Origin of the sequence: Cryobacterium sp. 10C3, assembly GCF_034314285.1 — a bacterium.
Lineage (GTDB): Bacteria > Actinomycetota > Actinomycetes > Actinomycetales > Microbacteriaceae > Cryobacterium > Cryobacterium glucosi.
Map to the genome: position 1 here is coordinate 3,322,228 of NZ_JAVIWF010000002.1, position 57,671 is coordinate 3,379,898.

A 57,671-nucleotide genomic window follows, 5' to 3' on the forward strand; every position below is an offset into this window, starting at 1 on the left:
AACGCCGCATACATCTCGTCGGGGACCTGGTCGCTCGTCGGCGTCGAGCTGAATTCCCCGGTGCTCACCGAGGAAAGCCGGGCCGCGAACTTCACCAACGAGGGCGGCGTCGACGGGCGGGTGCGCTACCTGCGCAACGTGATGGGACTCTGGCTGCTGAGCGAGTCGATGCGCAGCTGGGACCTCGAGGGCGTCGCGTTCGAGCTGCCGTTCCTGCTCGCCCAGGCTGCGCAGGTGACCGGGCCGGTCACGGTCTTCGACGTCGACGACCCGGCCTTCCTCGCGCCGGGGGACATGCCCGCGCGGATCCGCGAGCACTGTGCCGCACACGGACTCGTGATGCCGGCGACCCCCGTCGACCTCGTGCGCAGCATCATCGAGAGCCTCGCAACGAAGTACGCCAGCACCCTCCGCGCGGCGAGCGAACTCTCGGGCACGAGCATCCGCACGGTGCACATCGTCGGCGGCGGCTCGCAGAACGAGCTGCTCTGCCAGCTGACGGCGAACCTCACCGGCCTGCCCGTGCTCGCGGGACCCGTCGAGGCGACCGCGATCGGGAACGTGCTGATCCAGGCGCGGGCGCAGGGCCTCGCCCACGGCAGCCTCGAGGCCCTCCGGACGCTCGTCGCCCAGGCATACTCGCCCCGCCACTACGAACCCCACGCCTGACCTCACCCCGCCATTCGCCGCCCCGCCCCGCAGGCCCCGCTCACCCCTGCCGCGAGAGTACGAATTGGGCCCATAAACGAGTGGTTTAAGGGCCCAATTCGTACTCTCGCGGAGAGCGCGACGGGTGGGGGTGGGGTCAGGTCGCGGCTACGACGCCGGTGACGAGGAGGCCGGCGATCACGAGGCCGAGCGCGACCCGGTACCCGATGAACACCGCGATGCTGTGCTTCGCGACGAGCCGCAGCAGCCACGCGATCGTGGCATAGGCGACGAGGAAACTGACGACGGTCGCGACGATCGTGGGCAACCAGCCGACGGAGGCCGAGATGTCGCTCGCCGAGGAGAGGCCCTCATAGGCGCCCGCAGCGGTCAGTGCCGGGATGGCGAGGAAGAAGGACAGCCGGGTCGCGGCGACCCGGTCGAGGTTGCGGAACAGGCCGGCGCTGATGGTCGCCCCGGAGCGGGACACCCCGGGGATCAGTGCGACACACTGCATGACGCCGATCACGAGCGCGTCCTTGAGGGTCGTCGATTCCTCCGGGCGGTTGCGCTTGCCGACACGCTCGGCGATGAACATCACGACACTCCAGCCGATCAGCCCGGCAACGACGACCCACAGGTTGCGCAATGGCCCCCGATCAGGCCCTTTCCGAGAAAGCCGACGATGCCGATCGGCACCGAACCGGCGATGACGTACCAGGCGAAGCGGTAGTCGTGCGCGAGTCGCGCCTCCCGGTGGAAGAGGCCCTGCCACCATGCAACGGCCAGGCGGATGATGTCGGCCCGGAAATACAGGATCACCGCGACGATCGCCCCGAACTGGATGATCGCGGTGAACGCGGTCACCCCCGGGTCGTCGAGCTTCAGCCCCAGGAGCTTCTCGGTGAGGGTGAGGTGTCCCGTGCTCGAGACCGGGAGGAATTCGGTGATTCCCTCGACGATGCCGAGGATCAGCGCTTGGATCAGGTTCATGCTGGTGCCCTTGCGTGGAGTGCGAACAGGAAATCGGCGCCGGGCGGCGGTGGACGGGCCGAAGACCTCGTGCAGCAGAAGGTTAGGCCGCCGAACCTGCCCGCCGCCTGACCGACACGCCCGCCACCCGGGTTGACCTGCACCGTTTACACGGGCGGCACGCGGGCACTGCGTACGATTGCCCCATGCCCACCGTCGGAGTCTGCGAAGACGACCCCCTCATCCGCCGGGTGCTCGCCGAGGCCCTCGGCGGCGCCGGCTACAGCCTGCTGCTCGCGCACACCGGCGCGGAGGCGGTCGTTCTGTTCGGCCCTGGACAGCCCGTACGACGTGATCGTGCTCGACATCGGCCTGCCCGACTCCGACGGTCGCGACGTCTGCCAGGCCCTCCGGGCCGCCGGGCAGCTCGCACCCGTGCTCTTCCTCACTGCGCGAACCGGCGTGCAGGACATCGTCACCGGCTTCCATGCCGGAGGGGACGACTACCTCGGAAAGCCGTTCGCACTCGCCGAGGTGCTCGTGCGGGTCGGCGCCCTGGCTCGCCGGGGCAGGCCGGAGCCGTACCGGCAGCCGTCGGGCCTTCGCCTCGACCCCCAGCGGTTCACCGTGGCCAGGGCCGACCTCGAGATCGCCGTCACACCGACAGAGTTCCGGATGCTCGCGGCCCTGCTCGCCCGCCCTGGCGAGGTCGTCCGCCGGCGCGACCTGGTCGCGGCCGCGTGGCCGCACGGCGCCATCGTCGCCGAGAACACCGTCGATTCCTATGTACGCAGGCTGCGCCGCAAGCTCGAATTGCTCGACGGCGACCGCGACCGTGAAGGCGGCGACCGCGGTGACCACGGCGGCGGTGCCGCTGCGCTCGCCGGGCCAGGGGCGGATGCCGCCCGCGAGTCTCCGGCGTCGCGACGGATCGAGACCGTGCGCGGCGTCGGGTACGCCCTCCGATGACCGGGACCAGGGACTCGTCCGGGCGCCGCCTGGGACGATTGCGGCTGCCGGTCCTGCCGCGCGTGAGCTCGCTGCGCCGCCGTCTCGTCTTCGCCACGGCGCTGCTCACGACCGTCGGCATGGCGGCACTGCTCTCCCTGACCGTCGCCGTGCTGACGCACGTCGTGAGCGAGGACATCGACGGCCTCCTCGCTGAGCGCGCGGCATCCGCGCTCGCGACCGTCGTGCGCCAGGGTGACGGCATCGCGGTCACCCGGAACGCGGCCGGCGGCCTCGGGGACGTCACCTGGATCTACGACGCGTCCGGCCGGCTGGTCAGCGGGACCGCGACCGGGACGGACTCGACGCCGACCGGCGCGGAACCGGACCCGGCGCCGGTCGCGGGACCGTCCGAACTCACGGCCGGGCTCGCGGCGCTGAGCTCGGTCACCGAGCCGACGGAGCGCGAGAGCGGCGGCTGGAGACTGCGCGCGGTGCCCATCGTCCTACCGGGCGAGACGGAACGGATCGGCGTCGCCGTGGTCGGCCTGTCCCTCGCGCCGTACCAGCGTACCGAGACACGTACCCTGCTCGTGGGCATCGGCCTCGCCGTTCTCGTCGTGCTCGGAGTCAGCGGGATGGCGGCCTGGACCGTGCGGCGCGCGTTGCGCCCCGTCGAGGTGATGGCCTGGCGGGCGTCCGCATGGAGCGCGGATGACCTCACCGGGCGGTTCGACCTCGGCGAGCCCCACGACGAACTCACCCGCCTCGGCCAGGTGCTCGACGGCCTGCTCGCGCGGGTGTCGCGCACGATCATCGCGGAGCAGCGCCTGACCGCGGAACTCGCCCATGAACTCCGCAGCCCGCTGACGGTGATCCGGGCTGAGGCGGAGCTCGCGGGACTCGATCCGACGCTCTCGCCGGCGCAAGCGGAGCGGTTCGGCCGAATCGGCGCATCCGTCGATCAGCTCACCGAGGTGATCGGCACCCTGCTCTCGGTGTCCCGGGGCCAGGTGAACCGGGATGAGCGGGCGCCGGTCGACGCCGTGCTGCGCGCTGCTGTCGAGGCAGCGGCCGGGGCTTCGGCCGGGGCGCCGGCCGACGCGGTGCCGGAGATCGTCGTCGCCCCCGCCCCCGCGCCCGGTCTCGCGCTCGGGGTTCCGCAGGCCGTCGCGTTGCGTGCCCTCGCGCCGCTGCTCGAGAACGCCGTGCGGTACGGCCGGACGCGGGTCACTGTCGCGGCGGTCGCGCAGGGCGGTTCGATCCGGATCAGCGTGACCGACGACGGGCCGGGAATCGGAGACCTCGTCCCGGAGCTGCTGTTCACGCCCGGATACCGGGCGGCGGAGAGCCCCGGTGCCGGCCTCGGCCTGGCGCTCGCGCGCAGGGTTGCGGTCGCCGCGGGCGGCACGGTGGAAGCCGTCCCCGGCGGTCGTCACGGCAGGTTCGTGCTGGTCCTCCCCGCTGTCCCCGCGGAAGAGGCGGGCCTCGCGCCGGCAGACTGACGCGCGTTCCGGGCATCCGGGAGTGCTGTCCCGGCCTTCTTTTGCGCCGGCATCGTCGCCACGGCAGCGTCCCGCCCCGGTTCCTTCCGCCTGGTACGGGCCACGCACCCCACGGACTTCCCACGGATTTCCCTCGTTTTTCCCTCGGATTTGCCCCGGATCAGCGCAGCCTCACCCGATCCGGCCACTTCCGGTGCAGGAGACCGCCGAGTTGCACGGATGTTCAGCCATGACAAATACCTGATTGAGCGCTATTTCGCTGGCTTGGTTCCGCGGCGGGCGTAGTCACCTCCCGAGACGGATGCCGACGACTTGCCGCATCGGGCACCGGTTGCGATCCCTCGTCGTACGTCATACGTTTTCAACAGATCAACGAACTGCCGCCTTCGACGCAGACGCTGGTCAGCACCAGAAACGAACCGGTCAACGGCCGCCCGAGGCCTCACCAGAGTTCGATGCCCTCCGTGGTCCGGATCACTGATCGTCCCGAAAGCTCGGTGGTCCGAACCCGCGGTTTCCTCCCGTGCCCGCCGGCCTCCGTACCCGCCGGCCCCCACGCCGTCGACTGTCGCCGCCGGCGCCGCCGTCGCCCGGCGGGACAGCGACTCCCGGCACACGGAGCGACGCTCGCCGTGCCGTCCGCCGAGCGACACCCGCGCACTGGGGTGGGTCCCCGCCGAGGGTCGTGAGGTACTCTGCTGGTTCAGCACGCGCAGGCCGCAGGCGCGGGCCGTCTGGCCGTCCGGCCTGGCGCGCGGGCCGCAGGAGCCACCGGCAGCAATCAAGGGAGATTGATGACCTCGACCGAACCGACCGCCGTCAACGAACGTCCCGCCGACGAGCTCTCCGCGGCAGACCGCGCGGCCCTCGACACGCTCGTCTCCGGCCTCGCCGCGGGCGTTGCCCGCTGGGCGGACATGCCCCTAGCCGCGCGCTCCGCATTGCTCGCTGCCGTCGCCGCCACGGTCGCGGCCCAGGCCGAGCGCTGGGTTCGGGTCGCGGCCCTCGCCAAGGGGCTCGACCAGGACTCCCCGCTCGTCGGCGAGGAGTGGCTGTCCGGTCCCTACGTCGTGCTGACAAACCTCGCGACCCTGCAGGACTCGATCAGCGCCCTCGATCGCGGTGAGAGCCCACTCCGGGCCACCCGCTTCGGGCGCGCCCCCGGTGGCCGGATCACCGTCCCCGTGCTCCCGGGCACTCCCTTCGAGGCGCTCCTGCTGCACGGGTTCTCCGCTGAGGCCTGGCTCAGGCCGGGCGTGACCGAGGAGGAGGCGCGCTCGCGTGCCGGGCTCGGCCAGCGGCATCCGTCCCGCACCGGGGGAGTCGGTCTCGTGCTGGGAGCCGGCAACATCACGTCGATCCCGCCGCTCGACGTGCTCTACGAGCTGATCGCGCACAACCGGGTCTCGGTGCTCAAACTCAATCCCGTGCTCGACGCCCTCTCTCCGGTCTACACGGATGCCTTCGCCCCCCTCATCGAGGCGGGACTGCTCTCGATCGTCTCGGGCGGCGCGGCGGTCGGAGGGTACCTCGCCCACCACGAGGGCGTAAGCCACGTGCACATCACCGGAAGTGCGGCGACCCACGATGTCGTCGTCTTCGGCCCGGGCGCAGAGGGCCGCGCCCGGCGCGCCGCCGGCACCCCGCTGCTGCAGAAGCCCATCACGAGCGAGCTCGGCGGGGTCGCGCCGATCATCGTCCTCCCCGGGAAATGGAGTCGACGGGACGTGATCTTCCAGGCCGAGCACGTGGCCACCCAGCGCCTGCACAACGGCGGCTACAACTGCATCGCCGGTCAGGTGGTCGTGCTCAGCCGCGAATGGCCGCAGAAGGCGGACTTCCTCGCGGCGCTGCGGGCGGCCCTGGCCGCAGCGCCCGCACGGCCGCCCTGGTACCCGGGCAGCGACGCCCGGGTACACGCCGCGCTCGCCGCCTACCCCGAGGCCACCCGGCTCGGCCCGGACGGCGGTCGTCTGCTGATCGAGGCGGGCACAGCAGACCCCGCCGCGCTCACCGGCGTCGAGGCCTTCGCTCCCGTGCTCGGCATCATCGAACTCGACGGGACCGGACAGGCCTTCCTCGACGCCGCGGTCGCCGCGGCAAACGAGGACTTCCTCGGCACCCTCGGCGCGAACATCCTCGGCACCCCGGCCACGATCCGCCGGCTCGGCACGGGGTTCACCGCTGCGCTCGAGCGCCTGCGCTACGGCACGATTGCCGTCAACGCCTGGACAGGCGTGGGGTTCCTCACCGCGGCAGCGCCGTGGGGGCCTTCCCCGGCCACTCGCTCACCGACGTGCAGAGCGGCATCGGCGTCGTGCACAACGCGCTCCTGCTCGCCGACACCGAACGCACCATCGTCCGCGGTCCGTTCCGGCCCTTCCCCCGGTCGGTCTGGCACGGCGAATTCGCGCTCTTCCCGAAGCCGCCGTGGTTCGTCAGTGCGCGGAGCGCGCCGAAGACCACCCGGCTCCTGACCGAATTCGTCAGCCGGCCGTCCTGGTGGAAGACGCCCGCGATCTTCCTTTCGGCCTTCCGCGCGTGACTCTCGACCGGGTATATGCCTCGCTTCGATATGCCTGAGTCGCTCCATGCCAGTCCCGATATATACCTCCCCGGCACCCTGCCCCGCTCGCACACCGTATCGAAGGAGATACCGATGATCATCGCCAGCACGCACCCCGACGTCGAGATCCCCGACCTCAGCGTCTACGACTACCTGTTCGGCTCGATCACCGAGGAGGACAGGGACCGCACCGCCATGATCGACGCGGCCACCGGCCTGTCGACGAGCTACCGCGAGCTCGTTGCCGGCATCGACGCCGTTGCCGGCGCCCTCTTTGCCCGGGGAATCGGCCTCGGAGACGTCGTCGCCCTGCACGCCCCGAACTCGACAGCCTTCGCGATCATGTTCCACGGCATCCTCCGTGCCGGCGCGACCGCGACGACCATCAACTCCCTCTACGGCGCCGCCGAGATCGCCTCCCAGCTGCGCGACTCGCAGGCAAGGCTGCTCTTCACCGTCACGCCGTTCCTGCCCCAGGCGAGCGAGGCGGCCACGCTCGCCGGCCTGGCGGCGGATGCCGTGGCCCTGCTCGATCACGACGGCTCGCGACTGTCCCTCGCCGACCTCATCCTGGAGGGTCACCCCGCGCCGGTCGTGGTGTTCGACCCGGCAACCCACGTCGCCGTGCTGCCCTATTCCTCCGGAACCACCGGCAGGCCGAAGGGTGTCATCCTCACCCACCGCAACCTCGTGGCCAACGTCGCCCAGGCGATTCCGGTGCTCGAGGGCACCCCGGACGACCGCGTTCTCGCCGTGCTGCCGTTCTTCCACATCTACGGGATGACGGTGCTGCTCAACATCGCCCTCGCGGCCGGCGCGACGGTCATCACGATGGCCCGCTTCGAGCTCCCGGAATTCCTCCGGCTGATCCAGGACTACCGGGCCACCTACGTGTTCATCGCGCCGCCGATCGCCGTGGCCCTTGCGAAGCATCCGCTCGTGGACGACTACGACCTGTCGAGCCTGCGGACCCTGTTCTCCGGCGCCGCGCCGCTCGACGCCTCGCTCGCCCACGCCGTCGCCGACCGCCTCGGCTGCCAGGTGCGCCAGGGCTACGGCATGAGTGAGCTGAGCCCGATCTCGCACGCGATGCCCCGGGGCCGCGATGACATCCCGCACGGCGTCGTCGGCCTCGCCCTCCCGAACATCGAGTGCAAGCTCGTCGACCCGGAGACCGGGCTCGCCATCGTCATTCCCGATGTCGGGGTGAGCGAACCGGGCGAACTGCTCGTGCGCGGCCCGAACGTGATGGTCGGCTACCTCCGCAACGAGCAGGCGACCCGGGAGATCCTCGAAGATGACGGCTTCCTGCACACCGGCGACATCGCGACCGTGAGCGCTGAGGGATACGTGACGATCATCGACCGCCTCAAGGAGCTGATCAAGTACAAGGGCTACCAGGTCGCGCCCGCCGAACTCGAGGCCCTGCTGCTCAGCCACCCCGCGATCGCGGACGCCGCGGTCGTCGGAGCAGTGGATGCCGACGGCCAGGAGGTGCCGAAGGCCTTCGTCGTCGTGCTTCCCGGCCACGTGCTCACGCCGGAGGAGGTGATGACCTTCGTCGCCGAGCGGGTGGCGCCGCACAAGAAGGTGCGGCAGGTGGCGTTCATCGACGTCATTCCCAAGTCCACGTCCGGCAAGATCCTGCGGAAGGACCTGCGCGCGCTCGCCCCCACGCCGTGAGCGGATGCGGCGTGCTGGGAGTTCGCCCAGCGCGCCCGGATTGCCTGCCCGCGGCCGTGCGAGCCGTGCCGGACGGACGTAGGATCTGACTATGAATCGCGACACTCAGGGGTCGTTCTCATGACTCCCCGAAACTTCACGAAGTGGCTTCCGGCCATCGTCATCCCCGCCGTCATCGCCGTCGGCGCGCTCGCCGTCCCCCTCACCGCGGGGGCGGCCGTAGACCTGCCAGACAAGACGCCTGCGCAGGTGCTCGCGCTCGTCGGCACCAGCACCGTCGACGCGCTCTCCGGAACCATCGAACAGACCTCGGAGCTCGGGCTGCCCGAGTTGCCGACGACCGGGCCGACCGCGAGCGGGAACGCCGGCGCCGCCTCCGCGCTCGAACTCCTGACCGGCTCGCACACCGGGCGGGTCTACCTCAACGGGCCGGATAACATCCGCCTGCAGGTGCTCGACAACCTCGCCGAACGCGACCTCGTGCGCAACGGCAGTGACGTCTGGCTCTACAACTCGAAGGACAACTCTGCAGCGCACGTGACCCTGCCGGCGAAGGACGCCGCGGACACGGACGCGACCACCCACGGCGGCATGGCCACGCCGGAGGAGGTCGCCGCGAAGTTCCTCGCCGCGGTCGACCCGAGCACGACGGTATCGGTCGGCACGGACGGCAGCGTCGCGGGTCGGAGCGTCTACGACCTCGTGCTCACCCCGAAGACCACCGGAACCCTCGTCGGAACGGTGTCGATCTCGGTCGACTCCGAGACCGGGCTGCCGCTCGCCGTCGAGGTCACCGCCCGCGGGCAGGAGAAGCCGGCGTTCCGGCTCGCTTTCACCGAGCTCTCACTGGGGGCACCGGATGCCTCCCTCTTCACGTTCTCGCCGCCCGCCGGCGCGAGCGTGACCGAGCAGGCCCTCCCGGACACCACGAGCCTCGACAAGAAGGATGCCGCGGACCACGCGACCATGAAGGCCGAGGCGGAGAAGTTCCTCGCCGGCGTAACGATCTCCGGGACCGGCTGGGACGCCGTCGTCGAGCTCCCGGCCGGATCCGTTCCCGTCGAACTGTCCTCCTCGCCGCTCCTCGCCCAGCTGACGACCGCCGTGACCGGCGGGCGCGTGATCTCGACCGCCCTCGTGAGCGTGCTGCTCACCGATGACGGGCGGGTCTTCGCCGGCGCCGTTCCGAGTGAGCGTCTCCAGGCCGCCGCCGTGGGAGGGTGAGCCCCGCCATCGCATCCGTCGAACTGGCCATCGAAACCCACGGTCTCACCAAACAGTTCGGCCGCCAGGCCGCCGTCGCCGGCATCGACCTCGCCGTGCCCACGGGCTCCGTCTTCGGCTTCCTCGGACCCAACGGCTCTGGCAAGACGACGACCATCCGCATGCTCCTCGGCCTCGCGAGCGCGACGAGCGGGGAGATCAGCCTGCTCGGCCGGTCGATGCCCGGGTCGCTGCGCTCGGTGCTCCCGCGCGTCGGCGCCCTCGTCGAGGGGCCCGCGTTCTATCCGTTCCTCTCCGGCACCGCCAACCTGCGTCGGCTCGATACCGCGGATCCGGGCGCGTCAGCGGCCACCCGCGCCGCACGGGTGCAGCACGCCCTCGAGCGCGTCGGCCTGACCCATGCGGCAGGCAAGAAGGTGCACGCGTACTCGCTCGGCATGAAGCAGCGGCTCGGCATCGCCAACGCGCTCCTGATGCCGCGCGAGCTGCTCGTGCTCGACGAACCCACCAACGGGCTCGACCCCCAGGGCACCCGCGAGGTGCGCAGCCTCGTGCGCTCGCTCGCCGCGGAGGGCACGACCGTTTTCGTGTCGAGCCATCTGCTCGCCGAGGTCGAGCAGATGTGCAGCCACGTCGCCGTGATGCGCGCGGGCACCCTCGTGGCCCAGGGCACCCTCGACGAGCTCCGCGGCGCCGGCGAGGCCCACGCGCGCCTCGACACGCCGGACCCCGTGGCGGCCAGGCAGGTGCTCGAACGGCTGGGGCTCACTCCCGTGACGCTCGTATCGGCTGCGGGAGCTCCCGGTCACCTGAGCGCCGCCCTGACCGCTGCCGCACCGGCGCCGGAAGACATCGTCGCTGCCCTCGTCGCCGCCGGAGTGCGCGTGCGCGGCTTCACCGTCGCGGCCGCAAGCCTCGAAGAACGTTTTGTCGCACTCACCGGGGAGGGCTTCGATGTCGCCCAGTGATCCCAGGGAACCGGCAGTGACCGGGCCGGCCGTGACCGGGCCAGACTCGAGAGGGCCGGCCGCATCGGTGCCGGAGCCGACAGGGCACGCGGCGATCGCGACCGCCGTCGCCAGGCCGCGCGGGGCATCCGGTGCCGCGCTCCTCGGCTCCGAACTCACCGTGCTCTTCCGCCGCCGCCGCACCTGGGCGATGCTCGCTGCGCTCGCCGCGATCCCGGTGCTCATCGCCATCGCCGTGCGGCTGACCAGCAGCCCTGTCACGCCGGGACGCGGCCCGGCCTTCCTCGACCGGATCACCCAGAACGGTCTCTTCGTCGCGATCACCGCCCTGATCGTGTCGATCCCGCTCTTCCTGCCGCTGACCGTCGGGGTCGTCGCCGGCGACACCGTGGCGGGCGAGGCGAACCTCGGCACCCTGCGCTACCTGCTCGTGGCCCCGGCCGGGCGGGTACGCCTGCTGCTGGTCAAGTACGCGGGCGCCGCGGCCTTCTGCGTCGCCGCGACACTGACCGTCGCGGTCTCCGGCGCCCTGATCGGCGCGGCCCTGTTCCCGGTCGGCCCGGTCACCCTGCTCTCCGGTGACACCATCGGGGTCGGCGAGTCCGTGCTTCGTTCGCTCCTCATCGCGGCATACGTCACGGTGTCCCTGCTCGGCCTTTCGGCGATCGGGCTGTTCATCTCTACCCTGACCGAGGTGCCCGTCGGGGCCATGGCCGCGACGATCGTGCTCTCGGTGACCGCCCAGGTGCTCGACGCGCTCCCGCAACTGGACTGGCTGCATCCGTGGCTGTTCAGCCACTACTGGCTCGACTTCGCCGACCTGTTGCGGCAGCCGATCGACTGGACGTCGTTCGGGGCCAATGCGCTGCTTCAGGGCGGCTATATCCTCGTGTTCGGGGCACTCGCCTACGGCCGATTCGTGACCAAGGACATCCTCTCGTGACCCACTCGTATCCCCTGTACGTTCCCGTGCTCGCCCAGTGCTTCTGCTGCCGGTCGCTGCAGCCCTTCACCTTCGGTTCGGCGAGCGACCAGGTGGTCTGCGCGCTGTGCCTGCACCACCTCGGCGCCGAGAAGGCAGAGCGGCGCGACGCCGAGCACATCGAGCTCTGGCTCGGCCAGTTCGCCGAGCAGCAGGACAAGCACCGGCGGTTCGCCGAGAAGGCGCAGGCGAGTGACACCGAGAAGGACGCCGCCATCGCCCGGCTGACCGGCCAGGTCGACGACCTCCGCCGGATCGCGGCGCGTGATTTCGAGCATGCGCCGGGCACGGAACTCCGCGGCATCCTCGAGACCGACCTCGTCAAGCGCGCCGATCGGAGGGCCGAGCTCGCCCAGCACCAGATCGACTGGGCGATGGCCGTACTCTGGCGCCTCGGAACGCTGCACCACGCCGACGAGGCGACGCCGCGGCTCTGCTCCTGCGGCCGCCAGGTCACGGCCTGCGCCGAGCTGCGCGCGCTCGAGCCGCAGCACCAGGCCGTGCGCGATTGGCAGACGAAGAACCTGCGGATGCTGCACGCCGGCAAGCGCCACGGCCTCCCCGCCGACCACCCCGGCGTTGTGCACTCGTCCTGACCCGAACGGCTCTAGCCTGTAGGCATGCATATTCTGATCAACGTCCTGCACATCGTCGCCGCCGTCTTCATCGTCGGACCGATGGCCATCCTCCCGATGACCGCCATGCGCTCCATCCGGGCAGGGCAGGCGGGTCCCGTCGCGACCCTCGCGAAGTCGGTCAATATCTTCACGTTGCTTTCGATCGTGGTCGCGTTCTTCGGTTTCGGGGCGCTCGGCCTCAAGGAGGCCGACGACGCCTGGACCTTCGGATCGACCTGGGTGTGGCTGTCCCTCGTGCTCTACGTGATCGCGCTCGCGATCAACCTGTTCCTCGTCGTGCCGGCGCTCAAGGCCGCAGCAGAGTCGCTCGCGACGGATGCCGCAGGCGCCAAGGCCGCCGGCTACCCGCGGATCGCCGCAGGCTCCGGTGTCGCAAGCCTGCTGCTCGTGGCGGTCGTCGTGCTGATGGTCTGGAAGCCCTAGCACCGGCATCCGCTGGCTGAAAAACGGAAAAAGCACCCTCCCGCGCGGAGGGTGCTTTTTCCGTAACTGAGCGGAACGATCGGGCCAGGTCAGCCCAGGTCGCCGACGGAGACGAGGCCGTCGTGGCGACGGCCGTCGAAGATGATCGTCGGGATCTTCACGGTGTGGATGCTCTCCTCGACCGTCTTCTTGTTGGCCGCGATGACCTGCGTGACCTGGTCGGATGCCGCGACCTGGTCGACGTGGTCGGCCTGTGCCTGGCTGAGCCCGAACTCGAGCTCCCAGCCCTGGAGAAGCGCACTCGCGTCCGCGGACTCCATGCTGTTGATCGAGACCTGCCAGGAGACCCCGGCGTCGTTCTTCTCGGTGTAGATGCGCTTCAGGATCTCCCAGTCGACCGGGGTCGTGGCGCCCTCGAGCGGGTTCAGGCGCAGGGCCTCGAGCTGCTCGGTGACGAGGAGGGAGTTCTTGAACTTGTAGCCGGTCGCCGACTGGATCGGGTATGCGATGTAGCTGAGGTTCTGCTTCTCGCCGAATCCGGCCTTCTCGATGTTGTTGAAGAGCTGCAGGCAGTATGTGCAGCCGGGGTCGATGACCTCGAGCGCGGTCTTCTTGCTCGCGTCGTAGGGGTTCAGGTAGGTCGCGTCCGCGGGCAGGTAGGCCGTGGCGTCCCAGTTCTGCATCCGGCTCGGGATGGCGGAGAATGTCTCGCCGAGGCTCGCGAATTCGTTGCCGAAGGCGCCGACCACGTCCCACGCGGCGAGGGAATCGCCGAAGCCCGGGGTCTGGTCCGGAATGGAGCATGCCTCGGCGCCGAGGCTGCACGACGCTGAGTCCTGCTTGTTGCAGGTTCCGTAGACGTAGAGGTTGACGCCACTCTTGACGACCTCGTACCCGCTCCAGATGGTCGTCAGGATGATCAGGACGGCGACGACCTCGAGGCCGATGCTCGCGGGCTTGACCAGGCCCGGCCTGCGCGCGGCGATCGGGGCGAGCATGTGGTCCTTCATGTCCTGCTTGAAGGTGGTGTCACACGGGCGGAAGGTGATTCGGCGGAACGTACAGTTCCACGCCTTCGCGAGGTACTTGCGATAACGGGCCGAGATGGCCGCCATGAACAGGAGAACGATGAATGCTGCGATGCAGAACACTTAGGAAAGGCCTTTCAGGAGGCGGGCGAGGGCGTCGTGTGCGCGGTCGATGTCCGCCGAAGTGGAGTGGAGTCCGAGGGAGAAGCGCAGGAGCGGGGGAAGCCCGAGCCGTTCCTTGAGCTCGTGGTGGGCGCAGAAGTAGCCGCTGCGCACCATGATCTGCTGCTGGGAGAGGAACACCGCGAGTCGGTGCGAATCCTGCTTCGGGGCGTAGACGCTGATGACCGGGCTCGCGGCGTGATTGAGCACGACGAGGCCGGGGATCGCGCTGAGGCCGTCGAACAGGCGGCCGGAGAGGCTCGCGATGTGTTCGTGCGGTGCCAGGCCGCCTGGGCGGACGTGTCCGAGCCAGTCGAGCGCGCGGCCGAGCGCGATGATCTCGCCCCAGGCCTGCAAGCCGGGTTCGAGGAGTGCGCCGGGGTCGTCCGTGACGAGGTCGAAGGAGTCTGCGCGGACATCCGTCACCATGCCGCCGCCGACGAAACTGATCTCGAGGGAGCGCAGCAGCTCGATCCGGGTCACGACGACGCCGAGGCTCGCCCCGTACATCTTGTGCGCCGAGAAGCAGATGGCGTCGGCATCGGTCCCTCGGAGCAGCGTGTGCTCGTGGGCCATGGCCTGGGCGGCGTCGAGGATGACGATGCCGCCGCGGGCGTGGGTGTCGCGGACGAGGTCCGCGAGGTTCGTCAGGGTGCCGCCGTCGATGTTCGAGGCGGCGTTCACGACGACGACGGCGCGTTCGAGCTGCGCGGGGTCGTAGACGAGGGCGCCGTCTGGGGCCCTGTCGAGCACGAGCCTCGGCAGGCCGAGGCGTTTCGCGACGGTCATCGTCGGCAGGAAGACCGAGTTGTGTTCAGCGTGGCTCGTCACGACCCGGCCGAAACGGCCCTGGGGGAGCTGCGGCAGCAGCAGGTTGATGCCGTAGGTCGTGTTGAGGGTGAACGAGACCGCATGGCTGCGCGCCGAGAGGCCGAGCCTGGCGAGTACGGCGGTCCGCGTTGCCGCGACCTCCTCGTCGACCCGCTTGCCCCACGCGTACTTGACCCGGCCGCCGCAGGCGTTGTAGCTCGTGTAGTACTCGTTCACGGCGTCGATCACCGGCTGCGGGCGCAGGCTCTGGCAGGCGGCGTCGAGGTAGACCTCTCGGGACCCGAGGTAGCCGAAGTCGGCGAGGCGGCCCGCCGCAGCGGAACCGGTCGGAGCGGTCGGAGCGGCAGGGGCCGCGCCCCTGCCGAAGAGTCCGGCGCGTTTCACGACGCCGTCCCCGTCCGGTCCAGGATCGTCGGGCAGGAAGATGTGCACATGTTCAGTAGTCCATTCAGGTCACAGGGTCGAAATCCGCGGGTGCCGGTGAAAACGGCAGGGGAACGCATCCGTTCGGCGGGAGGGCCGGAGAAGCGCGGGAGCGGGATTCGACCTAAATGCGGCTGACGGAAAGCAGCGTGAGGCTCGGGCGGTGCAGGTGCAGCGCGATGGTGCGGAAGGTGCCGACCACGAAACCGCCGGCCGCGAACAGGAGTCCGAGGGCCGACGGGCCGCCCGCGATCAGCAGGAGGCTGCCGAGGATGAGGAGTACAGAACAGGACATCGCGGCCATGGCGCCGCCGCCGAGGGAGTTGCCCTCGAAGCACAGCACGCGCTGGCCGACGGATGCCGCGATCGTGCGGGCCATCCCGGTCGCCGCCGCCGTTGCGGTCACGGCGACGGAAGCGGAGAGCGCGACGGCCTGCGCGAGTGTGCCGGAGAGGACGGTCCCGGAGACGACGGTGCCGGAGAAGGCGCTGGATGCCGACCCGGAGGTGGTCGCGGAGGTGGACATCGCCATCGGGCTGACCGCTGCGGGCACGTTCACGTCCTGGCCGTCGGCGCCGGCGTGGGCGAAGAGCACGCAGGCGAGGACCGCGATGAGGGCGAGGGCCGCGAGGATCGCGGTACGGAGACCAGCGGTGCGGGGAGCACCGTGAGGGTGCAACGAGGCGGAGAAGCCTGCCAGCCTCATCTCGTCTCCCACTGCCGGCATCCGGTCGAAGCGGATGCGATGAATCGCTCCGTCCGAAGCGACACACGCATACCGTACCGGAATCCGGGGTGAATAACCTGACAAACGTGGCCCGCACGCACAAACGACCCCCGGCTGAGCGGGGGTCGTTTGCGTGGAGACGTAGCGCGGTCGGCGCAAGCCCGTTAGGGCCTGGCCTTCTGGGCCACCGCGGCGACCGGGTGCACGGACGACTGTCCGGGGGCGGGAGCTCCGAGGCTCGACGATCCGGGACGCGGGGTCAGGCCGAGGCGTCGCACGATCTCCGCGGCTTCCGCGGCGGGTGCACGCCCCGCATCGATCGTGATGGCGCGTTCGTCGTCGCCGGGCGCCTCGAGGGTCGCGACCTGGGAGTCGAGAAGCGACACCGGCATGTAGTGGTCCTGCCGGGTGGCGAGGCGTCGCAGGATCAGCTCCGTCGGCAGGGTCAGGTGCACGAAGATCACGTTGTGCTCGCGAAGCACGTCGCGGTACTTGCGCTTGAGCGCGGAGCACGTGATGATCCCGGGCACGCCGGCCATGGTGTGCTCGATGATCCAGGAGGAGATCGTCTCGAGCCAGGGCGCCCGGTCGTCGTCGTCGAGCGGATGCCCCGCCGACATCTTGTCGATGTTCTCCTGCGGGTGCAGGTCGTCGCCCTCCTCCAGGTCCCAGCCGAGCTGGCCGGCGAGGAGCCCGGCGACCGTGGACTTTCCGGAGCCGGAGACGCCCATGATGACAAGAACGGGCTGCTGGTTCTCGAAGAGCTGTTCGGTGTCGCTCATGCTAGATCACGATGTTCAGGAGGAGCACGCCGGCGAGGCCCGTCACGGAGATGAGGCACTCCATGATCGTCCAGGTCTTCAGGGTCTGCCCGACGGTGGTGCCGAGGTATTCCTTCACGAGCCAGAATCCGGCGTCGTTGACGTGCGAGAGGAACAGTGAACCGGCGCCGATGGCGAGAACCATCAGCGAGACATCCGTTGCGCCGAGGGTCGCCGCGACCGGGGCGAGGATGCCGGCTGCGGTCACGGTTGCAACCGTGGCAGAACCTGTAGCGACGCGGATGAGCGCGGCGACGAACCAGGCCAGGAGAAGAATCGAGACGCTGCTGCCTGCGACGGCGTTCGCGATGACGGTTCCGATCCCGGTGTCGATCAGGACCTGCTTGAAGCCGCCGCCCGCGCCGACGATGAGCAGGATGCCGGCGATCGGGGGCAGGGAGTTCGAGAGCGATGTGGAGACTGCTGCACGGGTCATGCCGCCGCCACGGGCGAAGAAGATCATCGCGTAGATCACGGCGAGGCCGAGGGCGATCATCGGGGTGCCGAGGAAGTCGAGCGCGGCGTTCAGCGGCGCGGTCGACCCGGGCGCGAGGGCATCGGCGATCGAGCGGGCGAGCATCAGCACGACGGGCAACAGGATGCCGCACAGGGTCACGAAGAAGCTCGGGCGCTTGGTGTGGGTCACTTCACCGGTGTCGGCTGTGGTGAGGAACAGCGCGGGTACGGGCACGTCGACCCAGCGGGCCGCGAACTTGCTGAAGACCGGGCCGGCGATGATGACGGTCGGGATGGCGATGAGCACGCCGATCGCGAGGGTCAGGCCGAGGTTGGCGCCCAGGGTCGTCACGGCGACGAGGGGCCCGGGGTGCGGTGGCACGAGGCCGTGCATGACCGAGAGGCCGGCGAGGGCCGGGATCGCGATACGGATCAGGGAGAGTCCGCTGCGGCGGGCGACGAGGATGATCACGGGGATCAGCAGCACGAGGCCGACCTCGAAGAACATCGGCAGGCCGATCAGGCCGCCGATGAGCGCCATCACCCAGGGCAGGGTGCGGGTCGTCGACCGGCTCACGAGGGAGTCGACGATCCGGTCGGCTCCGCCGGAGTCGGCGAGCAGCTTTCCGAACATGGCGCCGAAGCCGACGAGGATGCCGACGCTCGCCATCGTCCCGCCGAAGCCGGTGCTGAAGCTCGTCACGGCGGCGCTCGGGGCGAGTCCCGCGCCGACGCCGACGCCGACGGCGCCGATCGCGAGGGCGAGGAACGGGTGCACGCGCAACCAGGTGATGAGGGTGATGATGACGGCGATGCCGACGACGGCCGCGATGATCAGCTGGGCGTCACCGCTGGCCGGTTTGATCGGGTCGGCCGCGTGTACGACCAACTGGACCGCCGACTGTGTGGCCGTCTGAACCGCAAGGGCGAGATTCATCTCAGATTCCATTCCGAGGCCGCGTCCCTGCGACCCCATCGTCAAAAAATTAGCAATAGTCTGATAAATCAGATAATTGAGTGTTGCACAGGATGTGCGCGCGCGCCACCCCCGAATCGCGTCGACGCCCGCGTGGTGGGTACGATCTCGGTGGGGCCCCCGAGGCCTCCCGGCTACGCCAATGGAAAGAAGTGCAGATGCAGAGCGGCACCGTCACGGATTCCCTGCGTGTGGGCGGCCTGCACGCACGGGTGGTGAATGCCGTCGGCCAGTCGATCGTGGATGCGCGCTACGCACCCGGCGACATCCTGAACCTCGACGAACTCAGTGAGACCTTCGCGGTCTCCCGGTCGGTCCTGCGTGAGGCGATGCGGGTACTGCAGTCACTGGGAATGATCGAGCCGCGGCAGCGTGTCGGAACCCAGGTACTGGCCCGAACCTCCTGGGAACTGATGAACCCGCAGATCATCGTCTGGCGTGGCCGCGGTCCCGAATACTTCACCCAGATGCGCGAGATGCTTGAAATGCGCCTCGGAATCGAGCCCGTCGCCGCACGGCTGAGTGCGCATGCCATGACGGACGAGCAACTCGCGGGGGTCAAGGCGGCCGCGAACGCAATGGTCATCGCCGACCGCGACGGTGACGGTCGCGGCTTCCTCGAGGCCGACATCGACTTCCACACCCTGATCCTGCGCGGCTCCGGAAATGCCGTGATGGGGCACTTCGCGAGCACCGTTGCCGCACTGCTCCGTACCCGCGAAGAGGAGAAACGGTTCACGATCACCTCGTACACGCCGCCGTCGGCGCACCGCCACCACGAGCTCGCGCACGCGCTCGCCGTGCGCGACGGGGAGGCCGCCTACCGCTGGTCGTTCGCCACGATCGAGGCGACACTCGCCGAGTTCATGGCGGAGTCTCCCCGTCAGGCCTGACGCAGCGGCTCCCCATCAGATTCCTGATCACCGAGAGTTTCCACAGACCTGAGCCATGCTCAGAGAATGTCGGTGGTGGGTCGTAACGTGAGGGCATGACCAACCTCCCGGAGTCGCCCGCTTCGCCCGATCGGCCGCATGGCGGTGCGTCTCCCAGTACGCCCGTCACCGTGCTGGTGCCGGATGCTGTCGCGGCCTTGGGAAGGTCATCAGCTGACTACGACGCGCTCAGCGACGAGCAGGTTCTTGCCGGGCAAGCGTTGATCGCGGATTCCCGGCGGGCGCTGGAGACGTGTGCCGCGTGGATGGCGGCGACCCTCGCCCGCCGTTCCCGGGCTGAACTCGGCGGGAACGGGCTCGCGGCCCGGCACGGGTTCCGGACCCCGGAAGACCTGCTGCAGAGCGTGTCTGGGTCAAGCAAGGGCGATGCTGTCAAGCTCCTCGGGGTGGGCCGGCTGCTGGCCGAGGCCGACGCCGCCCAGAAGGCCGCCCGCGAAGCCGCCGAGGCGCAGAAGTTACTCGACGGGACTCCGCCCCTCAACGAGGCCGCTCCAGACCTGCCGCCGGTCGACCCGCCGGTTCCTGCTGCCGCGGTGCCGCCGTGGCACGCGCCGATCGGCCGGGCCCTGCGCGAGGGCTGGCTCAGCGTCGAGAAGGCGGACTCGCTCCGGAAGGGCCTGGGCGATCTGGACCGGGCGATCACCGCGGAGAAACTCGCGACGGCCCTGGCCCGGCTCCTCGCCGAAGCGCGCACGGTGAACGCTGACCAGCTGTTCAAGCGGGCCCGGCGGGTGCGGGACGTGCTCGATGAGGCCGGCATCGCCGCCCGCGAGAAGGCCGTCTACGACGACCGGTCCCTGCGGTTCTGGCGACTCCACACGGGGCAGGTGCGCATGGTCGGCCTGTTCGCCCCGGAAGACGGCGAGTACCTGATGAGTACCTACGACGCCATCACCAGTCCCCGCCGGGGCGGGGTGCGCTTCGTGGACAAGGAGCAGGCCGCGTGGGCGAAGCGGGTGCAGGACGACCCGCGCACCACCGAACAGCTCACCGCGGACGCGTTCCTGGCCCTGATGAAACTCGGCGTGAAAGCCGACCCGAAACGCATCGCCGGAGGACGAAGCCCCGCCGTCCGCATGATCACCATCCGCCCCACCGGCGCCACACCCACCGATGCCGTGCCAACCGAGGCCCCGTCACCCGCAGCCGACGCTGCGGCGAACCCCGAAACCGCGGCACCCGCGCTCCAACCCGGCGTCATCGAGGGGACTGCGGTGACGGTCGCGGCCGAGACCTTGGAACGGAACCGGTGCGACAGCGGACTCCTCGACGTCACCTTCGACGACCACGGCCACGGCGTCGACCTCGGCCGCGAACAACGCACCTTCAGCCCCTCCCAAAGGGTGGCCCTCGCCCTCCGCGACGGCGGCTGCCGGTGGCCCGGCTGCGACCGGCCACCCTCCTGGACCGAAACCCACCACATCCACCACTGGAAAGACGACACCGGCCAGACCAACCTCCGACCAAGGCATCCTGCTCTGCCGGGCCGACCACCTACGGCTCCACAACGAACACTGGCGCATCACCCGCGACGACACGGGCCAGTACTGGCTCACCCCACCACCCGGACTCGACCCCGACCAGAAACCCGTACTGCTCACCAGCAAGAACGCGATCCTCCGCGACGATGACTGACGAGGTCGGGCGGTATTCGGACCGGTTGCCGGTACCGGTCAGAGCCGGGCGAGCCGCTCGATGTCCTCGAGGAACTCGGCCGTGACCTGCGGCGAGACCGTGGTACGGGTGGCACGGATCGCCGCGAGGTAGTCCTCGGTCCGGGGACCGCTCGGCGCATCCGCTGGGACCTCGTCCGCGGTGAAGAGTGCCCGTTCGAGTGCCTCCTGCGAAGCGCGGCGGGCCGCGTACTCGATATCGGCGGGCGAGAAGCCCTCGCTCGCGGCGACGAGGGCGCGGAAGTCGACCGTGCCGGCGACGAGCGCCGGCACGTAGCCGGCCCAGATGGCCGCGCGCGCCGCGGCATCCGGAAGCCCGATCGGGATGACGTAGTCGAAGCGTCCGTGCCGGAGCAGTGCGGAGTCGAGGGCGCGGATGAAGTTGGTCGCGCAGACCAGGAGGCGCCCCGGCCGCTCACGGAAGGCCGGGATGATCTTGAGCAGCTCGTTGGTGACGCCCTGCAGCGGCGACGGCGGTTCGCCGCCGCGCTGGGCCGCGATCTCCTCGACCTCGTCGATGAAGACCACGGCGTGCTCGAGTTCGGAGATCTTGAGGAAGGTCTCCCGCAGGGCGCCGGCAAGTCCCTTCGGGTCGCCGGCCAGCCGGGAGGGGAAGACCTCGACGAACGGCCACTCGAGACGGGAGGCGATCGCCTTGGCGAAGGTGGTCTTGCCTGTTCCGGGAGGGCCGAAGAGCACGACGGCCTTGGGCGGAACGACCCCGTACTGTTCGGCGAGGTCCGGTTCGGCGAGCGGCATCACGAGCCGGCGCTCGAGGAGTTCCTTCTCGGCGCGCATGCCGCCGACGGCCGCCCAGAGATCGCGCGGCAGGATGCGCCCGCCGAGCTCACCGAGCGCCTTCAGCCCCTCGCGCTGCACCGGGATCTCGCGCTCGAAGTAGCTCAGCTGCTTCTTGACGACGAAGCCGCGGTTGAGGAAGGCGTCGACCCGGCTCTCGGTCTCCGGCATCAGCGCCGAGAGCTTGGTCAGGCCGTGCGGGGCCATCTTCGATTCGAGTGCCGCGAGCATGGCCGTGCCGATGCCCTGGCTTTGCCAGGACTGCGCGGTCGCGAGGAACACGATCCAGCCCTGGGCATGCGCAGCACGGCCGACCGCGGCCCCGATGACCTCGTCGCCGTGCATGGCGACGACGGCGTGGTCCTTCTGGCAGGAGGCGAGCACTTCGGACAGGCCGTAGACCGGTTCGGTCTTGGTCGCGGTGACCTCCTGCCAGAGCCGGAGGATCCCATCGAGGTCGTCAGCGTGGAAATCGCGGATCCGCCAGCCGGTCATGGTGCTCCTTCGCACGGGAATGTCTGTTCCCACAATCTAGGGCACTCGCCCCTTGAGGGCGCGTGAGTGTGCGGCGTAACATTTCGTAACGTGGACGCCACGGTCATCAGCCGGCACGGACCGACGCCGGGCTTCCGGAGCGGGATGACGGAAATGATGAGCATGACAGCGCAGATGATGGACTCTTCGATGGCGATGAAGAGCATGAGCGGCCTCGACATGGCGGCGATGCAGGACATGATCGAGTGTTGCAGCGCGTGCGAGCAGGCCTGTACGGTCTGCGCGGACGACATGATGGCCATGGGCATGACCGGTATGTCGAAGTGCATGAGCATGTGCCTCGACTGCGCCGACATGACCCACACGATGATGCGAATGATGCTGCGCCCTTCCGGCTACGACATGCAGGTCATGATGGCCCAGATGGATGCCTGCATGAAGATGTGCATGGCCTGCGCCGCCGAGTGCATGATGCACGCCGAAATGAGCGAAGAGTGCAAGATGTGCGCGGAGGCCTGCCGTCAGTGCGCGGCCGCGTGCGAGCGGATGATGTCGGCGATGAAGTCCATGATGCCGATGGCGTAAAGCAGAGGTCTCTTAGGACAGGCCGACGAGGTCGGAGAAGCATGACAGCTCGACCGGCGCCAGGAGCACGTTCACGCACTCGGCTCCGATCGCGAGCACATGATAGACGTCGTGCAGTGCGACTGGTTCACCGACGGAGGCCGAGGCGCCGAGGTCTGCGTGGTTCCACACCCACACCGTGGCGTGATCGTCGAGGGTCGTTAACGCGAGCCAGCCCGAGTGGGTGACGGCGGTCACGATCGCGTCGCGCCACTTGCTCGGCGTCGCCGCGGACACGCGCTGCTGGATCAGCGGAAGGGCATGACCTGGTGCACTGCCGGTGCAGGTGTGACCCTGTGAGCAGTCGGGACGCGGGATCTTCCGGAGGGTGGGGTGCTGCTGGGTCATTGTGGTCTCTGTCCCTTCGTGTCGCGGTGTCGATCTCGGTTGTCAGCCAGCCTAGGTCGGCGACCGGCGGATGTCCCGGCATCCGTCATCCAAGGAAACAATGCAGCCCCGCCGTTCAGGCCTCCCTCGATGACCGGATTCCGGTCGGCGGATGTACCATGAATGTGCGATCCCGTCCACCCCTCGTGATGGGTCGGGTTTCCATCCACGGATGCGAAACCGTGTCAATCTCGATCGCTCACACAATGAACCAGGCTCAGCGGCGCGCCGTTCATCAACCGTTTGAGACTGAGAGAACCCATGGCCGACGTGACGAAGAACTCCACCATCCACTACGTGTCCGCCGTGCGCTGGTCGGCGCTCAAGCGCGAGTTCGCTGCCCGCCGCGGTCCGGTCGCGACGACGCGTGACGACGACGAGGACTGAGAACACCGTGTCCGAAGCGCCATCGTCAGGCGAACCCAACGCGGCTTCGCCGGCCAACCAGGTCTCACTGCCGCGCTGGAATGAACTCAAGCGCGAGTACAACCTGCGGCACAAGTCGCTGATGCGGTACTCCGCTCCCGCTGCGGACACCGCGACGACCCCGGCGACGAGCCCGGACGGCACCGCCGGCTGACCGACCGCTGTGCCCTCGCCCGCTGAGCAGCCGGCTCCAGACCGCCTCGTGTGCGGGTCCAGTCGATAGTATGCAACCAGGGGGCGATGATGACACTGGAGCCACGGGAGACGTCGAGCACGACAGTTTCCTTCTCCTCGGCCATGTGCGCGCACACGGCGGAGTGGCTGCCGTTGCCGATGTCCTCGCCAGGGCCGGGGTCACGGAGTCGATCGACTGGCTTGAGGACACAGCAAACTGGGTGAGCTACGACACCAGGATCCGGCTCTTCGAGGCCGCGACGACCGTGCTTGACGACCCGCGCACGATGTACACGGTGGGCTCGACGGTCGTCACCGACGGGCTGCATCCGGTGCTCGTGCAGCTCCTGAGCGCCTTCGCATCACCCGCAGCGGTGTACCGCCAATTGCCGCGGTTCATTCCCAAGTTCACGACCACCTCGACAATGGACTCCGTTTCCGTGCGGGGGACGTCGGCAAGCCTTCGCTACCGGCTGCACGAGGGCTATCGTCCGTCACGTCTCGACTGCCAGTACGCCCAGGGCCTGTTCGCCGCTCTGCCGTCCATGTTCGGGCTCAATACCGCCATCGTGGTCCACCCGGAATGCCAGTGCGACGGATATGAGTGTTGCGTCTACGAAGTGACGTGGTCGACCCGGCGCCGCTGGTGGTCGTTGCGGTCATGGACCCATCCGACCAACAGGTCCCTTGTGCTCTTGCGCGAGAAGGTCAAGGAGGTTCAGCTCGCCGCAGCAGACCTCGTCGGAAGCGACGATGTCGACGACGTTCTCGCCCGCATCGTCGCCCGTGCGTCGTCTGCAGTGCTTGCGCCGGCGTACCTGCTCATCATGACGTCCGACCACGGTGAGCCCGTGCTTCGCTTCCAGGGACTCGATGCCCCCAAGGCGGCCAGGGTCGCCGCGCGGATCCTCCACGGCGACGCCCTCGGCGACCGGGCGGTGATCGTGGACGTGGCCTCCAGCCGGCGCACCTACGGACGCCTTGCCGCACTCTATTCCCTCGGTCACACCGCGATGGAGGGGGACAGGACCCTGCTCGAGGCATACGCCGGCCACGCCGCCTCGGCGCTCGACCTGTTCACGGCCCTCGACGACAGCAGGCGCGAAGAGAGCAGGGCGGCGGCCATGCTGGTGCTCGCCCATGAGCTCGCGACGAGCAATGGCAGCGAGGCCGTCGCCGATGCCGTCGCACTCGCGGTACCGGCGATCGCCGGCTGCGATGCCGCCGCGGTGCTGCTCTGGGACGCCGGCCCCGGCGTGATGCACGCGGTCGCAACCGCCGGGCTCGATATGCCCCAGAGGGAGCGGGTGCTCGCGTCGCCGATCCCCGCCGCGCAGACGCCCGAACTGGCCGAACTCCTCGCCCACCAGCGGCCGGTCCCGCTCTCGGCGACGACCGCGAGCCCGCAACTGGCCGGCCTCCTCGCGGAATGCGGAATGACCACGGCGATCATCGTGCCGCTGCTCGCCGGCGATGTGCTGATGGGCGTCGTCGCCGGCGGGTGGCGTTCGGCTCCTGCCTCGGGCATCTCGCCGAGCACGCTCGCGCGGATCGAGGGCGTCAGCCATCAGGGCGCCATCGCGTTGCAGAACGCCCGGCTCCTCGCCACGGTTCGTCACCAGTCCCTGCACGACCCGCTGACCGGCCTCGCCAACCGGATGCTGTTCGCGAGTGAGCTCGATGCTGCAGTGTCGACGTGCGCGGAGGGCTCGTGCACCGCCGTGATGTTCTGTGACCTGGACAACTTCAAACAGGTCAATGACGTGCTCGGTCACGGCGCCGGCGACGAACTCCTCCGCCAGATCGCGGTTCGGCTCCGCGGGTGCCTGGGTACCGAGGCGACCATCGGACGTCTCGGCGGCGATGAATTCGCGGTCCTCGCCCACGAACTTGCCGGTCACGAACAGGCGGTCCACCTCGCTCATCGCGTCGTCGACAGCCTCAACCGGCCCTTCCATGTCTCCGGCCACGACCTGCGCATCACCGCGAGCATCGGGGTCGCGGTGCACAACGGCCCGGGGGATGGCGGAGAACGGCTGCTCGCCGCCGCGGACACCGCCATGTACGACGCGAAACGGACCGGCCGGAACCAGGTCGCCCTCGCGGACGACAGTAACCGGACCGACCCGGTCTCCTCACTTCACAGCGAGCTCGTCGAGGCACTCGGACGGGCCGAGATGCGGCTGCACTACCAACCCGTCGTCGCGCTTTCCTCCCCTGACCGGGTCGTGGGGGCAGAAGCCCTGATCCGCTGGGACCATCCCCGCCTGGGCCTGCTGGCCCCCGCCGCTTTCCTGCCGCTCGCGGAGGAGACCGGCCTCGTCGCCGACCTGGACCTGTGGGTGCTCAGCGAGGCGCTCGCCGACCTCGCGGCCCTCGGCGACGCCGCTGACCTCGCCGCCATCGGGGAGGCACCGCTGCACGTCGCCGTGAACCTCGCCAGTGCCACCCTCGTCGATCCGCGGCTGATCCCGACCGTGCGCGCTGCCCTCAACCGTAACCGGCTCCGTCCTGAGCGGCTGGTCCTCGAGATCGTCGAGAGCAGGGCCCTCATCGATCTTCCTGGCGTCGTGGAACGCCTCACCGAACTCCGGCGGCTCGGCGTGTGCATTTCGCTCGACGATTTCGGGACCGGGTTCTCGACCCTGGCCTGGCTCAACACCCTGCCCGTCGACCAGATCAAGATCGACAGGACCTTCACCGCGAACCTGCCGGATGCAGCATCCGTCGCCCTGGTCGAGGGGATCATTGCGCTCGCGCAGAAGCTCGACATCGACGTAGTCGCCGAAGGAGTGGAGACCGAGGACCAGCTCGCTGCGCTTCGGGAAGCCGGCTGCGCTTTCGCCCAGGGTTACCTGCTCGGCCGGCCGAAGCCCGCGTTCGTGTCCGTAACGCAGGCGACGGTGAGCCGCGCCTGAGCCCACCGCCATCGGGTATCCCGCAGCAAGAAGCCGGCGGGGTCAGGGCTGTCGCATCATCTCGACGGGTACCGGCGCTAGTTGGGCACGCAGTGTGATCAGGTCACGAGCGTGGGCATCAAGCCGCAGATCCTCGTCGGTGTCGAGGGGCAACGGGGCGACCGCACGCGAGTGGCCATCCGAATCGAGTGTGACGAAGATGCTCATGCACTGCGTGGTGAGCTTGAGGTCCTCCGGCGTGCGCGGGCTGCCGGATCGCACCCGGATGCTGATGTGCATGCTGCTCGGCCCGGTGTGGATCAGCCGTGCATCCACTTCGACGATGTGGCCGATGCGGATCGGCCGGTAGAAGTGGATGCCGCCGGAGTAGACGGCGACAGCCGACTCCGAGCTCCAGCTCGCCGCACAGGCGAATGCGGCCTCGTCGATCCAGCGCATCACCGTGCCACCGTGGGCGTTCCCGCCCCAGTTCGCGGCGGACGGAGCGGCCAGGAAGCGGAAGACCGTACGCGGAGTGGTGCCGACCCCGGTGTATTCCTGGGATCGCATAGTGTTCTGGATGGTGCGGCGCAAGGCGAGCCGGGCCTTGGCGTTCTCCTCGAGTTCACGATCGGCTGCTGAGGTCGCGACCCATTCCGGCACCGGAATGGGCTTCCCGTCTTCGTCGATCGCCACGAAGACGAGGATGCAGTGTGTGGCCGGGGTGAACGTACGTTCGCGCACGTTCGCGGTGTCGACGGCGACGAGCACGTGCATGCTCGTGCGCCCGGTGTGGATCACACGTGCGCGGACCTCCACGAGGCTGCCAGGTGGGATCGGGCGGGTGAAGTGCACGTTGCCGACATAGGCCGTCACCGTGTCCGACGCGCTCCAACCGACCGCGCAGGCGTATGCGGCCTTGTCGATCCACTCGAGCACACTGCCTGCCGCGACAGTGATGCCGTCGGCGGCGGTGTCCTGCGGCACGGCCATGAACCGCAGGGTGATCCGGTCCCTGGAATCAGTGGCGGAGGCCGAGGCATCCTCGGTGTGTTCAGGGCTGCGAATCACGGGCACTCCAGGGGCTCGGCGTCGGGCTTTCAGCCAGAATCCCACAACCGCCGAGGAAGCGGAACCCGAGTGTTCGGATACTGACCGTCTGCCGGTGCGGCGAGCCGTGACCGGGTATCAGCCGCGTGTGACCAGGTGTGCCCTGAGCGCCTCGACGACGAGGTCGTGATCGAGCTGCTGGGCGAGACCGGAGACCCCGACGACGCCCATGAGCGCCCCGCGCACCCGCAGCGGAAAGGCGCCGCCGTGCGCGGCATGCGTTCGCGGGTCAAGCCGGGAGGAGGTGTCGAAGTCGCGGCCCGCCGCGCGGAAACGGGTGCCGACGGCGAGCGAGGAGCTCGCAAACCGTCGCACGACCCGGAACTTGTTCTCGAGCCAGCCGTCGTTGTCCGCGCATGCTCCCGGCAGGGACGCGTGGAAGACCCGCTGGTCCCCGAACATGATCGCGATCGCGATCGGATGGTCCCGTTCGAGTCCGAGTTCCACGAGCAGGGAACCCACCGCCCAGGCGTCCGCGAAACCGAAGGAATCGAACTGGATGCTGCGCTCCTGCTCGAGGAGGAAGTCCAGCAGGCGTTCCTCCGCGGACTGTGTTGGTGCATCGGTCATCTCGAACCTTCCCAGGAAGTGCGGCAGGCGCCGCCCCGGACAGTCTTTCACTTCGGGTCTCCGTACGGGATGGTTCCTGAGCGTGGCGCGGCACGGAGTCGTCCTCCGCGTTTGACCCTGCCGGTCAGCAGGCAGAGACTGAAGGGGTGAATCGAAAAGAGGAAGACCGCGCGGTCGAGCAGATCATTGTGCGACTGGAAAAGAAGTTTCCCAACGAACCGCCGACGAGTATTGAGAAGACCGTGCACGAGCAGCAGCTCGCTCTCGCCCGTAACCCGCTGCGGGACTACATCCCCGTGCTGATCGAGCACGCGGTCAAGGACCGGTTGCGCCGGGCCGCACTGCACCTGCCCGCCGCGGCCTGAACCACCCTCAGGCGAGCAGGGGCGCGAGTTCCCGTGCGCCCATCCTGAGCAGGGCGAGGAATTCCGCAGGGTCGCCGATCCGTGCAGCAGGGGCCGACAGGCAGAGCCCAGCGACGAGCGTTCCCTCCCGGTTCCGGATCGGGATCGCGAGACAGCCGTTCCCCGGCGCCCACGGGCTCGGGAAGTACGCGTAGCCGTCGGTCCGGACCGTTGCGAGCTGCCCGGCCAGGTCCGGGTCCTCGCCGAGTACCCCCGACTCGGCCCCCCGACGTTCTGCGAGCAGCAGCCGGCCCATCGCGCTCGTCTCGAGCGCCCGCGCGCTCCTGACGGACACGCTCGGCGGGTAGTCGGGGTCCGGATCGATCACCCGGACCCCGTCGCTGTCGTAACGCACGAGGTGGATGCCGCCACGGATGCGGGAGCGCAGCCGGTCGACGACCTCGCGCACAGCCTCCGGTGGCTGGGCGGGCGCGACCAGGCGGGCGAGTTCGACGACCTTGCGGCCGAGGGCGAACCCGCGCAGGTCCGGCATCCGCACGAGGTACTCGTCCTGGACCAGCAGGTTGAGCAGCCGGTACGCTGTCGCCTTCGGGAGCCCGAGGCTGTCCGAGATCTCCCGCGCCGTGACCCCCGACCCGCAGCGGGCCACCTCCTCGAGCACCGTCAGGGCGCTCTGGATGGCCTTCGGCTGGCGGGCACCGAGGTGCGCGGCGCCCGTCACGGGCCGGCCCGGCCCGATTCCCGCGCCGCGGCATCCGCCGGGCCCGGCCCGCCGAGGACGTCGCCGGTCACGGGCACGTCATAGACCCCGATGGTGTCCCGAAGCCAGGGGCGCCTCCGCAATCGCAGGCCGCACCAGGCGAGGCCGAGCGCCATCACGCCGAGGAAGACCCAGACCCCGAGCGCCCTGGCCGAGCCGCTCTCGACGGCGAGGTAGGTGACGAGCACGGCGCCCAGCAGCACGGCGGCGAGCACCGCGAACAACACCGGCCAGAAGGTGGCCTCGCCGATCCGCCGGAGGAACACGGGCGCGGCGACGCAGACGAGCAGGTACGCGGTCATGTAGCCGCCAGCGGCCCCGACGATGAGCACCTCCATGGTCTGCCAGATGCTGCCGGACAGCGCGATCGTCGTGAGCAGCACCGCCGTGATCACCGTCATCGCGACGAGTGCAGCGCCGAACGGCGTGCGATAGCGCGGGTGGGTGCGCCCGAACCTGCTCGGCAGCAGGCCCTCCCGGCCCATCGAGAAGAGCACCCGCACGAGCGCGGTCGTCGACGCGATCGCACAGGCCAGGAACGAGGTCGCGATGCTGACGTCGAGGAGCAGGCCGACCGCGTCGATCCCGTATGCGGCGGCGAGATCGTTGACCGGGGACGCGCTCGCCGCGATCGTGCCACCGAGGGCGGAGAACCCGACGAGCTGGCTGAACGAGGCGAGCAGGTAGAGCATCCCCGACCCGAGCACGGTGAACACGATCGCCCGCGGGATGCTCGCGTACGGGCGTTTCGCCTCGACACCGAGGGTTGAGGCGCTCTCAAAGCCGACGAAGGCCGTGAGGGCGAGGGCGGACCCGACCGCGAAGTTGGCGGGGTCGATTCCGCCCGGCGCGAGCTGCGACCAGTCGAGCACCGGCCAGAGTCGCACGAGCAGCGCGACAACGAGCACGACGATGATGAGCACCGAGACCGCCTCGACGAGCAGGGTGATCCTGGTCGAGAGACGGATGCCGCGGGCCAGCACGAGCAGGCACAGTGCCGCCATGACGACGATCAGCAGGCCCGCGACGAGGACGGACCCGGTGAGCGCCGGCCAGAACCTGCCGACCACGATCGTGAGGTAGTATCCGGCGCCGCCGAGCGCGAACATCGAAATGAATCCGTAGCCGACGAGCAGGCCGACGCCGGCGACGAACGCCGCCATCGTGCCGAGCCCGCGGGAGACGAAGGTGTAGATCGACCCGGCAGCGGCGATGCGCCGGGTGAACTGGTTGATCGTCGTCGCGACGAGGAACGCGAGCAGCATCGCGGTCGCGAGCGACCACACCGTCGCGCCGCCGGCGACGACGGCGACGAGGAGCGGGATCGTGGTCGCGGCGGCGGATGGGGCGACGGCGGACACGGACTGCGCGAGCACGTCGAGGAATCCCACGCTGCGCCGGTCGAGGCCATCGACGGGCGAGCGGGTTCCGATGCCGTCGACCGGCTGCGGATCGTTGATGGCCCTGGCCAGTGCGGTCATCGGTCCGGCCTCGTTCTTTCTCGTTCACAAGCTCACGGTCGGGGGCGGCGGTGCGGAGCCTCAGGCTAACCATCCGGCGTTGCGGCCGCGCTTCGGGAGTGTTTCGGTCGCGTGACCGCCGAGTGGGACAACGGGCGGCCCGTGTCTCATTCGGGCCGCCCGGACGTTTACCCCGGCGAGACCGGTCGGCAACAGGGGTCCGACAGGCTGGCCGCAGACCTTCCGCACCGCCTCCCCGACTTTCCCTGACGAACCCGCTCGAGCTGGAGATGACATGACCCTCACGAAAGATCCAACGGCATCCGTTGGCACACTGCCCGCCGAACGTTCCCTGACCGGTTCCCTCGGCGTCACGTCGATCGTGCTGATGGTCGTGGCCGCCGCAGCGCCGCTCACCGTCATCGGCGGCTCGGCTCCGCTCGGCATCCTGCTCGGCAACGGGGTCGGATTCCCCTCGATGTTCGCCATCGCGGCGATCGTCCTGCTCTTCTTCTCCGTCGGCCTCGCCGCGATGACCAAGCACGTGCCGAAGCCCGGCGCGTTCTTCACCTTCGTGAACTACGGGCTCGGCAAGCCGGCCGGCCTCGCGACGGCCTTCCTCGCGCTTCTCACATACACGACCATCCAGGTCTCGGTCTACGGGTACGTCGGCTACATCCTGAGCGTCACGCTCACGGGCCTCGGCGCACCTGACCTGCCCTGGTATCTCTACTCGCTCGCGGCCGTCGCCCTCGTGGGGTTCCTCGGCTACCGGCACATCGACCTGAGCTCGAAGGTGCTCGGGGTGCTCCTGCTCGGCGAGGTCGGCGTCGTGCTCGCGCTCGTCGTCGCGGTGGTCGTCAACGGCGGCCCTGAGGGCCTCTCGATGGCGCCCTTCGAACCGAACAACGTGCTCACCGGCTCCCCGGCGATCGGCCTGATGTTCGCGATCGCCGCCTTCATCGGCTTCGAGTCCACCGCGATCTTCCGTGACGAGGCGAAGGACCCCGGCCGCACCATCCCGCGGGCCACCTACGTCGCCGTGATCGGCATCGGCGTCTTCTACACGCTCGCGTCCTGGGCGCTCGTGATGGCGTGGGGACCGAGCGGCGTCGTCGCCCAGGCCGCGGAGAACCCGGGCGCGATGATCCTGATCACGACCCTCGCCTACCTCGGACCGATCGGGCAGGTCGTGATGAACGTGCTGCTCATCACGAGCATGTTCGCGTGCGTGCTGTCCTTCCACAACGTGATCACCCGCTACCAGCACTCGATGTCCAACGCCCGGGTCCTTCCCGACTTCCTCGGCCGGGTGCACACGAAGCACTCCGCACCCCACCTCTCCTCGATCGTGCAGACCGCGACAGCCGCGATCCTGACGATCCTGTTCGCGGTGCTCGGCCTCGACCCGGTGCTCCAGGTCTTCACCTGGTTCTCCGGCGTCGCGACCCTCGCGATCGCCGTCCTGATGGCCGTCACGAGCGTCGCGGTCGTCGTCTACTTCGCCCGCACCAGGAAGGACAGGCGACTCTGGAACACGGTGATCGCCCCGGTGCTCGGCCTCCTCGGACTGCTCGGCGCCGCGGTGCTCATCGCCACGAACTTCCCCTTCCTCGTCGGTGACGTCGACGCCGACGGTGCCCCCGTGTTCGGCGTCGTGAGCGCGGTCCTGCTCGGCCTCGTCGTGCTCTTCCCGCTCGGCGGACTCGTGCAGGCGCTCATCCTCAAGCGCACCAACCGGGTCGCATACGACCAGATCACGGATGCCATAGGCGGGTGACCCGCTGACCCCGCCCGCAGCATCCGCTCACCTCTCACCACCCTTCGACTGGAGAACCATGACCATCACCGATCTCGACACCCCGCACGGCCACCACGAACACGGCGGCCACGATCACGACCACGGCCAGCACGACGCCGGGACCGTGCCGAGCCACCCGGTCGGCAGCCTCACCGCCGCAGAGTTCGAGACCGTGCGCGACGTCGTCACGGCGGGCGCCGACTGGAACGCGACCACCCGCTTCGCCTATGTCGGGCTGTGGGAACCGCACAAGCGTGAGGTCCTCGCCTGGCAGGATGGCACCGGGCCGCTTCCCGACCGGCAGGCCCGGGTGATGCTTCTCGACATGGAGACCGGCCGGTCGACGGACAACATCGTCTCCATCCCCGGTCGCGCAGTGCTCACGACGAGCGTGCTCGACGGGTCGGCCGGCCAGCTGCCCGTGCTGCTCGCCGAGTTCGACGCGATCGCCGGGATCGTCGCCGAGGACCCGCGCTGGGTCGCCGCACTCGCCGCGCGGGGCACCACGATCGACGAGGTCGTTGTCGTGCCGCTCTCTGCCGGGCACTACGACTACCCGGAAGAGGTCGGCCGCCGGATCGTCCGGGTGCTCGCGTTCCGCCAGGACTACCCGGAGGACCACCCCTGGGCGCACCCGGTCGACGGGCTCTCCGCCTACGTCGACACCGCCTCCCGCACCATCACGCGCCTCATCGACGTCGGCACCCTCGACATCCCGGCGGAGAGCGGCAACTTCGACGACCCGGCCGTGCAGGGCGCCCCGCTCACGACCCTCAAGCCGATCGTGATCTCCCAGCCGGAAGGACCGAGCTTCACGGTCGACGGCGAGTGGGTGAGCTGGGCGAACTGGAAGTTCCAGGTCGGCTTCGATACCCGCGAGGGCCTCGTGCTGCGCCAGCTCTCCTTCACGGACGCGGGGGAGGAGCGCCCGGTCATCTACCGGGCCTCGATCAACGAGATGCTCGTGCCATACGGGGACCCGTCCCCGGTGCGGTTCTGGCAGAACTATTTCGATACCGGAGAGTACCTCTTCGGCCGGTTCGCCAACTCCCTCGCGCTCGGCTGCGACTGCGTCGGCGAGATCAAGTACTTCGACGCCGTCCTCGCCGACGAACTCGGCAACCCGTTCACGATCAAGAACGGCATCTGCATGCACGAGGAGGACGTCGGAACGCTCTGGAAGCACGGCGACATGTTCACCGGCTCCAACGAGGTGCGCCGGCAGCGGCGACTCGTGATCAGTTTCTTCACCACCGTCGGCAACTACGACTACGGGTTCTACTGGTACCTGTCGCTCGACGGCACCATCGAGTGCGAGGCCAAGCTCACCGGCATCCTCTTCACATCGGCATACCCGGGGATCGGGGAGCCTATCGGAGAGACCGCGATCGAGGGAGACTACGCGTATGCCAGCGAGGTCGCTCCCGGGCTCGGCGCCCCGTACCACCAGCACCTCTTCAGCGCGCGGCTCGACATGATGGTCGACGGGCTGTCCAACGCCGTCGACGAGATCGACGGCGTGCGCTTGCCGATGGGGCCGGGCAACCCGCACGGCAACGCCTTCACCAAGAAGACGACCCGGCTCACGAGTGAGGCGGGCTCCGGGCGGGTCGCCGACGCATCCGTCGCCAGGGCCTGGCACATCGTCAACACCGAGAAGACCAACCGGCTCGGGCGCCCGACCGGCTATGTTCTGCAGCCGGAGCAGTCTCCGACGCTGATGGCCGACCCGGGGTCTTCGATCGCGAAGCGCGCCGAGTTCGCAACGAAGCACCTCTTCGTGACCCAGTACGACCCGGCGGAGCAGTTCGCGGCCGGTGACTTCGTGCACCAGAACCCGGGCGGGGACGGCATCACGAAGTACATCGCGGGCGACAGGTCGATCGACGGCGAGGACATCGTGCTCTGGCACACCTTCGGGCCGACGCACTTCCCCCGGATCGAGGACTGGCCGGTGATGCCGGTCGACTACGCGAAGTTCACGCTCAAGCCATACGGCTTCTTCGGTGCGAACCCCGCGATGAACGTGCCGGCAAACGAACCGGTGTCGCACTGCTCGCACGGCCACGACGGCGCGGCGCACGAGCACACGCACCACTAGGACGAGAGGAGAGCGCTGGTGACCTGGGCACTGCACGGAATCATGATCGGCGGCGCGTCGCTCAACCTCTGCTGCGTGCTCGGCAGCCGGCGCTCCCGGTCGGGCCTCGCGGTCGTCTCCACCCTCGTGATGCTCGCGGCGATGACGGATTCCGCCTTCGGTGTCTTCGGCCTCGGGCCCTTGCCGTGGGCGGCGATCCTGATCGCCTGGGGACTGACCTGTTCGGCGCTGCTCCGCCGCCGTACCGCCACGGGCGCGCCTCAGAATGCGACACCTCACGGAGGTGCGGGGCAGACGATGCTGCTGCACCACCCGCTCGGCCTCGTGGTCACCGCCGGCCAGCTGATGGCGCACACGGTGATGTCCCCGGGCGCCGCCGCCGCGGGGCACACCCACTCGGACTCGCTCCTGCTGCCCCTGGTCTGCGTGGCAGGCGGGGCGTTCGTGGTGTGGTCCCTCGTGCTGCTCGTGACCGAGAGCCGCACCCGGCTCGAACGCGGCAACCTCCTCGGGATGTCGGCCATGACGGCGGCGATGGCCGTGATGCCCTTCGCCTGAGCCGCTACGCAGGACTCCCGGTGGGAATCAGGCGGGCTCCCACGGCAGGCGCTGTTCGAAGGGGACCGGCGCGAGCGGGATCATCACGACCGGCCGGTGCTGGCGATGCGCGAGGCGCACCGCGATCGAACCGCTGAAGAAGGCCTGAAGTCCCGCTCGAACGCTCGACTCCCGGGTACCCACGACGATCATGGCGGCGCCGAGGGTGTCGGCGAGTGTGCCGATCGCGAGGGCGGGGTCCCCGGCGAGTGCCCGGGTGCTCCACGCGACCGGGCGGCCTTCGAGCGCAGCCGTGAGCCGTGCGGCGAGCCGGGGAGGAAGAGCCTCGTCGGCGAGGTCCACGACATCGGGATCGAAGGAGAGCGAGGTCACGCTGCCGTCCGGGTGTTCCTCGATCACGTAGCGTCCGGTGTCGACCCACGCGCAGACGAGCTCCGCACCGAAGTGCTCCGCGAAGACGGCGGCCTGCTGCACGACGGCATCCGGCTGGCCGGTGTCGACCCCGACGACGATCCTCGCGGTCTGCCGGCGATCATTCGGCTGTGCGGTGGTCACGGGGCCTCCTTCGACCCCACCCTAGCCCTGTCGGGCAGCACAGGCACCTCACAGGTCTTCCTTTCCGCACTCATAACGCGGCCAGTGCTCCGGCATAGGCTCTGGGCGGAGAGTGGCCACCATGACCCGATCAGCAGCTCTCGCCCTCGACGTCGTCGTGCCCGTGTACAACGAACAGCAGACCCTCGCGCGCAGCATCCGTGTGCTGCACGCGTACCTGACCGACCAGTTCGAGGAACCCTGGCGCATCACCATTGCGAACAACGCCAGCACCGACAACACCGCCGCGATCGCCGACTCGCTCACGGCCGAACTGCCGGGCGTCCACGCCGTGCACCTCGTCGAGAAGGGCAGGGGCCGGGCGCTCAAGCGGGTCTGGCTGGCCTCGCCCGCCGCAGTCGTCGCATACGTCGACGTGGACCTCTCCACCGACCTCCGCGCGCTCCCGCCGCTCGTCGCCCCGCTGCTCTCCGGCCACTCCGATGTCGCCATCGGCAGCCGGCTGTCGCGCGGGTCCCGCGTCACCCGCGGCGGCAAGCGCGAGTTCATCTCCCGAAGCTACAATGCCCTCGTCCGCACGACGATGGGCGTCGAATTCAGCGACGCCCAGTGCGGCTTCAAGGCGATGCGCCGTGACGTCGCCCAGCGGGTGCTCCCCTCGTGGAGGACAACGGCTGGTTCTTCGACACCGAGATGCTCATCATCGCCGAGCGCGCCGGGCTCCGGATCCACGAGGTGCCCGTCGACTGGATCGACGACCCTGACAGCCGGGTCGACGTCGTCGGTACCGCCGCCGACGACCTCAAGGGCCTGGTCCGGGTGGCGCACTCGCTCGTCACCGGCAGGATCCCCGTCGACGAGATCTACGCCGAGCTCGGCCGACCGCCGTTCGAACCGCCGACCCCGCCGACCTTTCTCGGCCAGGTGCTTCGGTTCGGCGTGATCGGCGTGCTGTCGACCATCGCGTTCGCGCTGCTCTACCTCGTGCTCCAGTACGTGATGCCGGCCCAGCTGGCCAATTTCCTGTCCCTGCTCATCACCGCGATCGCGAACACCTGGGCCAACCGACGCCTCACCTTCGGCGTGCGCGGGCGGCGAGGCGCGGTCAAGCACCAGGCGCAGGGCCTTGTGATCTTCGGCCTGGCCTGGCTCGTCACGAGCGGATCCCTCCTCGTGCTGCACCTTGTCCGAGCGGATGCCGGGCCCCAGGCCGAGATCATCGTGCTCACGGCGGCCAATCTCCTCGCGACCGTGATGCGGTTCGTGCTGCTGCGGCTCTGGGTCTTCCGGAGCCAGCGGACGCCGGCCCCGACCAGGACGGAACCACGCACCTCCCGCGACGAAGTGACCTCCCGCGACGAGCCCTCCCGGAGGGACGCTCCCGCCAGACAGGAAGTGACCAGTTCATGACGACCCAGGTTTCCCCGCGCCCCTCCGTCTCTCCGCTCGACGCCCGCTTCGGCGCCCGCTTCGTGACCCGCCTCGCGGCCCTGCCGCGCACCCTCGTGCGGGGCAGGGCCGGCTCCGCGCGCTGGGAACGGCCGGCCCTGCTGGGTCTCCTGCTCGCGACAGCGGTGCTCTACATCTGGGACCTCGGCGCGAGCGGCTGGGCCAACTCGTTCTACTCCGCCGCTGTGCAGGCCGGCTCGGTCGACTGGACCGCGTTCTTCTACGGGTCCTCCGACGCCGCCAACGCGATCACCGTCGACAAGCCGCCGGCGAGCCTGTGGCTGATGGCGCTCTCCGTGCGCCTGTTCGGACTCAGTTCGTGGAGCATCCTCGTGCCGGAGGCCCTGATGGGCGTCGCATCGGTCGCCGTGCTCTTCGCCACCGTGCGCCGCCGCTTCTCGGCAGGCACCGCCCTGCTCGCCGGCGCCGTGCTCGCCGTGACCCCCGTCGCCGCGCTGATGTTCCGGTTCAACAATCCGGATGCCCTGCTCGTTCTCCTCCTCAGCCTCGCCACCTACTTCACCCTGCGCGGTATCGAGACCGGCGCCCTGAAATGGGTGCTCTGGGCGGGAGCGATGGTGGGCTTCGGATTCCTGACCAAGCAGCTGCAGGCATTCCTGATCCTGCCTTCGCTCGCGGGCGTCTACCTGTACGCGGCGCCGCACCGGTTCCGCACCCGCCTCTGGCACTCGTTCGCGGCCCTCGGCGCCGTGATCGTCTCGGCAGGCTGGTGGGTCGCCATCGTCGAACTCGTCCCGGCGAACTGGCGTCCGTACATCGGTGGCTCGCAGACGAACAGCTTCCTCGAGCTGACGTTCGGGTACAACGGATTCGGCCGGCTCACCGGGAGCGAGACCGGGAGCGTCACGGGAGGCGCCGGCGGCACGGGTGCGGTGACGGGCGGCATGTGGGGTGAGACCGGGATCTTCCGGCTCTTCCTCGGCGAATTCGGCGGCCAGATCACCTGGCTGTTGCCCGCCGCGCTGGTGTTGTGCATCGCGGCGCTCGTCGTGCTCCGCCGCGCCCCGCGGATCTCGCTCCGCCGGGCCACGCTCCTCCTCTTCGCCGGGTACCTGATCCTGACCGCGCTGGCCTTCAGCTTCATGGCCGGGATCTTCCACGCCTATTACACGGTCGCCCTCGCGCCCGCGCTCGCCGGAACTTTCGCGATCGGCGCGAGCCTCGTCTGGATGAAACGCACGGCGCTCTGGGCCCGGATCACGGCGGCCGTCGCGATGCTCGCGACGAGCGCCTGGGCGTGGGTGCTGCTCGACCGCGCCACCGACTGGCTGCCGTGGCTGAAGTTCGTCGTCGCCGCGCTCGGCCTGGTCGCCGCCGGACTGCTGATGGCGCCGCCGCGGGCGGCCTGGCTCAGGAGGCTGCCGGGGAAGTGGTGGGGCAGGGCTACGGTCGCGATCGCCCTCACCGGCGCACTGCTGGCACCCGTTGCCTACACGCTCGAGACCGTGTCGACGGCCCACACCGGGTCGATCGTCACGGCCGGCCCGACCGTTTCCGGCGGCATGGGCGGGATGGGCGGCGGTGGAATGCCCGGCGGACGGGCCGGGTTCCCCGGCGGCAACGCCGGCGGATTCGCCGGGGGCGGCACTCCGCCGGCCGGCCCGACTGGCGGGAACGGCACCGTCCCGAACGGCACCGTCCCGAACGGCACCGTCCCGAACGGCACGACAGGGACGCTGCCGACCGGAGGGCGCCCCGGCGGTGCCGGAGGATTCATGGGATCAGCGAGCGTCAGTGCAAGCCTCGCCGCGCTGCTCTCTGTGAATTCCGGCAGCTACACCTGGATCGCCGCGGCGATCGGGTCGGACTCGGCCGCCGGCTACCAGCTCGCGACCCAACTGCCGGTGATGGCGATCGGCGGCTTCAACGGGAGCGACCCCGCCCCCACCCTCGCCGAGTTCCAGGCCGATGTGGCAGCGGGGAAGATCCACTACTTCATCGGTGGAACGACCGGCCAGGCCAACGGCGGATCGAGTGCCTCGAGCGAGATCGCCGCCTGGGTCGCGGAGAACTTCACCGCCCAGACCGTCGACAGCGTCACGCTCTACGACCTGTCTGCGGGTGCAACGGCGGCGAGCTCGTAGCGGGCGGACGGGCGAACGCCCGCAGCTACGGAAGGGACCGGGCCGCCGCAGTGGGTCCCGTCAGCGCCACGGCTCCACTCCAGGGATGATCTGCTGCATCCGTGGCTGAGTCGTATTCATGGCGACAGGGTCGCAGGGACCACCGACATTCGGTCGGAGAACACGATCGCTGCGGATGCCGGAGCGGAGCGTCGGGCGCGCGCCGCGGCATCCGCTGCGGGTCAGCCGAGGAGGAGCTTGGCGAGCTGGTCGACGGAGTAGACGGTCGCGGTCGCTGCGGCGGCCTCTGCGGGAGAGCCGTAGCCCCACTCGACGAGGATCGTCGGCACGCCGTGGGCTGCGGCGCCCTCCGCGTCGTAGCTGCGGTCGCCGACCATGACGGGGGTGCTGAGGCTCGTGCCGACGGCGGCGAGGCGGTTCAGGGCCTCTTCGACGATGTCGGCCTTGGCGCTGCGGGTCTCCGCGTCACTCGCCCCGACGATGACCGTGAAGAACCGGGCCAGGTCGAAGTGCTCGAGGATCGTGATCGCGGCGTGCTCCGGCTTGCTCGTGGCGAGGGCGAGGGGGATTCCGGCCTCGTGCACGCGCTGGAGCAGGCCGGCGACGCCCGGGTAGACGGCGGTGTCGAGCATGGCTTCGCCGTGATAGTCGGCGCGGTAGACCGCGACGGCCTCAGTGGCCTCCTCTGCCGTCATGCCGGCGTACTCACGGAAGGCGGCGAAGAGGGGCGGGCCGACATAGGCGAGCAACTCGGCGTCGGTCGGAACCGGTCGGCCGAGAAGGGCGAAGGTCCGGGCGAGGGAGTTGGTGATGGCCGGGGCGGAATCGGTGATGGTTCCGTCGAGGTCAAAAAGTATTGCACTCCAGGTGCGAGTCAAAGTCGAATTCACTCGCTAATCCTAGAGGCCAGAGGCCCGATTTCCCACGAAATGGGTAATTTTATACTTTATGCCGGAATCCGATGGGCTGCTACTCCTGCCTTCATGAGAGCGCTCCCTCGAAAGAAAACGCCCGTCAGGGCCCTCCCGGGCAGGTCAGAACAGGCGGGATTGCGTGTCGTCGAGGCCGCGCATCGCGTCGTAGTCGAGCACGAGGCAGCGGATGCCGCGATCCTCTGCGAGCATCCGGGCCTGCGGCTTGATGACCTGTGCGGCGAAAACCCCGGCCACCGGGGCCAGGTGCGGGTCGCGGTTCATCAGCTCGAGGTACCTGGTGAGCTGCTCGACCCCGTCGATGTCGCCGCGGCGCTTGAGCTCGACCGCGACCGAGTGGCCGGCGGCGTCCCTGGCGAGGATGTCGACAGGGCCGATCGCCGTCATGTACTCGCGGCGGACGAGGGTGTGGCCGTCCCCGAGAAGATGGATGTGCTCGGCCAGCAGCTTCTGCAGGTGCGCCTCGACGCCGTCCTTGATCAGGCCGGGGTCGATGCCGAGTTCGTGGGCGGAGTCGTGCAGGACCTCGTGGATGCTGACGATGAGCTGGTCTGCGGTCTTCGCGTGGGTGACGGTCCAGACCTGGGTGATGCCGGCATCCGTCTGTTCGTCATCGGGGACCTGCTCGACGAGGGAGCACGGCGGGCTCATCCAGTTGAGCGGCTTGTAGGAGCCGCCGTCGGAGTGCACGAGCACGCTGCCGTCCGACTTGAGCAGGAGGAGGCGGGTGGCGAGCGGCAGGTGTGCGTTCAGCCTTCCGGCATAGTCGACGGAGCAGTTGGCAATTACGAGGCGCACGCATCGAGCTTAACCGGTCTGAAGCAACCGCTCGACAGGGAGGGGTCAGCGCCGGTGGCGCTCGCGGGCGGCCGGAGCGGCGAGGCCGGCGAGGGCCATCAGGGCGACGATGAGGTACAGGGCGTTCAGGATGCCCCAGTTCTGGCCGAGAAGGCCGAGAACGGGCGGCCCGACGAGGAAGGCGAAGTAGCCGATCATGGCGACGGCGCTGACCCGGGCCGCGGAATTCCTCGTGTCGTCCGCGGCGGCCGACATGCCAACAGGGAAGCCGAGTGAGGCTCCGACGCCCCACAGCACGGTGCCCGCGTAGAGTGCAAAGTCGTTCGGCGCGAGGATGAACAGGAGCAGCCCGAGCACCCCGATGACGGCGCAGGCCCGCAGCACGGGAACACGGCCGAACCGGTCGATCACCGGCCCGCCGATCACCCGGCCGACGGTCATCGCTGCGACGAACACGCCGAAGACGATCGCGCCGGCGGTATTGCTGAAACCGTGGCCGTCGACGGAAGCGAGCGCGATCCAGTCGTTCGCCGAGCCCTCCGCGAACGTCATCCCGAGCACGATCGCACCGATCAACAGGACGCCCGGGTCTGCCCACACCGACAGGCTCGCTCGCAGCCGGCTGCGCCAGGTGCTGGCCGGCTCGCCAGGCGCACTCGTCTCGGCAGCGTTCTCGAGCTCAGGAATGGACCGAACGGCCAGGACCGCGATCAGGAACACGAGCACCGCAATCGCCGTCAGGTGCCAGAACACCGAGACGGAGAGTGCGGATGCCGCGGCACCGAGCAGCGCCCCGACGACGGTTCCGAGGCTGAAGCAGGCGTGCATCAGCGGCATCAACGTCTTGCGAATCGCCCGTTCGGCCGCAGCGCCCTCGACGTTCATCATCACGTCGAGAGAACCCATCCCGAGGCCGACGGCGGCAAGGCCCGCGAAGACGACCGGGGCGGATCCGAGCAGGGTCGCGCCGGCGCCGACCACGACCAGTCCGATCGAGGACGTCGCGACGCTGATCGTCATGGCCCGGGGGCGCCGAAACGGGCGAGGAGCCGCACCGCGACGACCAGGCCGAGCACAGAGCCTGCCGAGAGGCCGAAGATGAGCACGCCGACGAGCGCGGTGTCGAGCCGCAGGCTGTCGCGAACCGCGGGGATGCGTGCGACCCAGCTGGCGAGGCCGAGTCCGCTGATGAAGAAGACCGCGAAGACGGCGTTGCGCCAGGCGAGGGTGCCACGGCCGTTCGGTGATCCGGGGCTCGGAGCGGACGCATCCGTCGGTTCGGAGGGCGCGGTCATGGTCGTTTCCTTAACAGGCTCGGTCGGGGGTATCCCGTCAACGCTATCCGATCTCCGGCGACGTACGATGGGGCTGGAGTCGAGCGCAGCGGGGCGCGAGGGGGAATTGTGGCAGGACGCACCACCTCACCGGGGCAGACGGTGACCTCGCGCGTGCTCAGCATCCTGGCCGTCTTCGAGTCCAGCCCCTCCGCGCGGACCCTCTCCGAGATCTGCACCGAGAGCGGCCTTCCCCAGAGCACCGTGCACCGCCTGCTCGGCGAGCTGGAGGAATGGGGCGCCGTGCAGCGGGATGCCCGCGGCCGGTACCAGATCGGCCTCCGGCTCTGGGAACTCGGCCAGCATGCCGGACGGCAGCTGCGCGACGTCGTGCGCCCGTACCTGCAGGACCTGTTCGGCCTCACGCAGGAGACCGCCCACTTCGCCATCCGCGACGGCGCGGACGTGCTCTACATCGACCGGGTCTACGGGAGCAGGAGAGTCCCGCAGGCCTCCCGGGTGGGCGGGCGGCTGCCGATGCACGCGACCGCTGTCGGCCGGGCGATCCTCGCCTTCGAGGCGGGCTGGGTGCGTGACGCCGTGCTCGGCGCGGCGCTCGTGCAGCGCACCCCGTTCACCAAGGCCGACCCGGAGCAGCTCCGCCGGGAACTCGACAAGGTACGCGGCCAGGGCTTCGCCGTCGCCTCAGAGGAGGTGCGGCTCGGATCGTGCTCGCTCGCCGTCCCGGTGTTCCAGGCCGACGGAAGTATCTTCGGCGGACTCGGGATCGTGCTGCCCACCTCGCGGGCGCACCAGCTCGAACGCAACCTGCCCATCCTGCTCGGCACGGCCGAGCGCATCCAGGCGGGGATCGCGCACCTGCCGAAGGCTGCCCTGCAACCGTCGGCGCGTGCCCGCAAACCGCAGCAGTCCTGAACCGGCCTGAACGGGCGCCTCCCCAACTCCACTTCCGCCCAGTGGGACAAGCCCGGCGCTTCCCAGCTCCGGGAGCATTAGATGGAGCCAGATCCCCGCAGAAGTGGACAGTCCCCGCAGAAGTGGACAGAAGGAGCACTCGTGAACGCTCAGCCCGTGACGGCACAGCCCGCCACCACGCACCCGGCCGCAGCCCAGCCGGCCCCCGGCCAGCCCGCAGCAGCCCAGCCCGCAGCAGCCCAGCCCGCAGCAGCCCAGTGCCCGGTCGATCACCGCGCGCTCGCCGCGGCCGCCGGCGGCCACCACGGCTATTCCCCGTTCGACATGAACGACCCGTTCCCTGCATACGCCGAGCTGCGCAACGAGCAGCCCGTCATGTTCGACGAGCGCATCGGCTACTACGTCGTCTCCCGCTACGCGGACGTCAAGGCCGTCTTCGACAACTGGGTCACCTTCAGCAGCGAGAACGCCCAGGCCCCCGTGCGGCCGCGCGGAGCCGCCGCGACGAAGATCATGAACGATGGCGGCTTCACCGCATACTCCGGCCTCTCGGCCCGCGTTCCCCCAGAGCACACCCGGATGCGCACGATCGTGCAGCAGGAGTTCAGCCCACGCCGGTACAAGGCCCTCGAGCCCACCATCCGCGAGAACACCGCGCGGCTCCTCACCCAGATGCTCGCGCATCCGGATGCCCGGGGCGATTTCCTGAAGGACGTCGCCGTCGACATCCCCACGATCACGATCCTCGGCCTGCTCGGCGTCGGGCCGGAAATGGTCCCGACCTACAAGAAATGGTCGGACTCGCGGGCCGCGATGACCTGGGGTGACCTGAGCGACGAGGAGCAGATCCCGCACGCGCACAACCTCGTCGACTACTGGACCGAATGCCGGCGCCTGGTCTCCGCCGCCCACGGGGCCATCGACGCCGGAACTGCCGGAACCGACCTCGTCACCGACCTCGTGCGCGCCCAGATGGCCGGCGGAGAGATCTCCGACCACGAGATCGCGTCGGTCTGCTACAGCCTGCTCTTCGCCGGCCACGAGACCACGACGACGCTCATCTCCAACACGATCCGGATGCTGCTCAGCAACCCCGGCGAGTGGCAGAAGCTCGTCGAGGACCCCAAGCGGATTCCCGGGGCGATCGACGAGACGTTGCGCTACAGCCCCTCGATCGTCGGCTGGCGGCGCAAGGCCCTCGTCGACACCGAGATCGCCGGCACCCCGATCCCGAAGGGCGCGAACATCCTGCTGCTGATGGGATCTGCCAACCGGGACCCGAGCGTCTTCGAGGAGCCCGAGGTCTTCGACATCGAACGGGCCAACGCCCGCACCCACCTCTCCTTCGGCTTCGGCATCCACTACTGCCTCGGCAACATGCTCGCCAAGCTGCAGGACAAGATCGTCGTCGAAGAGACCATCCGGGCCGTCCCCGGCCTGAGGATCGTCGATTCCGAAGCGATCGTCTTCGGAGAAAACCTGTCGTTCAGGGCGCCGACGTCGGTTCCCGTCACCTGGGAGGCCAACGCCTGATGGAAACCGCAACCCCCGCTGTCACCGCAACACCGGCATCCCACGCCGCCTACATCCAGTTCTTCGACGGCGGGCTTCCGCCGCTGCACGAGCAGCTCGGCGGCAAGTGCGCGTCCCTCGTCGCACTCACCGCGGCCGGGATGCCGGTTCCCCCGGCTTCGCCATCACGACGGCAGCATACGACGCCTTCATCCGCGAGGCCGGCATCGAGAAGGACATCCACGAGATGCTCGCGAACCTCGATCCCGACGACGTGACCGCCGTCGACCGGGTCTCGGCCCAGCTGCGCCTCGAGATCACCTCGCGGCCGGTGCCCGCCGAGTTGCACGCCACGACCATCGAGGCATACGAGGCACTGCAGTCGCGCTTCGAGTCCCCTGTCCCTGTCGCCGTGCGGTCCTCGGCGACGGCAGAGGACCTGCCGGATGCGAGCTTCGCCGGCCAGCAGGACACCTACCTCTGGCTCCTCGGCGTCAAAGACGTCACCGAGCACATCCGCGCGTGCTGGGCCTCGCTCTACACCTCCCGCGCCATCATCTACCGGCTGAAGAACAAGATCCCCAACGAAGGCCTCTCGATGGCCGTCGCGGTGCAGAAGATGGTGAACGCCCGGGTCGCCGGCGTCGCGATCACCATGGACCCGACCAATGGCGACCGCTCCAAGATCGTGATGGAGGCCTCGTACGGGCTCGGCGAGCTCGTCGTCTCCGGGCAGGTGACGCCGGACAACATCACCGTCGACAAGGTCATGCTCATGGTCGTGAAGCACTCGATCGGCGACAAGCACGCCGAACTCGTGCCCGACCCCGCGAGCAAGTCCCTCGTCGAACGCGAGGTCCCTGCCGACCGCCGCGGGCGCCTCTGCATCAGCGACACGGAGATCACCGCGATCGCCGCGATCGCCAAGCGCGCCGAGAAGCACTTCAAGTGCCCCCAGGACATCGAATGGGCCCTCGACCGCGACCTGCCGGACGGGGAGAACCTCTTGTTGCTGCAGTCCCGACCCGAGACGGTGTTCTCCTCGACGGCGTCGGGTTCGATTCCGACGCAGTCCGCCGGGTTCGGCATCGAGAGCATCACCCGCTCGCTGATGACGCAGGCCGGCAAGGCCTGATCTCCCGCGCATCCGCTGCGCCTCATCTTCCCCGCTCGTCCCCTCCACCCGCGTTTACCCACACAGAACGGTTGAACCATGACAGAGAAGTCATTCCCCAGCCCGTACGACCAGAAGCCCGCGGCCGCCGCAGAGGGCTGGAAGGACCTCTACGCCTACAACCTGGTCTTCCAGGAGAACCGGCGTGAGGTCGAAGAGGCCAAGTTCTGGTTCTGCGACAGCCAGCACTGGCCGACGGTGACCAAGCCCTTCGAGACCATCGGCTTCGAGTTCGCCGTCTCCTGCCTCGGCCAGTACAACTCCCGCCACCTGCTGATCCCGCCGGCCAACGGCATCGAGTTCCGCATCCACAACGGCTACGTGTTCATGTCGCCCGTCGGTGTTCCCGAGACCGAGATCGCCGCCCGCGTTCCCGAGTTCATGGCCCGCGCCGGCCACTACTTCCAGAACTGGGACGGCCTGCTCGAAAAATGGCAGGGCAAGATCCGCGGCACGATCGACGAGCTCAACGCCCTGTCCTTCGAGGCGCTGCCGAACGCGGTCCCGCTCGAGGACGTCACGAGCGGCAAGGGTCTCGGCCCGAACGACGAGCTCCTCGGCAACTTCGACAAGCTCGTGTCCCTCACCTACCGGGCCTGGCAGTACCACTTCGAGTTCCTCAACCTCGGCTACGTGGCCTACCTCGACTTCTTCAGCTTCTGCAAGGAGGTCTTCCCCGGCATCCCGGACCAGGCCGTCGCGAAGATGGTGCAGGGCGTCGACATGGAGCTCTTCCGACCGGATGACGAGCTCAAGAAGCTCGCCAAGCTCGCCGTCGAACTCGGCGTCGACGGTCACTTCGGCAACACCGAGAACCCGGAGGAAACCCTCGCCGCGATCGGCGCGGCCGCGGGCGGAGCGGAGTGGCTCGCGGCCTGGACCGAGGCACAGGATCCCTGGTTCAACTTCACCGTCGGCAACGGCTTCTACGCCCACGACAAGTACTGGATGGACCACCTCGAGCTGCCGCTCGGCTACATCGCCGACTACATCGTTCGCGTGCAGAACGGTGTCGGCATCGACCGTCCCGTCGCAGAGCTCGTCGCCGAGCGCGACCGCATCACCGAGGAATACTCCGAACTGCTCAGCCCAGAACAGCTCGCCGCGTTCCAGGGCAAGCTCGGTCTCGCGCGGCAGGTCTACCCCTACGTGGAGAACCACAACTTCTACATCGAGCACTGGACCATGGGCGTTTTCTGGCGGAAGGCCCGCCAGCTCTCGAAGATGCTCTCCGAGGCCGGGTTCTGGCCGGAGGCGAACGGAATGTTCTACCTCCGCCGCGACGAGGTGCGCGAGACGCTCTTCGACTACGTCACCGGCTGGGCCGTCGGCGCCCCCGCGATCGGCCCGGACTACTGGCCGGCCGAGGTCGCCCGGCGCAAGGTCATCGTCGACGCGCTCTCCGAGGAGCGCCCGCAGCCGGCGCTCAACACGCCGCCCGTTGTGATCACCGAGCCCTTCACCCTGATGCTCTGGGGCATCACGAGCGACCAGATCAAGAACTGGCTCGGCGACTCCGACGCGCCGGAGGGCGAGTTCCGCGGAATGGCCGCCTCGAGCGGCGTCGCGGAGGGTCCGGCCCGGGTCATCAGCAGTTCCGACCAGCTCTCCGAGGTGCAGGAGGGCGACATCCTGGTCGCTCCCGTCACGGCGCCGTCGTGGGGCCCGATCTTCGGGAAGATCCGCGCGACCGTCACCGACATCGGCGGCATGATGAGCCACGCGGCCATCGTCTGCCGTGAGTACGGGATGCCGGCGGTCACCGGAACCGGAACCGCTTCCGCCCAGATCAGGACGGGACAGTGGCTGCGGGTCGACGGCAACAACGGGACCGTGACGATCGTCGAAGATCACGGCGCCGAGCAGGACGTTGCCGGCCTGGCCCACGAGCACGACCTCGTCCTGGCCCCTGCCGCGGCCGCCCAGCTCGACGCCGTCCTCGCCGAGAGCAGCCATGCCTGAGCGCGGCGCGGCCGGGGTCTCGCAGAGGACGGTGCTGATCACCGGCGCCGCCGGCGGCCTGGGCCGTGCCTTCGCCCTGGGCTTCGCGGCCCAGGGCGACCGGGTGGTCGTCGCCGACGTCAACCTCGAGGGCGCGCGGGAGACCGTCGCTCTCGTGGAAGAGGCCGGCGGAACCGCCCTCGCCCTCCCGGTCGACGTCACCGACCTCGCCTCGGTCACCCGGCTGGCCGCGGATGCCGCCGGCTGGGTCCCCGAGGCCCGGCCCGGCGCATCCGCCCCCGGTACGGTGCCCCCGGCCCAGGCCGGCGTGATCGACGTCGTCATCAACAACGCCGCGATCTACGCGACCGTGACCCGTGCCCCCTTCACCGACCTCGACCCCGACGAGTGGGACCGGGTGATGGCCGTCAACCTCAAGGGGCCGTGGCTCGTCACCCGGGCCTGCACGCCCTACCTGCCGGACGGCGGAAAGGTGATCAACCTCTCCTCCGCCACGGTGATGAGCGGATCGGCCCAGTGGGCCCACTACGTGGCCTCGAAGGGCGGCGTCATCGCGCTGACCCGGGTGCTCGCCAAGGAACTCGGTGACCGCAACGTGACCGTCAACGCGATCGCTCCCGGCTTCACCCTGACCGAGGCCAGCTACGGGCTCATCGCGGGCGCCGAGAGCTACGGCGTCGACCGCGGCTCGCTCAAGCGGGCCTGCGAACCGGAGGACATCGTCGGGGCGGCCCTGTTCCTCGCCGCACCCGGCAGCGACTACATCACCGGCCAGACCCTCGTGGTCGACGGCGGCCGGCAGTTCCTCTGACCCACCCGTAACCCAGAGAACCGAACCAGGAGACCGAGAAATGCCAACCGTGAGCTACGTCGCCTTCGACGGCACAGAGACCATCGTCACCGGATTCGCGGGCGATTCCGTGATGGAGACCGCGGTGCGCAACGGCGTTCCCGGGATCGTCGCCGAGTGCGGCGGCAGCCTGTCCTGCGCCACCTGCCACGTCTTCCTGTGCGCAGAGAGCGCGGGGCTGTTCCCGCCGAAGCTCGACCTCGAGGACAACATGCTCGACGGAACGGCCGTCGACCGGGAGGACAATTCCCGGCTCTCCTGCCAGCTGAAACTGACCGACGACGTGTCCGTGCACGTGCAGACCCCCGAAACGCAGGTGTGACCGGCATGGGCGACACGACCGCAGCACCCCGGCTGGGCACCCTCATCATCGGCAACTGCCAGGCCGGGGTGCAACTCGCCTCGACACTGCGCGAACTCGGCGACACCGACCCGATCACCCTCGTCGGCGAGGAGCCGCACGCCCCGTACCAGCGGCCGCCGCTCTCCAAGGCGTTCCTCAAGGGCGAGGCGACCGCTGACTCCCTGGCCTTCCGCACCCACGATTTCTACCGCGAGCATTCCATCGACCTCGTGCCGCGGGAGCGGATCTTCCGCATCGTCCGGAACGCGGACGGCGGCGTCGCGACGGCGGAGTCCGGGCGCACCTTCGCATTCGCCCGGCTCGCTCTCACCACCGGAGCCGCACCGCGCACGATCCCGTTCGAGGGCTCCGAGCTCGAGGGCGTCAGCTACCTGCGGACCGCGACGGAGGCGACCGTGCTCGAGCAGCAACTGCGTGAGGCGCGGAACGTCGTGGTCGTCGGCGGCGGCTTCATCGGCCTCGAGGTCGCAGCGGGGGCCAGGGCCGCCGGTAAGAACGTCACTGTGCTCGAGGCGGCTCCCCGCCTCGTCGGGAGGGCGGTCTCCGAGCAGACCAGCGAGTTCTACCTGCAGGCGCACCGGCGCCGCGGCATCCGCGTGGTGCTGAACGCGCAGGTCGTGCGGTTCGTCGGCGAGCACGACCGGGTCACCGGCGTCGAGCTCGGTCCGCGTGACGGCGACGGCTCAGGCGAGATCGTGGCGGCGGATGTCGTGCTGATCGGCGTCGGGGTCGTCCCGCGCACCGAGCTCGCCGTGCAGCTGGGCCTCGAGGTCGACAACGGGATCGTGGTGGACGCAAGGGCCCTCGCCTCCGACGGACTCACCGTGGCCGCCGGGGACTGCGCGAACATGCCGAACCCGTCGATCGGGGACTTCGGTGTCGGCCGCATCCGCCTCGAAAGCGTGCAGAACGCGGTCGAGCAGGCCAAGGTGGCCGCGGCCACCCTGCTCGGACTCCCGGCAGAGCACCGCACGGTGCCGTGGTTCTGGTCGGACCAGGCCGACCTCAAACTGCAGATCGCCGGGCTGAGCGGCGGGCACGACCGGGTCGTTCTGCGCGGCGAGCCGGGCTCCGAGAAGTTCTCGGTGCTCTACTACCGGGGTGGCCGGCTCATCGCCGCTGACTGCATCAACAGCCCGCTCGACTTCATGGCCGTGAAGAACGCCCTCCACAAGGGCCTCTCTGTGCCGGCGGATGTTGCGACCGACACCACCGTTCCGCTCAAGAAACTCTTCGCGGCCGTCGAGACGGCGGATGCCGGGCGTGCGGTGCCTGCGCCGGCCGCCGTTGATCTCGCTCCTCCTGCAGTCCCCGTTCCCGCCGGCAGTCCGGCCGCTTAGCCCCAGCCTCCGCGCTCCGGCGCCCCAACCTCGAAGTGAGAACGCCATGACACTGCAGACCGACCAGTCCATCGACACCTCGCCCATCGCCGTCGCCGCGGACGGCCCGAGCGACCTCGACCCGCTCTGGCGCGCCGTCGAGACCGAGATGCGCACGCGCAGCAACGACATCCACGTGCCGATCTCCTTCGCTTTCGCCGAGCGGCTCTGCGAGGCCTACCCGGAGGCCGACGCCCTCGTCGTGCGGGTGGCCATCCTGCTGCACGACAGCGGCTGGGCCAGGGTGGACGAGACCAAGATCATCTCGGAGGGCTTCGGCGCGAACTGGCGCCAGGCCCAGATCCGCTACGAGCACGAGCTCAAGGGCTGCATGATCGCCAGGGAGGTGCTGCCGGGCCTCGGCTACGACGAGGCCTTCATCACCCGGGTCACCGACATCATCGACGGCCATGACACCCGCGTCGAGTCGTACTCGATCGAGGACTCGCTCGTGCGCGACGCTGACCGGCTCTGGCGCTTCACCCCGGCCGGCATCGCCCTCGCCTCGAGCTGGTTCGGCCAGACGCCGTCGTTCTACTGCCGGCGCCTGCGGGCCGAGATCCTGCCGGAGCTCATCACCGCTGCCGGCCTCGAGATGGCGACGATCGAACTCGACAGGGCAGAGGCGCTGCTGAAGATCGCGGTGCTCTGATGACGGGGCAGTCGATCGACGCGGCACCGACAGCGGCGGCCACGGCTGCGGCCGTCCAGCCCGTCCAGCCCACGAGGTTCCCGGCCACGCTGCCCTATCGGCACACCGACGACCTCTTCATCGACGGCGCCTGGCGTGCGGCGAGCGGAACCGGTCGGACCACGGTGACCAACCCCGCGACGGAAGCGGAGTGGGGCAGTGTGCCGGTGGCATCCGCCGCCGACGTCGACCTCGCCGTCGCGGCCGCCCGCCGCGCGTTCGCGCGTGCCGGCGCCGGCGCTGACGGGTGGCGCGGGCTGGCCCCCTCGGTGCGCGCCGGGTACCTGGAACGCCTGGCCGGCGAGATCGAGAAGCGGGCGGCGGCGATCTCGCACACCAACACGTGGGAGAACGGCTCCCCGGTCGCCGAGACCGGGCGCGCGGCCTCGAATGCCGCAGCGATCTTCCGTTACTTCGCCGGACTGGCCGGGTACCTGGAGACCGCAGACGTGCGCCCGTTCCCCGACGGATCCGCCGAAACCGTCGTGCGGCAGGACCCGGTCGGCGTCTGCGCGCTCATCGCGCCGTGGAACTTCCCGATCAACCTCGTCGTGGCGAAGCTCGCGCCCGCGCTCATGGCCGGGTGCACCGTCGTGATCAAGCCGGCATCGCCGACGCCGCTCTCGATCCGCTTCCTCGCGGATGCCGCGGCAGCGGCAGGCCTCCCCGCGGGCGTCGTGAACATCGTCACGGGGGACAGCGCCGTCGGCGACGCCCTCGTGCGGCACCCCGGAGTCGACAAAGTCGCCTTCACCGGCTCGACCCCGGTCGGCCGAAGAATCGCCGCGGCGTGCGGCGAGCTGCTGAGGCCGGTCACCCTCGAGCTCGGCGGCAAGTCGTCCGCGCTCGTTCTGCCGGACGTCGACCTCACGGCGATGCAGCAGGTGCTGATCCGCAGCTGCATGCGCAACACCGGGCAGACCTGTTACATCTCCACGCGTATCCTCGCGCCGGCCGGGCGCTACGACGAACTCGTCGACATGGTCACGGCGACGATCCAGGCCGCGCGGCAGGGCGACCCGATGGACCCGGACACCGTCTTCGGACCCGCCGCGACACGGGCGCAGCGCGACACGGTGCGCGGGTACATCCGCTCCGGCATCGCAGAGGGCGCCAGGGCGACCACGGGCGGTGACGTGCCGAGCGGCTTCGACCGCGGCTTCTTCGTGAAGCCGACCGTGTTCGCCGACGTGACGCCGGGGATGCGGATCGCGCGCGAGGAGATCTTCGGGCCGGTCCTGTCGATCCTGCGCTACGACACGCTCGACGAGGCGATCGGCATCGCGAACAACACCGCGTTCGGCCTCGGCGGCACGGTGTTCTCAGCGGATGCCGACGCCGCGTTCGATGCGGCCGCCCGGATGGACACCGGTTCCGTCGGCCTCGGCTTCTTCGCCTCCAACCACAACGCGCCCTTCGCCGGGCGGCACGATTCCGGCCTCGGCGCCGAGTTCGGACGCGAGGGCCTGCACGCCTACCTGCGCCCGCAGTCCGTGCACCGCCGCATCCGCTAGCCGGGACTCTCCGGCGCCGCCTGGCACGCCACGTGCGCCGGTGCGCGCCCGGTGTGCCTGGCGCGCAGGGGCGCACAGGGCGCGCGACGGGTGAATCGGGAGCTGTGGTGTCGGTGCGGGCGCGTCAGCGGGCGCCGACGACCATCCAGCGCGCGGCGCGGGCGCGCAGGCCGAGGGTGAGGCCGCGTGCGCCGAGGTAGCCGAAGGCGAACGCCACCATGAGCCAGGCGAGTCCGACGGCGCCCTGCGGTGCCCAGGCGAGCACCGCCCAGGCCAGCGGCACGAAGACCAGCAGGTTCACCAGCCCTGTCACGGCGAGGTAGCGGGCATCGCCCGCGCCGATCAGCACGCCGTCGAGCACGAAGACGAGGCCGCAGAGCGGCCCGGACAGGCCGAGGACCACGAGTGTCAGGGGAGGAGCGCGCTCACCTCTGCCGCCATCGTGAACAGCCCGCCGAGCAGGGGACTCGTCACGACGAGGAGGGCGCCGATGGCGGCACCCCCGAGCACACCCCACTCGAGGCAGCGCCGCGGCACCGCGCGCACCCCGGGGAGATCGCCGGCCCCGAGGCCGCGCCCGACGAGGGCCTGGGCGGCGATCGCGAGCGCGTCGAGGGCGAACGCCATCGCCGCGAACAGGGTCATCGCGATCTGGAACGCCGCGAGCTGGGGCGAGCCGAGGCTCGTGGCGACGAACACCGCGAGCAGCATCGCCGCACGCAGGCTCACCGTGCGCAGGAACAGCCAGCCGCCGCTCGACGCCCCCGCAGCATCCCGCCGCGGTGCGGCCGCAGCCGGGCACCCTCACGCCGGGCATGCCGAACGACCACGACGAGATACACCGCGACCATCGCCCACTGCGCGACGACCGTGCCGAGCGCCGAGCCGACCAGGCCGAGCCCGAGACCATAGATGAACCACAGGTTGAGCACGATGTTGGCCGTGAAGCCGAGCCCCGCCACCCAGAGCGGCGTGCGGGTGTCCTGCAGTCCGCGGAGGAGTCCTGTCGCCGCGAACACGAGCAGCATCGCCGGAAGTCCCAGCATCGACACGGTGAGGTACCGGGCGGATGCCGCGGCCACGGCAGGCTCCGCGCCGAACGCTCCCACGAGCTGCGGGCTCAGCGCCGCGCCGAGCAGCGCGAGCACCAGACCGAGGCCGAGCGCGAGCCAGAGGCCGTCGATCCCGACGGACACGGCCCTGCCGCGGTCGCCCGCACCGAGCCAGCGGGCGACGGCAGGGGTCGTGCTGTACGCGAGGAACACCATCAGCCCGACGATGGTCTGCAACACCGCGCTCGCGAGGCCGAGTCCGGCCAGGTCGACCGCGCCGAGATGCCCGACCATCGCCGAGTCGGCGAGCAGGAACAAGGGTTCGGCGACGAGGGCGCCGAACGCAGGGAGGGCGAGGCGCAGGATCTCACGGTCGATGGGCCGCTGGCGGAAGATGGCGATGCTCCCGACTCTAGCGTCGCTCGCCGACACCGCACGGTCCGGCGCCGTCCGGCCTCGCCCGGCGTCGCACCCCGGCTCGAATTCCCGGGCACAGCGAATAGCATGGACGCATGACTGAGCTGGGGACCGCATCCGGAATCGACCGCGACGAACTCGACCCGGGCATCCGCCCACAGGACGATCTCTTCCGCCACGTGAACGGGAAATGGATCGACCGCACCGAGATTCCGGCGGACAAGGCCCGCTGGGGATCGTTCTACCTCCTCGCCGAGGAGTCAGAGAAGGCCGTGCGGGAGATCATCCTCGAGGCGCAGACCGCTGAACCCGGAACAGAAGCCCGCAAGTTCGGCGACCTCTACTCGAGTTTCATGGACGAGGCGCGGGTGAATGCGCTCGGCGCAACGCCGCTCGCGGCCGACCTCGCGACCGTCGACCGGATCGACTCCGTCGCCTCCCTGCTCGGCACCCTCGGCCGCCTCGAGCGCGCCGGCGTCGCAGGCGCTTTCCAGCTCTATGTCGACAATGACCCGGGCAACCCCGAGCGCTACCTCGTCTTCCTGGAGCAGGGCGGGCTCGGCCTGCCGGACGAGTCCTACTATCGCGAGGAGAAGTTCGCGGCCGTCCGCGAGGCGTACCGCTCCTTCCTCGAGCGGATGTTCGGCCTCGCCGGCGTCGACGACGCCGCTGCCAGGGCGCAGCGCGTCTTCGACCTCGAAACCGAACTCGCCGGGCACCACTGGGACAACGTGCGCTCCCGCGACAGCGAGAAGACCTACAACCTCAAGACCTGGGGCCAGGTCACGGCCCTCGCCGCCGGAGCGGACCTGCACCTCTGGCTCGCGGGCCTCGATGCCCCGGCGGGAGCCCTCGAGGAGATCGTCGTCCGCCAGCCGAGCTTCGTGACCGGCCTGGCCGAGATGCTGACCGAGGACGGGATCGTCGGATGGAAGGACTGGCTGCGCTGGCAGATCATCCGCTCGAGCGCCTCGTACCTCTCCGACGACTTCGTCGAGGCGAGCTTCGACTTCTATGGCCGCACCCTCACCGGGACACCTCAGCTGCGGGACCGCTGGAAGCGCGGCGTCTCCCTCGTCGAGGGATCCTCGGCGAGGCCGTCGGCCGGATCTACGTCGAACGGCACTTCAAGCCGAGCGCGAAGGCGAGCATGGACGTGCTCGTCGGCCACCTCGTCGAGGCATACCGCCAGAGCGTCGCCGAGCTTGACTGGATGACCCCGGAGACGCGGGCGCGTGCCCAGGACAAGCTCGAGAAGTTCACGCCCAAGATCGGCTACCCCGACAAATGGCGCGACTACTCGACCCTGTGGATGGAGGCGGGCGACCTGATCAAGAACGTGCGTGCCGCGAACGAGTTCGAGTTCCAGCGCGAACTGGGCAAGATCGGCAAGCCCCTCGACCGCGACGAGTGGTTCATGACCCCGCAGACAATCAACGCCTATTACAACCCCGGCTTCAACGAGATCGTCTTCCCAGCGGCCATCCTGCAGTTCCCGTTCTTCTCAGACGAGCGGGATGCCGCGGCGAATTACGGCGCCATCGGTGCCGTCATCGGGCACGAAATCGGGCACGGCTTCGACGACCAGGGTTCGAAGTACGACGGCGACGGGCTCCTGACCGACTGGTGGACCGCTGACGACCGTGCGGCCTTCGAAGAGCGCACGAGCTCGCTCATCGAGCAGTTCAACGCCCTGGCGCCGAAGCAGATCCCCGAGCATCACGTGAACGGCGCGCTCACGATCGGCGAGAACATCGGCGACCTCGGCGGCCTCTCGATCGCCTGGAAGGCCTACCTGATCTCGCTCGACGGCGCAGAGCCGCCCGTGATCGACGGTCTCACCGGCGCCCAGCGCTTCTTCCTGTCCTGGGCCCAGGCCTGGCAGCTGAAGATGCGCGACGAGGAGGCCATCCGCCTGATCTCGATCGACCCGCACTCGCCGAATGAGTTCCGCTGCAACCAGATCGTGCGGAACATCGACGAGTTCTACGCGGCCTTCGGCGTTGCGGCAGGCGACGAACTCTGGCTTGACCCGGACAAACGCGTCACCATCTGGTAGCCCCGCCGGCGTCCGGCCCCGGCGTATGTCGGGTGTCTGGGCTATGGTGCTGAGGGGAACACGGAGCCGGAAATCGGAGCCGGAACACGGAGGGACCCGAAAAAGTGTCCACGCCAGCGCGGGAATCGGAGCGACGGTCGCGTCGCGGTGCCCCGAGCAGGGCGCGGCACGGCGTTTCGGAGTCGATGGCGAACTTCGGCCGCGGGTTCCAGGCCCTCGGCACCCTCGCCGTCGACGGCGTGCAGGTCTCGGCCCGCGCCACCGACCTCGCGACCGGCAAGGTCCTCTTCTCCGTTGACGACCACGTCGTGATGCCGACAGCGGGGATCGGAACCGTCCTCCTCCTCATCGAGGTCGCCGCCCGGCTCCCGAACGCCGAATTCGGCGCCCTCACCATCCTCGACCGCACCCCGGCGGACTCCGTCGGAGGGTCAGGCGTCTGGCAGCACCTGCAGGCCCCGTCGCTTCCCGTCGCTGACCTCGCGGCCCTGGTCGGGGGTCTCGGCGACAACCTCGCAGCGAACGTGCTGCTGCGCGCGGTCGGCCTCGCGGCCGTCCAGGCGCGCACCGAACAGCTCGGCATCTCCCACACCGCTCTGCTCGACCTCGTCCGCGACGAACGCGGCCCCGATCACGCACCCCAGCTCTCCGTCGGCAGCGCCCAGGAACTCACGGGACTCTTCATGTCCCTCGCCCGCGGGGAGGTCGTGGATGCCGCGACGAGCGAACGCGTGATCGGCTGGCTGTCCCTCGGCGCAGACCTCTCCCTCGTCGCGAGCGCCTTCGGGCTCGATCCCTTCGCGCACCGCGGCGGCGACCACGGGCTGCTCCTCGTCAACAAGACCGGAACGGGACCCGGCGTCCGGAGCGAGGCCGGCGTGCTCCGCGGCCCGCGGGCCGGCGTCGCCTATGCCGTCTCGATGTCCTTCGCCGACACCCGCCTGCCCCTGCGCCTCGCTGTCCTCGACGGGATGCGGGCCGTCGGCCTCGACCTGCTCGAGTACGTGCACTGAACCTGAGTTCCTGAGTTCCTGAGTTCCTGACCACCCGAACCGCCTGAACACCCCAAGAGACCCGCCGACGAGAGGGGCAGCGGATGTCCGCCAACGACCGGAAGCACACCGAAACGGACACCGGCCTGTCGGGGGCGAGTCCCGGCATCCGCCCGGTCTTCGAGGTGGAGCTCAATGGCATCAACGCCGTCGACCGCACGGAGCACCGCGGCCGCCCGAGCGAGTTGTTCTGGCCGTGGTTCGCGGCGAACGTCTCGGTGCTCGGCATCAGCTACGGCTCGTTCCTGCTCGGTTTCGGCATCTCCTTCTGGCAGGCGACGATCGTCGGCCTCGTCGGGATCGTGCTCTCCTTCGCGCTCTGCGGGTTCGTGGCGCTCGCGGGCAAGCGCGGCCACGCGCCGACGATGACCCTGAGCAGGGCGGTCTTCGGAGTCGACGGCAACCGGGTGCCGTCCGCGTTGTCGTGGCTGCTCACCGTCGGCTGGGAGACCGTGCTCGCCTC

The 57,671-nt window shown here is 69.5% G+C and carries 51 protein-coding genes and 3 pseudogenes (2 of these 54 only partly in view); 35 read left to right on the forward strand and 19 right to left on the reverse strand.

The window, feature by feature from the left end:
• A protein-coding gene (locus RGU41_RS16725; RefSeq protein WP_416173165.1) for a rhamnulokinase crosses the window boundary here: on the forward strand, positions 1–669 show its end. It extends 789 nt beyond the left edge of the window; 669 of the gene's 1,458 nt are visible here — the last part of the coding sequence; its start codon lies beyond the left edge, outside the window; the stop codon is at positions 667–669.
• Positions 670–805: 136 nt separating this feature from the next.
• Here RGU41_RS16725 and RGU41_RS16730 read toward each other — a convergent pair.
• Positions 806–1,641 (reverse strand): annotated as a pseudogene (locus tag RGU41_RS16730) (undecaprenyl-diphosphate phosphatase).
• A 146-nt stretch (positions 1,642–1,787) separates the two neighbouring features.
• Positions 1,788–1,988 (reverse strand): hypothetical protein, encoded by a 201-nt coding sequence (locus RGU41_RS16735; RefSeq protein WP_322136885.1) that lies wholly within the window; start codon positions 1,986–1,988, stop codon positions 1,788–1,790.
• On the opposite strand from RGU41_RS16735, the gene RGU41_RS16740 reads away from it, so the two are divergent.
• From RGU41_RS16740 to RGU41_RS16780, 9 genes are all read left to right on the forward strand, one after another.
• Positions 1,978–2,589 carry a response regulator transcription factor gene (locus RGU41_RS16740; protein ID WP_322136886.1) on the forward strand — a complete coding sequence of 204 codons (612 nt, stop codon included), beginning with the start codon at positions 1,978–1,980 and terminating at the stop codon, positions 2,587–2,589. The genes RGU41_RS16735 and RGU41_RS16740 overlap by 11 nt on opposite strands.
• Entirely contained in the window at positions 2,586–4,073 is a 1,488-nt protein-coding gene (locus RGU41_RS16745; protein WP_322136887.1) for a HAMP domain-containing sensor histidine kinase, read from the forward strand. Before RGU41_RS16740 ends, RGU41_RS16745 begins: the two co-directional genes overlap by 4 nt.
• 794 nt (positions 4,074–4,867) lie before the next feature.
• Positions 4,868–6,550 carry an aldehyde dehydrogenase family protein gene (locus RGU41_RS16750; RefSeq protein ID WP_322136888.1) on the forward strand — a complete coding sequence of 561 codons (1,683 nt, stop codon included), beginning with the start codon at positions 4,868–4,870 and terminating at the stop codon, positions 6,548–6,550.
• A gap of 185 nt (positions 6,551–6,735) precedes the next feature.
• A complete protein-coding gene (locus RGU41_RS16755; protein WP_416172981.1) occupies positions 6,736–8,322 on the forward strand; it encodes an AMP-binding protein in 1,587 nt (528 codons plus the stop codon).
• A gap of 120 nt (positions 8,323–8,442) precedes the next feature.
• Positions 8,443–9,546, forward strand: a complete 1,104-nt coding sequence (locus RGU41_RS16760; RefSeq protein WP_322136890.1) for a LolA family protein — start codon at positions 8,443–8,445, stop codon at positions 9,544–9,546.
• Entirely contained in the window at positions 9,543–10,514 is a 972-nt protein-coding gene (locus RGU41_RS16765) for an ABC transporter ATP-binding protein (protein WP_241987445.1), read from the forward strand. The genes RGU41_RS16760 and RGU41_RS16765 overlap by 4 nt, the downstream gene beginning before the upstream one ends.
• 94 nt (positions 10,515–10,608) lie before the next feature.
• The gene (locus tag RGU41_RS16770; protein ID WP_277612984.1) at positions 10,609–11,457 is read left to right on the forward strand and encodes an ABC transporter permease; all 849 of its coding nucleotides are present in this window, start codon (positions 10,609–10,611) and stop codon (positions 11,455–11,457) included.
• Complete coding sequence (locus RGU41_RS16775; protein WP_134449251.1) at positions 11,454–12,092, forward strand: hypothetical protein; 639 nt, start codon at positions 11,454–11,456, stop codon at positions 12,090–12,092. The genes RGU41_RS16770 and RGU41_RS16775 overlap by 4 nt, the downstream gene beginning before the upstream one ends.
• A 24-nt stretch (positions 12,093–12,116) precedes the next feature.
• On the forward strand, positions 12,117–12,557 hold the full coding sequence (locus tag RGU41_RS16780; protein WP_134449250.1) for a DUF2269 family protein: 441 nt from the start codon (positions 12,117–12,119) through the stop codon (positions 12,555–12,557).
• An 89-nt stretch (positions 12,558–12,646) separates the two neighbouring features.
• Here RGU41_RS16780 and RGU41_RS16785 read toward each other — a convergent pair whose 3' ends face one another.
• The 5 genes from RGU41_RS16785 to RGU41_RS16805 form a co-directional block, all read right to left on the reverse strand.
• Entirely contained in the window at positions 12,647–13,708 is a 1,062-nt protein-coding gene (locus RGU41_RS16785) for a hypothetical protein (RefSeq protein ID WP_134449249.1), read from the reverse strand.
• On the reverse strand, positions 13,709–15,010 hold the full coding sequence (locus tag RGU41_RS16790; RefSeq protein WP_322136891.1) for an aminotransferase class V-fold PLP-dependent enzyme: 1,302 nt from the start codon (positions 15,008–15,010) through the stop codon (positions 13,709–13,711).
• Positions 15,011–15,125: 115 nt separating this feature from the next.
• On the reverse strand, positions 15,126–15,707 hold the full coding sequence (locus tag RGU41_RS16795; protein WP_134449247.1) for a hypothetical protein: 582 nt from the start codon (positions 15,705–15,707) through the stop codon (positions 15,126–15,128).
• 185 nt (positions 15,708–15,892) lie between these two features.
• On the reverse strand, positions 15,893–16,510 hold the full coding sequence (locus tag RGU41_RS16800) for a gluconokinase (RefSeq protein WP_134449246.1): 618 nt from the start codon (positions 16,508–16,510) through the stop codon (positions 15,893–15,895).
• A 1-nt stretch (position 16,511) separates the two neighbouring features.
• Positions 16,512–17,942 (reverse strand): GntP family permease, encoded by a 1,431-nt coding sequence (locus tag RGU41_RS16805; protein WP_134449245.1) that lies wholly within the window; start codon positions 17,940–17,942, stop codon positions 16,512–16,514.
• A 197-nt stretch (positions 17,943–18,139) separates the two neighbouring features.
• On the opposite strand from RGU41_RS16805, the gene RGU41_RS16810 reads away from it, so the two are divergent.
• On the forward strand, positions 18,140–18,874 hold the full coding sequence (locus tag RGU41_RS16810) for a FadR/GntR family transcriptional regulator (RefSeq protein WP_134449244.1): 735 nt from the start codon (positions 18,140–18,142) through the stop codon (positions 18,872–18,874).
• Positions 18,875–18,969: 95 nt separating this feature from the next.
• Positions 18,970–20,565, forward strand: a complete 1,596-nt coding sequence (locus RGU41_RS16815; protein ID WP_322136892.1) for an HNH endonuclease signature motif containing protein — start codon at positions 18,970–18,972, stop codon at positions 20,563–20,565.
• A 42-nt stretch (positions 20,566–20,607) separates the two neighbouring features.
• On the opposite strand, the gene RGU41_RS16820 is transcribed toward RGU41_RS16815, so the two are convergent.
• Positions 20,608–21,900 (reverse strand): ATP-binding protein, encoded by a 1,293-nt coding sequence (locus RGU41_RS16820; protein ID WP_322136893.1) that lies wholly within the window; start codon positions 21,898–21,900, stop codon positions 20,608–20,610.
• A 90-nt stretch (positions 21,901–21,990) separates the two neighbouring features.
• Here RGU41_RS16820 and RGU41_RS16825 point away from each other — a divergent pair, with 90 nt between their 5' ends.
• Positions 21,991–22,485 carry a hypothetical protein gene (locus tag RGU41_RS16825; RefSeq protein WP_322136894.1) on the forward strand — a complete coding sequence of 165 codons (495 nt, stop codon included), beginning with the start codon at positions 21,991–21,993 and terminating at the stop codon, positions 22,483–22,485.
• A 12-nt stretch (positions 22,486–22,497) separates the two neighbouring features.
• Here the strand turns inward: RGU41_RS16825 and RGU41_RS16830 are convergent, their stop codons facing one another.
• Positions 22,498–22,872, reverse strand: a complete 375-nt coding sequence (locus RGU41_RS16830) for a hypothetical protein (RefSeq protein WP_322136895.1) — start codon at positions 22,870–22,872, stop codon at positions 22,498–22,500.
• 300 nt (positions 22,873–23,172) lie between these two features.
• Between RGU41_RS16830 and RGU41_RS16835 the strand changes: the two genes are divergently transcribed.
• From RGU41_RS16835 to RGU41_RS16845, 3 genes are all read left to right on the forward strand, one after another.
• The gene (locus RGU41_RS16835) at positions 23,173–23,298 is read left to right on the forward strand and encodes a hypothetical protein (protein ID WP_255454126.1); all 126 of its coding nucleotides are present in this window, start codon (positions 23,173–23,175) and stop codon (positions 23,296–23,298) included.
• 7 nt (positions 23,299–23,305) lie between these two features.
• Entirely contained in the window at positions 23,306–23,491 is a 186-nt protein-coding gene (locus RGU41_RS16840; RefSeq protein WP_134449240.1) for a hypothetical protein, read from the forward strand.
• Between the two features lie 145 nt (positions 23,492–23,636).
• Entirely contained in the window at positions 23,637–26,429 is a 2,793-nt protein-coding gene (locus tag RGU41_RS16845; protein ID WP_322136896.1) for a putative bifunctional diguanylate cyclase/phosphodiesterase, read from the forward strand.
• A gap of 42 nt (positions 26,430–26,471) precedes the next feature.
• Here RGU41_RS16845 and RGU41_RS16850 read toward each other — a convergent pair whose 3' ends face one another.
• Together RGU41_RS16850 and RGU41_RS16855 are read right to left on the reverse strand one after the other, a co-directional pair.
• Positions 26,472–27,479 carry an acyl-CoA thioesterase gene (locus tag RGU41_RS16850; protein ID WP_322136897.1) on the reverse strand — a complete coding sequence of 336 codons (1,008 nt, stop codon included), beginning with the start codon at positions 27,477–27,479 and terminating at the stop codon, positions 26,472–26,474.
• A gap of 117 nt (positions 27,480–27,596) precedes the next feature.
• Entirely contained in the window at positions 27,597–28,088 is a 492-nt protein-coding gene (locus RGU41_RS16855; RefSeq protein WP_134449238.1) for a heme-degrading domain-containing protein, read from the reverse strand.
• Positions 28,089–28,234: 146 nt separating this feature from the next.
• On the opposite strand from RGU41_RS16855, the gene RGU41_RS16860 reads away from it, so the two are divergent.
• Positions 28,235–28,453, forward strand: a complete 219-nt coding sequence (locus tag RGU41_RS16860) for a three-helix bundle dimerization domain-containing protein (protein ID WP_134449237.1) — start codon at positions 28,235–28,237, stop codon at positions 28,451–28,453.
• A gap of 7 nt (positions 28,454–28,460) precedes the next feature.
• Here the strand turns inward: RGU41_RS16860 and RGU41_RS16865 are convergent, their stop codons facing one another.
• Together RGU41_RS16865 and RGU41_RS16870 are read right to left on the reverse strand one after the other, a co-directional pair.
• The gene (locus tag RGU41_RS16865) at positions 28,461–29,174 is read right to left on the reverse strand and encodes an IclR family transcriptional regulator (RefSeq protein ID WP_134562085.1); all 714 of its coding nucleotides are present in this window, start codon (positions 29,172–29,174) and stop codon (positions 28,461–28,463) included.
• A complete protein-coding gene (locus tag RGU41_RS16870; protein ID WP_134562086.1) occupies positions 29,171–30,694 on the reverse strand; it encodes an APC family permease in 1,524 nt (507 codons plus the stop codon). Before RGU41_RS16870 ends, RGU41_RS16865 begins: the two co-directional genes overlap by 4 nt.
• 274 nt (positions 30,695–30,968) lie before the next feature.
• Here RGU41_RS16870 and RGU41_RS16875 point away from each other — a divergent pair, with 274 nt between their 5' ends.
• Genes RGU41_RS16875 through RGU41_RS16885 form a run of 3 tightly spaced genes read left to right on the forward strand, consistent with a single transcriptional unit; the run spans position 30,969 to position 35,133 of the window.
• Positions 30,969–32,453 carry an APC family permease gene (locus tag RGU41_RS16875; RefSeq protein WP_322136898.1) on the forward strand — a complete coding sequence of 495 codons (1,485 nt, stop codon included), beginning with the start codon at positions 30,969–30,971 and terminating at the stop codon, positions 32,451–32,453.
• A gap of 58 nt (positions 32,454–32,511) precedes the next feature.
• Positions 32,512–34,575, forward strand: a complete 2,064-nt coding sequence (locus RGU41_RS16880) for a primary-amine oxidase (protein WP_322136899.1) — start codon at positions 32,512–32,514, stop codon at positions 34,573–34,575.
• Positions 34,576–34,593: 18 nt separating this feature from the next.
• Positions 34,594–35,133: a hypothetical protein gene (locus RGU41_RS16885; RefSeq protein WP_322136900.1), complete on the forward strand. Its 540-nt coding sequence runs from the start codon at positions 34,594–34,596 to the stop codon at positions 35,131–35,133.
• 27 nt (positions 35,134–35,160) lie between these two features.
• Here RGU41_RS16885 and RGU41_RS16890 read toward each other — a convergent pair whose 3' ends face one another.
• The gene (locus tag RGU41_RS16890) at positions 35,161–35,688 is read right to left on the reverse strand and encodes a universal stress protein (protein ID WP_134562088.1); all 528 of its coding nucleotides are present in this window, start codon (positions 35,686–35,688) and stop codon (positions 35,161–35,163) included.
• A 121-nt stretch (positions 35,689–35,809) separates the two neighbouring features.
• On the opposite strand from RGU41_RS16890, the gene RGU41_RS16895 reads away from it, so the two are divergent.
• From RGU41_RS16895 to RGU41_RS16905, 3 genes are read left to right on the forward strand one after another with little or no spacing between them, the layout of a single operon-like run.
• Positions 35,810–36,631, forward strand: a complete 822-nt coding sequence (locus RGU41_RS16895) for a glycosyltransferase (RefSeq protein WP_322136901.1) — start codon at positions 35,810–35,812, stop codon at positions 36,629–36,631.
• Complete coding sequence (locus RGU41_RS16900) at positions 36,613–37,098, forward strand: GtrA family protein (protein WP_322136902.1); 486 nt, start codon at positions 36,613–36,615, stop codon at positions 37,096–37,098. The genes RGU41_RS16895 and RGU41_RS16900 overlap by 19 nt, the downstream gene beginning before the upstream one ends.
• Positions 37,095–39,242, forward strand: a complete 2,148-nt coding sequence (locus tag RGU41_RS16905) for a glycosyltransferase family 39 protein (RefSeq protein WP_322136903.1) — start codon at positions 37,095–37,097, stop codon at positions 39,240–39,242. Before RGU41_RS16900 ends, RGU41_RS16905 begins: the two co-directional genes overlap by 4 nt.
• Before the next feature lie 221 nt (positions 39,243–39,463).
• Here RGU41_RS16905 and RGU41_RS16910 read toward each other — a convergent pair whose 3' ends face one another.
• From RGU41_RS16910 to RGU41_RS16925, 4 genes are all read right to left on the reverse strand, one after another.
• Positions 39,464–40,132 carry an HAD hydrolase-like protein gene (locus RGU41_RS16910; RefSeq protein ID WP_241975487.1) on the reverse strand — a complete coding sequence of 223 codons (669 nt, stop codon included), beginning with the start codon at positions 40,130–40,132 and terminating at the stop codon, positions 39,464–39,466.
• 144 nt (positions 40,133–40,276) lie between these two features.
• A complete protein-coding gene (nucS, locus tag RGU41_RS16915) occupies positions 40,277–40,972 on the reverse strand; it encodes an endonuclease NucS (RefSeq protein WP_134449228.1) in 696 nt (231 codons plus the stop codon).
• Between the two features lie 45 nt (positions 40,973–41,017).
• Entirely contained in the window at positions 41,018–41,992 is a 975-nt protein-coding gene (locus RGU41_RS16920; RefSeq protein ID WP_322136904.1) for an MFS transporter, read from the reverse strand.
• Positions 41,989–42,267, reverse strand: coding sequence for a hypothetical protein (locus tag RGU41_RS16925; RefSeq protein WP_322136905.1), 279 nt, complete (start codon positions 42,265–42,267; stop codon positions 41,989–41,991). Before RGU41_RS16925 ends, RGU41_RS16920 begins: the two co-directional genes overlap by 4 nt.
• Before the next feature lie 108 nt (positions 42,268–42,375).
• Here RGU41_RS16925 and RGU41_RS16930 point away from each other — a divergent pair, with 108 nt between their 5' ends.
• From RGU41_RS16930 to RGU41_RS16970, 9 genes are all read left to right on the forward strand, one after another.
• Complete coding sequence (locus RGU41_RS16930; protein ID WP_134449226.1) at positions 42,376–43,182, forward strand: IclR family transcriptional regulator; 807 nt, start codon at positions 42,376–42,378, stop codon at positions 43,180–43,182.
• 141 nt (positions 43,183–43,323) lie between these two features.
• Positions 43,324–44,715: a cytochrome P450 gene (locus tag RGU41_RS16935; protein ID WP_322136906.1), complete on the forward strand. Its 1,392-nt coding sequence runs from the start codon at positions 43,324–43,326 to the stop codon at positions 44,713–44,715.
• 106 nt (positions 44,716–44,821) lie between these two features.
• On the forward strand, positions 44,822–45,829 hold the full coding sequence (locus RGU41_RS16940) for a PEP/pyruvate-binding domain-containing protein (RefSeq protein ID WP_322136907.1): 1,008 nt from the start codon (positions 44,822–44,824) through the stop codon (positions 45,827–45,829).
• Between the two features lie 78 nt (positions 45,830–45,907).
• Entirely contained in the window at positions 45,908–47,830 is a 1,923-nt protein-coding gene (locus RGU41_RS16945) for a PEP-utilizing enzyme (RefSeq protein ID WP_322136908.1), read from the forward strand.
• Positions 47,823–48,641 carry an SDR family NAD(P)-dependent oxidoreductase gene (locus tag RGU41_RS16950; protein WP_322136909.1) on the forward strand — a complete coding sequence of 273 codons (819 nt, stop codon included), beginning with the start codon at positions 47,823–47,825 and terminating at the stop codon, positions 48,639–48,641. The genes RGU41_RS16945 and RGU41_RS16950 overlap by 8 nt, the downstream gene beginning before the upstream one ends.
• A gap of 40 nt (positions 48,642–48,681) precedes the next feature.
• Positions 48,682–49,002, forward strand: coding sequence for a 2Fe-2S iron-sulfur cluster-binding protein (locus RGU41_RS16955; protein WP_322136910.1), 321 nt, complete (start codon positions 48,682–48,684; stop codon positions 49,000–49,002).
• A gap of 5 nt (positions 49,003–49,007) precedes the next feature.
• On the forward strand, positions 49,008–50,384 hold the full coding sequence (locus RGU41_RS16960) for an NAD(P)/FAD-dependent oxidoreductase (RefSeq protein WP_322136911.1): 1,377 nt from the start codon (positions 49,008–49,010) through the stop codon (positions 50,382–50,384).
• Positions 50,385–50,430: 46 nt separating this feature from the next.
• Positions 50,431–51,075: an HD domain-containing protein gene (locus tag RGU41_RS16965; RefSeq protein ID WP_322136912.1), complete on the forward strand. Its 645-nt coding sequence runs from the start codon at positions 50,431–50,433 to the stop codon at positions 51,073–51,075.
• Positions 51,075–52,628 (forward strand): aldehyde dehydrogenase family protein, encoded by a 1,554-nt coding sequence (locus RGU41_RS16970; protein WP_322136913.1) that lies wholly within the window; start codon positions 51,075–51,077, stop codon positions 52,626–52,628. Before RGU41_RS16965 ends, RGU41_RS16970 begins: the two co-directional genes overlap by 1 nt.
• A 124-nt stretch (positions 52,629–52,752) precedes the next feature.
• On the opposite strand, the pseudogene RGU41_RS16975 reads toward RGU41_RS16970, so the two are convergent.
• A pseudogene (locus RGU41_RS16975) lies at positions 52,753–54,082 on the reverse strand (MATE family efflux transporter).
• A 110-nt stretch (positions 54,083–54,192) separates the two neighbouring features.
• On the opposite strand from RGU41_RS16975, the pseudogene RGU41_RS16980 reads away from it, so the two are divergent.
• The 3 genes and pseudogenes from RGU41_RS16980 to RGU41_RS16990 form a co-directional block, all read left to right on the forward strand.
• A pseudogene (locus RGU41_RS16980) lies at positions 54,193–56,156 on the forward strand (M13 family metallopeptidase).
• Positions 56,157–56,260: 104 nt separating this feature from the next.
• Positions 56,261–57,169 carry a serine hydrolase gene (locus RGU41_RS16985; protein ID WP_134449215.1) on the forward strand — a complete coding sequence of 303 codons (909 nt, stop codon included), beginning with the start codon at positions 56,261–56,263 and terminating at the stop codon, positions 57,167–57,169.
• Positions 57,170–57,252: 83 nt separating this feature from the next.
• Positions 57,253–57,671, forward strand: partial view of a purine-cytosine permease family protein gene (locus RGU41_RS16990; protein WP_322136914.1) — the 5' end (the start) only. The gene runs 1,081 nt beyond the window's last position; the window shows 419 of its 1,500 coding nt (coding positions 1–419); its start codon is at positions 57,253–57,255; the stop codon falls past the right edge of the window.

Excerpts from the sequence above, each read along its gene's own strand:
- RGU41_RS16735 (WP_322136885.1), bottom strand. The coding sequence starts at position 1,988 with ATGTCGAGCACGATCACGTCGTACGGGCTGTCCAGGGCCGAACAGAAC.
- RGU41_RS16745 (WP_322136887.1), top strand. The coding sequence starts at position 2,586 with ATGACCGGGACCAGGGACTCGTCCGGGCGCCGCCTGGGACGATTGCGG.
- RGU41_RS16750 (WP_322136888.1), top strand. The coding sequence starts at position 4,868 with ATGACCTCGACCGAACCGACCGCCGTCAACGAACGTCCCGCCGACGAG.
- RGU41_RS16760 (WP_322136890.1), top strand. The coding sequence starts at position 8,443 with ATGACTCCCCGAAACTTCACGAAGTGGCTTCCGGCCATCGTCATCCCC.
- RGU41_RS16780 (WP_134449250.1), top strand. The coding sequence starts at position 12,117 with ATGCATATTCTGATCAACGTCCTGCACATCGTCGCCGCCGTCTTCATC.
- RGU41_RS16795 (WP_134449247.1), bottom strand. The coding sequence starts at position 15,707 with ATGAGGCTGGCAGGCTTCTCCGCCTCGTTGCACCCTCACGGTGCTCCC.
- RGU41_RS16800 (WP_134449246.1), bottom strand. The coding sequence starts at position 16,510 with ATGAGCGACACCGAACAGCTCTTCGAGAACCAGCAGCCCGTTCTTGTC.
- RGU41_RS16805 (WP_134449245.1), bottom strand. The coding sequence starts at position 17,942 with ATGAATCTCGCCCTTGCGGTTCAGACGGCCACACAGTCGGCGGTCCAG.
- RGU41_RS16810 (WP_134449244.1), top strand. The coding sequence starts at position 18,140 with ATGCAGAGCGGCACCGTCACGGATTCCCTGCGTGTGGGCGGCCTGCAC.
- RGU41_RS16815 (WP_322136892.1), top strand. The coding sequence starts at position 18,970 with ATGACCAACCTCCCGGAGTCGCCCGCTTCGCCCGATCGGCCGCATGGC.
- RGU41_RS16820 (WP_322136893.1), bottom strand. The coding sequence starts at position 21,900 with ATGACCGGCTGGCGGATCCGCGATTTCCACGCTGACGACCTCGATGGG.
- RGU41_RS16830 (WP_322136895.1), bottom strand. The coding sequence starts at position 22,872 with ATGACCCAGCAGCACCCCACCCTCCGGAAGATCCCGCGTCCCGACTGC.
- RGU41_RS16835 (WP_255454126.1), top strand. The coding sequence starts at position 23,173 with ATGGCCGACGTGACGAAGAACTCCACCATCCACTACGTGTCCGCCGTG.
- RGU41_RS16855 (WP_134449238.1), bottom strand. The coding sequence starts at position 28,088 with ATGACCGATGCACCAACACAGTCCGCGGAGGAACGCCTGCTGGACTTC.
- RGU41_RS16870 (WP_134562086.1), bottom strand. The coding sequence starts at position 30,694 with ATGACCGCACTGGCCAGGGCCATCAACGATCCGCAGCCGGTCGACGGC.
- RGU41_RS16875 (WP_322136898.1), top strand. The coding sequence starts at position 30,969 with ATGACCCTCACGAAAGATCCAACGGCATCCGTTGGCACACTGCCCGCC.
- RGU41_RS16880 (WP_322136899.1), top strand. The coding sequence starts at position 32,512 with ATGACCATCACCGATCTCGACACCCCGCACGGCCACCACGAACACGGC.
- RGU41_RS16895 (WP_322136901.1), top strand. The coding sequence starts at position 35,810 with ATGACCCGATCAGCAGCTCTCGCCCTCGACGTCGTCGTGCCCGTGTAC.
- RGU41_RS16905 (WP_322136903.1), top strand. The coding sequence starts at position 37,095 with ATGACGACCCAGGTTTCCCCGCGCCCCTCCGTCTCTCCGCTCGACGCC.
- RGU41_RS16920 (WP_322136904.1), bottom strand. The coding sequence starts at position 41,992 with ATGACGATCAGCGTCGCGACGTCCTCGATCGGACTGGTCGTGGTCGGC.
- RGU41_RS16925 (WP_322136905.1), bottom strand. The coding sequence starts at position 42,267 with ATGACCGCGCCCTCCGAACCGACGGATGCGTCCGCTCCGAGCCCCGGA.
- RGU41_RS16945 (WP_322136908.1), top strand. The coding sequence starts at position 45,908 with ATGACAGAGAAGTCATTCCCCAGCCCGTACGACCAGAAGCCCGCGGCC.
- RGU41_RS16950 (WP_322136909.1), top strand. The coding sequence starts at position 47,823 with ATGCCTGAGCGCGGCGCGGCCGGGGTCTCGCAGAGGACGGTGCTGATC.
- RGU41_RS16955 (WP_322136910.1), top strand. The coding sequence starts at position 48,682 with ATGCCAACCGTGAGCTACGTCGCCTTCGACGGCACAGAGACCATCGTC.
- RGU41_RS16960 (WP_322136911.1), top strand. The coding sequence starts at position 49,008 with ATGGGCGACACGACCGCAGCACCCCGGCTGGGCACCCTCATCATCGGC.
- RGU41_RS16965 (WP_322136912.1), top strand. The coding sequence starts at position 50,431 with ATGACACTGCAGACCGACCAGTCCATCGACACCTCGCCCATCGCCGTC.
- RGU41_RS16970 (WP_322136913.1), top strand. The coding sequence starts at position 51,075 with ATGACGGGGCAGTCGATCGACGCGGCACCGACAGCGGCGGCCACGGCT.